This is a genomic window from Bradyrhizobium sp. Kon37 (assembly GCF_055807535.1).
Window position 1 is genome coordinate 1 of record NZ_JBVVOY010000023.1, and the last position, 55,060, is coordinate 55,060.

Annotated in this window: 56 protein-coding genes, 1 tRNA gene and 2 pseudogenes; 30 read left to right on the forward strand and 29 right to left on the reverse strand. The window is 62.4% G+C overall.

From position 1 onward, the window contains the following. Window positions 1–531: 531 nt before the first annotated feature. Window positions 532–690 (forward strand): hypothetical protein, encoded by a 159-nt coding sequence (locus tag AC0L3J_RS30060; protein ID WP_473349433.1) that lies wholly within the window; start codon window positions 532–534, stop codon window positions 688–690. 31 nt (window positions 691–721) lie between these two features. Beyond that, the gene (locus AC0L3J_RS30065; protein WP_473349434.1) at window positions 722–1,156 is read left to right on the forward strand and encodes a nuclear transport factor 2 family protein; all 435 of its coding nucleotides are present in this window, start codon (window positions 722–724) and stop codon (window positions 1,154–1,156) included. Window positions 1,157–1,348: 192 nt separating this feature from the next. Here the strand turns inward: AC0L3J_RS30065 and AC0L3J_RS30070 are convergent, their stop codons facing one another. Continuing rightward, a complete protein-coding gene (locus AC0L3J_RS30070) occupies window positions 1,349–1,771 on the reverse strand; it encodes a hypothetical protein (protein WP_473349435.1) in 423 nt (140 codons plus the stop codon). Window positions 1,772–2,796: 1,025 nt separating this feature from the next. Here AC0L3J_RS30070 and AC0L3J_RS30075 point away from each other — a divergent pair. The 3 genes from AC0L3J_RS30075 to AC0L3J_RS30085 are packed head-to-tail and all read left to right on the forward strand — an operon-like array spanning window position 2,797 to window position 4,636. Next, window positions 2,797–2,934, forward strand: coding sequence for a hypothetical protein (locus AC0L3J_RS30075; RefSeq protein ID WP_473349436.1), 138 nt, complete (start codon window positions 2,797–2,799; stop codon window positions 2,932–2,934). Window positions 2,935–2,943: 9 nt separating this feature from the next. After that, a complete protein-coding gene (locus tag AC0L3J_RS30080) occupies window positions 2,944–3,591 on the forward strand; it encodes a hypothetical protein (RefSeq protein ID WP_473349437.1) in 648 nt (215 codons plus the stop codon). Then, on the forward strand, window positions 3,578–4,636 hold the full coding sequence (locus AC0L3J_RS30085) for an ImmA/IrrE family metallo-endopeptidase (protein WP_473349438.1): 1,059 nt from the start codon (window positions 3,578–3,580) through the stop codon (window positions 4,634–4,636). Before AC0L3J_RS30080 ends, AC0L3J_RS30085 begins: the two co-directional genes overlap by 14 nt. A gap of 152 nt (window positions 4,637–4,788) precedes the next feature. Here the strand turns inward: AC0L3J_RS30085 and AC0L3J_RS30090 are convergent, their stop codons facing one another. The 3 genes from AC0L3J_RS30090 to AC0L3J_RS30100 all read right to left on the reverse strand — a co-directional run bounded on the left by AC0L3J_RS30090 (window position 4,789) and on the right by AC0L3J_RS30100 (window position 6,125). Further along, entirely contained in the window at window positions 4,789–5,061 is a 273-nt protein-coding gene (locus tag AC0L3J_RS30090; RefSeq protein ID WP_473349439.1) for a hypothetical protein, read from the reverse strand. Between the two features lie 312 nt (window positions 5,062–5,373). Next, entirely contained in the window at window positions 5,374–5,559 is a 186-nt protein-coding gene (locus AC0L3J_RS30095) for a hypothetical protein (protein ID WP_247402246.1), read from the reverse strand. Between the two features lie 362 nt (window positions 5,560–5,921). Further along, entirely contained in the window at window positions 5,922–6,125 is a 204-nt protein-coding gene (locus AC0L3J_RS30100) for a cold-shock protein (protein WP_247293967.1), read from the reverse strand. Window positions 6,126–6,440: 315 nt separating this feature from the next. Between AC0L3J_RS30100 and AC0L3J_RS30105 the strand changes: the two genes are divergently transcribed. Next, window positions 6,441–6,722 (forward strand): hypothetical protein, encoded by a 282-nt coding sequence (locus AC0L3J_RS30105; RefSeq protein ID WP_247402243.1) that lies wholly within the window; start codon window positions 6,441–6,443, stop codon window positions 6,720–6,722. Between the two features lie 413 nt (window positions 6,723–7,135). Here the strand turns inward: AC0L3J_RS30105 and AC0L3J_RS30110 are convergent, their stop codons facing one another. The 5 genes and pseudogenes from AC0L3J_RS30110 to AC0L3J_RS30130 all read right to left on the reverse strand — a co-directional run bounded on the left by AC0L3J_RS30110 (window position 7,136) and on the right by AC0L3J_RS30130 (window position 10,040). Then, window positions 7,136–7,621, reverse strand: a complete 486-nt coding sequence (locus AC0L3J_RS30110; protein ID WP_473349440.1) for a hypothetical protein — start codon at window positions 7,619–7,621, stop codon at window positions 7,136–7,138. 118 nt (window positions 7,622–7,739) lie between these two features. Continuing rightward, a complete protein-coding gene (locus AC0L3J_RS30115) occupies window positions 7,740–8,036 on the reverse strand; it encodes a hypothetical protein (protein WP_473349441.1) in 297 nt (98 codons plus the stop codon). Between the two features lie 58 nt (window positions 8,037–8,094). Then, a pseudogene (locus tag AC0L3J_RS30120) lies at window positions 8,095–8,271 on the reverse strand (DUF3606 domain-containing protein). A 185-nt stretch (window positions 8,272–8,456) separates the two neighbouring features. Beyond that, complete coding sequence (locus tag AC0L3J_RS30125; protein WP_473349442.1) at window positions 8,457–8,918, reverse strand: ATP dependent DNA ligase; 462 nt, start codon at window positions 8,916–8,918, stop codon at window positions 8,457–8,459. Between the two features lie 522 nt (window positions 8,919–9,440). Next, window positions 9,441–10,040, reverse strand: a complete 600-nt coding sequence (locus AC0L3J_RS30130; RefSeq protein ID WP_473349443.1) for a hypothetical protein — start codon at window positions 10,038–10,040, stop codon at window positions 9,441–9,443. 171 nt (window positions 10,041–10,211) lie between these two features. Between AC0L3J_RS30130 and AC0L3J_RS30135 the strand changes: the two genes are divergently transcribed. Beyond that, window positions 10,212–10,922 (forward strand): hypothetical protein, encoded by a 711-nt coding sequence (locus AC0L3J_RS30135; protein WP_473349444.1) that lies wholly within the window; start codon window positions 10,212–10,214, stop codon window positions 10,920–10,922. A gap of 47 nt (window positions 10,923–10,969) precedes the next feature. Here AC0L3J_RS30135 and AC0L3J_RS30140 read toward each other — a convergent pair whose 3' ends face one another. After that, window positions 10,970–12,007, reverse strand: a complete 1,038-nt coding sequence (locus tag AC0L3J_RS30140) for a hypothetical protein (RefSeq protein ID WP_473349445.1) — start codon at window positions 12,005–12,007, stop codon at window positions 10,970–10,972. Between the two features lie 290 nt (window positions 12,008–12,297). Further along, a tRNA-Met gene (locus AC0L3J_RS30145) sits at window positions 12,298–12,374 on the reverse strand. Window positions 12,375–12,688: 314 nt separating this feature from the next. Here AC0L3J_RS30145 and AC0L3J_RS30150 point away from each other — a divergent pair. Then, the gene (locus AC0L3J_RS30150; RefSeq protein WP_473349446.1) at window positions 12,689–14,146 is read left to right on the forward strand and encodes a coniferyl aldehyde dehydrogenase; all 1,458 of its coding nucleotides are present in this window, start codon (window positions 12,689–12,691) and stop codon (window positions 14,144–14,146) included. Between the two features lie 118 nt (window positions 14,147–14,264). Beyond that, window positions 14,265–15,857 carry a GMC family oxidoreductase gene (locus AC0L3J_RS30155; RefSeq protein ID WP_473349447.1) on the forward strand — a complete coding sequence of 531 codons (1,593 nt, stop codon included), beginning with the start codon at window positions 14,265–14,267 and terminating at the stop codon, window positions 15,855–15,857. 158 nt (window positions 15,858–16,015) lie between these two features. Here AC0L3J_RS30155 and AC0L3J_RS30160 read toward each other — a convergent pair whose 3' ends face one another. Then, window positions 16,016–16,777: an SDR family oxidoreductase gene (locus tag AC0L3J_RS30160; protein WP_473349448.1), complete on the reverse strand. Its 762-nt coding sequence runs from the start codon at window positions 16,775–16,777 to the stop codon at window positions 16,016–16,018. Window positions 16,778–16,892: 115 nt separating this feature from the next. Between AC0L3J_RS30160 and AC0L3J_RS30165 the strand changes: the two genes are divergently transcribed. The 3 genes from AC0L3J_RS30165 (at window position 16,893) to AC0L3J_RS30175 (ending at window position 19,303) form a co-directional block, all read left to right on the forward strand. Next, window positions 16,893–17,405 (forward strand): CvpA family protein, encoded by a 513-nt coding sequence (locus AC0L3J_RS30165; RefSeq protein ID WP_473349449.1) that lies wholly within the window; start codon window positions 16,893–16,895, stop codon window positions 17,403–17,405. A 129-nt stretch (window positions 17,406–17,534) separates the two neighbouring features. Beyond that, window positions 17,535–18,317 carry an SDR family oxidoreductase gene (locus AC0L3J_RS30170; RefSeq protein ID WP_027570121.1) on the forward strand — a complete coding sequence of 261 codons (783 nt, stop codon included), beginning with the start codon at window positions 17,535–17,537 and terminating at the stop codon, window positions 18,315–18,317. After that, window positions 18,314–19,303 (forward strand): NADPH:quinone reductase, encoded by a 990-nt coding sequence (locus AC0L3J_RS30175; RefSeq protein WP_473349450.1) that lies wholly within the window; start codon window positions 18,314–18,316, stop codon window positions 19,301–19,303. The genes AC0L3J_RS30170 and AC0L3J_RS30175 overlap by 4 nt, the downstream gene beginning before the upstream one ends. Window positions 19,304–19,315: 12 nt before the next feature. Here the strand turns inward: AC0L3J_RS30175 and AC0L3J_RS30180 are convergent, their stop codons facing one another. Further along, entirely contained in the window at window positions 19,316–19,795 is a 480-nt protein-coding gene (locus AC0L3J_RS30180; protein WP_027515358.1) for a DUF3775 domain-containing protein, read from the reverse strand. Between the two features lie 123 nt (window positions 19,796–19,918). Here AC0L3J_RS30180 and AC0L3J_RS30185 point away from each other — a divergent pair, with 123 nt between their 5' ends. The 8 genes from AC0L3J_RS30185 (at window position 19,919) to AC0L3J_RS30220 (ending at window position 28,603) form a co-directional block, all read left to right on the forward strand. Next, window positions 19,919–20,767, forward strand: a complete 849-nt coding sequence (locus AC0L3J_RS30185; RefSeq protein ID WP_473349451.1) for an MBL fold metallo-hydrolase — start codon at window positions 19,919–19,921, stop codon at window positions 20,765–20,767. Between the two features lie 128 nt (window positions 20,768–20,895). Further along, window positions 20,896–21,738: a fumarylacetoacetate hydrolase family protein gene (locus tag AC0L3J_RS30190; protein ID WP_456766399.1), complete on the forward strand. Its 843-nt coding sequence runs from the start codon at window positions 20,896–20,898 to the stop codon at window positions 21,736–21,738. A gap of 143 nt (window positions 21,739–21,881) precedes the next feature. Beyond that, window positions 21,882–22,493 carry a glutathione S-transferase family protein gene (locus tag AC0L3J_RS30195; RefSeq protein ID WP_007599593.1) on the forward strand — a complete coding sequence of 204 codons (612 nt, stop codon included), beginning with the start codon at window positions 21,882–21,884 and terminating at the stop codon, window positions 22,491–22,493. A 22-nt stretch (window positions 22,494–22,515) separates the two neighbouring features. Continuing rightward, the gene (locus AC0L3J_RS30200) at window positions 22,516–23,712 is read left to right on the forward strand and encodes a serine hydrolase domain-containing protein (RefSeq protein ID WP_473349452.1); all 1,197 of its coding nucleotides are present in this window, start codon (window positions 22,516–22,518) and stop codon (window positions 23,710–23,712) included. A gap of 16 nt (window positions 23,713–23,728) precedes the next feature. After that, entirely contained in the window at window positions 23,729–24,598 is an 870-nt protein-coding gene (locus tag AC0L3J_RS30205; RefSeq protein WP_473349453.1) for an MBL fold metallo-hydrolase, read from the forward strand. Between the two features lie 116 nt (window positions 24,599–24,714). Then, a complete protein-coding gene (locus AC0L3J_RS30210) occupies window positions 24,715–25,866 on the forward strand; it encodes an alpha/beta hydrolase (RefSeq protein ID WP_473349454.1) in 1,152 nt (383 codons plus the stop codon). Window positions 25,867–25,928: 62 nt separating this feature from the next. Further along, window positions 25,929–26,900: an iron exporter MbfA gene (gene mbfA / locus AC0L3J_RS30215; protein WP_456766403.1), complete on the forward strand. Its 972-nt coding sequence runs from the start codon at window positions 25,929–25,931 to the stop codon at window positions 26,898–26,900. 230 nt (window positions 26,901–27,130) lie between these two features. After that, window positions 27,131–28,603: an amidase gene (locus AC0L3J_RS30220; RefSeq protein WP_473349455.1), complete on the forward strand. Its 1,473-nt coding sequence runs from the start codon at window positions 27,131–27,133 to the stop codon at window positions 28,601–28,603. Window positions 28,604–28,630: 27 nt separating this feature from the next. Here AC0L3J_RS30220 and AC0L3J_RS30225 read toward each other — a convergent pair whose 3' ends face one another. Next, a complete protein-coding gene (locus tag AC0L3J_RS30225) occupies window positions 28,631–29,113 on the reverse strand; it encodes a CinA family protein (protein ID WP_456766405.1) in 483 nt (160 codons plus the stop codon). A 165-nt stretch (window positions 29,114–29,278) separates the two neighbouring features. On the opposite strand from AC0L3J_RS30225, the gene AC0L3J_RS30230 reads away from it, so the two are divergent. The 3 genes from AC0L3J_RS30230 to AC0L3J_RS30240 are packed head-to-tail and all read left to right on the forward strand — an operon-like array spanning window position 29,279 to window position 31,883. Further along, the gene (locus AC0L3J_RS30230) at window positions 29,279–30,337 is read left to right on the forward strand and encodes an amidohydrolase family protein (RefSeq protein ID WP_456766406.1); all 1,059 of its coding nucleotides are present in this window, start codon (window positions 29,279–29,281) and stop codon (window positions 30,335–30,337) included. 23 nt (window positions 30,338–30,360) lie between these two features. Next, a complete protein-coding gene (locus AC0L3J_RS30235) occupies window positions 30,361–31,470 on the forward strand; it encodes an amidohydrolase family protein (protein ID WP_473349456.1) in 1,110 nt (369 codons plus the stop codon). Further along, entirely contained in the window at window positions 31,470–31,883 is a 414-nt protein-coding gene (locus AC0L3J_RS30240; RefSeq protein WP_473349457.1) for a Rieske (2Fe-2S) protein, read from the forward strand. The genes AC0L3J_RS30235 and AC0L3J_RS30240 overlap by 1 nt, the downstream gene beginning before the upstream one ends. 35 nt (window positions 31,884–31,918) lie before the next feature. Here the strand turns inward: AC0L3J_RS30240 and AC0L3J_RS30245 are convergent, their stop codons facing one another. Then, window positions 31,919–32,818, reverse strand: coding sequence for a transcriptional regulator GcvA (locus AC0L3J_RS30245; protein WP_456766409.1), 900 nt, complete (start codon window positions 32,816–32,818; stop codon window positions 31,919–31,921). A gap of 110 nt (window positions 32,819–32,928) precedes the next feature. Between AC0L3J_RS30245 and AC0L3J_RS30250 the strand changes: the two genes are divergently transcribed. Both AC0L3J_RS30250 and AC0L3J_RS30255 read left to right on the forward strand, forming a co-directional pair. Then, entirely contained in the window at window positions 32,929–33,132 is a 204-nt protein-coding gene (locus AC0L3J_RS30250) for a DUF1127 domain-containing protein (RefSeq protein ID WP_473349458.1), read from the forward strand. Window positions 33,133–33,212: 80 nt separating this feature from the next. Further along, window positions 33,213–33,836: a GNAT family N-acetyltransferase gene (locus AC0L3J_RS30255; RefSeq protein WP_473349459.1), complete on the forward strand. Its 624-nt coding sequence runs from the start codon at window positions 33,213–33,215 to the stop codon at window positions 33,834–33,836. Window positions 33,837–33,888: 52 nt separating this feature from the next. Here the strand turns inward: AC0L3J_RS30255 and AC0L3J_RS30260 are convergent, their stop codons facing one another. Further along, entirely contained in the window at window positions 33,889–34,719 is an 831-nt protein-coding gene (locus tag AC0L3J_RS30260; protein WP_473349460.1) for an enoyl-CoA hydratase, read from the reverse strand. A 124-nt stretch (window positions 34,720–34,843) separates the two neighbouring features. Continuing rightward, a complete protein-coding gene (locus AC0L3J_RS30265; RefSeq protein WP_473349461.1) occupies window positions 34,844–35,545 on the reverse strand; it encodes an SDR family NAD(P)-dependent oxidoreductase in 702 nt (233 codons plus the stop codon). Window positions 35,546–35,788: 243 nt separating this feature from the next. Here AC0L3J_RS30265 and AC0L3J_RS30270 point away from each other — a divergent pair, with 243 nt between their 5' ends. The 5 genes and pseudogenes from AC0L3J_RS30270 to AC0L3J_RS30290 all read left to right on the forward strand — a co-directional run bounded on the left by AC0L3J_RS30270 (window position 35,789) and on the right by AC0L3J_RS30290 (window position 41,716). Continuing rightward, window positions 35,789–37,573: an acyl-CoA dehydrogenase family protein gene (locus AC0L3J_RS30270; protein WP_473349462.1), complete on the forward strand. Its 1,785-nt coding sequence runs from the start codon at window positions 35,789–35,791 to the stop codon at window positions 37,571–37,573. Window positions 37,574–37,617: 44 nt separating this feature from the next. Further along, entirely contained in the window at window positions 37,618–38,706 is a 1,089-nt protein-coding gene (locus tag AC0L3J_RS30275; protein WP_027570101.1) for a Zn-dependent alcohol dehydrogenase, read from the forward strand. A gap of 184 nt (window positions 38,707–38,890) precedes the next feature. After that, a pseudogene (locus AC0L3J_RS30280) lies at window positions 38,891–38,974 on the forward strand (IS5/IS1182 family transposase); the annotation flags it as partial. A gap of 372 nt (window positions 38,975–39,346) precedes the next feature. After that, the gene (locus tag AC0L3J_RS30285) at window positions 39,347–40,480 is read left to right on the forward strand and encodes an acyltransferase family protein (RefSeq protein ID WP_473349463.1); all 1,134 of its coding nucleotides are present in this window, start codon (window positions 39,347–39,349) and stop codon (window positions 40,478–40,480) included. A gap of 120 nt (window positions 40,481–40,600) precedes the next feature. Next, the gene (locus AC0L3J_RS30290) at window positions 40,601–41,716 is read left to right on the forward strand and encodes an acyltransferase family protein (protein WP_473349464.1); all 1,116 of its coding nucleotides are present in this window, start codon (window positions 40,601–40,603) and stop codon (window positions 41,714–41,716) included. Between the two features lie 103 nt (window positions 41,717–41,819). Here the strand turns inward: AC0L3J_RS30290 and AC0L3J_RS30295 are convergent, their stop codons facing one another. The 12 genes from AC0L3J_RS30295 to AC0L3J_RS30350 all read right to left on the reverse strand — a co-directional run bounded on the left by AC0L3J_RS30295 (window position 41,820) and on the right by AC0L3J_RS30350 (window position 54,886). Next, window positions 41,820–42,095: a DUF1488 family protein gene (locus AC0L3J_RS30295; protein WP_026233404.1), complete on the reverse strand. Its 276-nt coding sequence runs from the start codon at window positions 42,093–42,095 to the stop codon at window positions 41,820–41,822. A 77-nt stretch (window positions 42,096–42,172) separates the two neighbouring features. Beyond that, a complete protein-coding gene (locus tag AC0L3J_RS30300) occupies window positions 42,173–43,651 on the reverse strand; it encodes an AMP nucleosidase (protein ID WP_473349465.1) in 1,479 nt (492 codons plus the stop codon). 178 nt (window positions 43,652–43,829) lie between these two features. Continuing rightward, window positions 43,830–45,164: an HlyD family type I secretion periplasmic adaptor subunit gene (locus AC0L3J_RS30305; protein WP_456766418.1), complete on the reverse strand. Its 1,335-nt coding sequence runs from the start codon at window positions 45,162–45,164 to the stop codon at window positions 43,830–43,832. Next, window positions 45,161–46,906, reverse strand: coding sequence for a type I secretion system permease/ATPase (locus AC0L3J_RS30310; RefSeq protein WP_473349466.1), 1,746 nt, complete (start codon window positions 46,904–46,906; stop codon window positions 45,161–45,163). Before AC0L3J_RS30310 ends, AC0L3J_RS30305 begins: the two co-directional genes overlap by 4 nt. 260 nt (window positions 46,907–47,166) lie before the next feature. Then, the gene (locus tag AC0L3J_RS30315; protein ID WP_007605178.1) at window positions 47,167–47,436 is read right to left on the reverse strand and encodes a GlsB/YeaQ/YmgE family stress response membrane protein; all 270 of its coding nucleotides are present in this window, start codon (window positions 47,434–47,436) and stop codon (window positions 47,167–47,169) included. Between the two features lie 96 nt (window positions 47,437–47,532). Further along, the gene (locus AC0L3J_RS30320) at window positions 47,533–48,510 is read right to left on the reverse strand and encodes an ABC transporter ATP-binding protein (protein ID WP_473349467.1); all 978 of its coding nucleotides are present in this window, start codon (window positions 48,508–48,510) and stop codon (window positions 47,533–47,535) included. Beyond that, a complete protein-coding gene (locus AC0L3J_RS30325; protein WP_473349468.1) occupies window positions 48,507–49,922 on the reverse strand; it encodes an amidase in 1,416 nt (471 codons plus the stop codon). Before AC0L3J_RS30325 ends, AC0L3J_RS30320 begins: the two co-directional genes overlap by 4 nt. Continuing rightward, window positions 49,919–50,116, reverse strand: coding sequence for a hypothetical protein (locus AC0L3J_RS30330; protein WP_473349469.1), 198 nt, complete (start codon window positions 50,114–50,116; stop codon window positions 49,919–49,921). Before AC0L3J_RS30330 ends, AC0L3J_RS30325 begins: the two co-directional genes overlap by 4 nt. Beyond that, window positions 50,113–51,174, reverse strand: coding sequence for an ABC transporter ATP-binding protein (locus tag AC0L3J_RS30335; RefSeq protein ID WP_473349470.1), 1,062 nt, complete (start codon window positions 51,172–51,174; stop codon window positions 50,113–50,115). The genes AC0L3J_RS30330 and AC0L3J_RS30335 overlap by 4 nt, the downstream gene beginning before the upstream one ends. A 2-nt stretch (window positions 51,175–51,176) precedes the next feature. Continuing rightward, the gene (locus AC0L3J_RS30340; RefSeq protein WP_027570091.1) at window positions 51,177–52,079 is read right to left on the reverse strand and encodes an ABC transporter permease; all 903 of its coding nucleotides are present in this window, start codon (window positions 52,077–52,079) and stop codon (window positions 51,177–51,179) included. Between the two features lie 3 nt (window positions 52,080–52,082). Further along, window positions 52,083–53,036: an ABC transporter permease gene (locus tag AC0L3J_RS30345; RefSeq protein ID WP_007599552.1), complete on the reverse strand. Its 954-nt coding sequence runs from the start codon at window positions 53,034–53,036 to the stop codon at window positions 52,083–52,085. Between the two features lie 191 nt (window positions 53,037–53,227). Further along, entirely contained in the window at window positions 53,228–54,886 is a 1,659-nt protein-coding gene (locus AC0L3J_RS30350; protein ID WP_473349471.1) for an ABC transporter substrate-binding protein, read from the reverse strand. Between the last annotated feature and the right edge of the window lie 174 nt (window positions 54,887–55,060).

Sequence of the window (55,060 nt, forward strand, 5' to 3'; positions counted from 1 at the left end):
ATCCGCACAAGAAATGTTCTTCGCCGAAGCGACCAAGATCGGCGAGCTTTACAGGACCTTTGCGCAGGAAGCCTTCAAGCCGATCACTTCAAGCTTCCTGCCCAAGTGACCGCATAGAGCGTCTCTACCAGCCTCGCCGATCTGTCTTGAACGTGGCTATTTCCAAAAAGCACAATGCCGCCTAGCCGAATATCTTTGGGGGCGGCATTGTGTCAAAGCCGGCCCTCAGGCCTTGCTTGGCTCTGTGTCCTGGTTGGAACAGCAGCCTCGATGCGCGAAGGCCGTCAGCTCGAAACCATATGACAGGTCCCACGAAGCGATCCTGAAACAGACCGGCCCTACGCTTGATCAGGTCGATAGGGGACCTCACGTCATGTGGACGATCATCAACGCACTCTATGAACAGTACTGCCAGGCTCGCCTGGACGAGATGCTGCGGATGGATGCTGTAGAATAGGCGCTGAACTCCGGCGCCGTGATGGGCTGAAGCGCGAGTTTGGCTCATTCGCCATAGAACAATTGGAGGGTAACATGGCGGCATTGGCTACCCGTATTTTTTCCAAGACGTCGGTCGGAGCGATTGCTGACCTCGAGACGTTCTTTTCGGTATCGCTATTCTGTTTTGCCGGCTTGCTCATGTCGGTGAGCATTATTGTTGCCGACAAGTACATGCCGGGCGAGTGGTTCTGACCCCCGCATCGTCCTGATGAAGGCGAACCCGATGATGCGTACGGTCGTAGTTGCCGCATTCTTATTCATGTCGGCTTGCTATGTTGCTGCCGCTCAGCAGGCTAGCGACGATCAATATGCCGACCTGCAGAAGAATTTTTCCGAGGCATACAATCGCAAAGACGTCGATGCCATGGCTGCAGCGTTCACTGACGACGCCATTAGGGTGACGCCGAGCGGTATGTTCGTAGGCCGAGAAGCAATTCGCCGTAATCTGCAGGATGTCGTCAACTTGGACCTGCACGACTACTCGGTAGAGCGCAACGTGTCGCGGTCTTTCGGCAACTTCGTGTTCAATGCTGGCGAGTGGCAGGCCAAGCTCGGCAACCAACCGCTACACGGCTACTATACCGCAATCGTGATCCGAGATGGTAGCGTGGCGAAGATCATGGAAGAGACGGTGACCGTGGCTGCTCCTGGCCAGTGATGAAGCTTTATTGAGAGGCGACGTTGGGCATCCTGCGTTGGTTGCCATTGTTCTTGTTGCTGAGCTTGATTTACAAAGGCGGGCGATTTCTGTCATTCCGGACGTCAGCTAGCAACGTCCTCGCGCGGATGCGGGCAGCGCCCTCTGAGACCAGTCGCCGTCGCGCCGCACGCGGCATGCCGTTTGTGACTTTTAAGCAGCCTGGCTTCGACCGCCGTCGATGATCGTGAACAGCGCGCGCCGATCAATTGGTGAGCTACTCGGCTGATCACGCTTTTCAGCGGACCCTACAGGTGGCGCACACTTTTCCAGCAAGATATCCGACGTTGCCGCTTCTGCTTCGACATTAGCGACGGGAGCTCTCACGTTCTGTTCCATCAGTTCGAGTGCGGCTGCGCCCTTTGCCGTCAACCGCCAGGCGAACGAATATCTTTGCACAAAGCCTAACGAGAAGACGTCTAATGTCGGGAGCGTAGCACCCAGCCGCTTGCTGTAGCTTGCCCAATCAGCGCCGCTCGTTGCCAAAAATGCGAGGTCGCGTTTGATATCCGTGAGCGTAGCCAGCCCATTGGGGTAGCTAGCAAGTACCTTCAAAAGGGATACCTGGAAATTCACGACCACCGCCGACCCGCTTTATGCCGACCATTTTGTCAGGGGTGCTTGGCAAAATGCAATAAATTTGAATGCGCACGTCCTACAAGACAGCTCACTGAGCTCCGTTGGGCTCGCCACCAGCGATGCTGGATGGGTAACCTCGGCATGATTGTGCGGTGCATCCTGGAATGGGAAGACGATTAGCGCCCGGTATCGGCCGCCCCTCTTAGCGAACGATCGTTGTTTGTGGATGAGCAATAGCAAGTCCGGCGAGTCCGACTATGGTTCTCACCAGGGGCGGGTAGTGTCTGAGTTTGAATTTCCGCAGCCCAATTTGTCCAAGGCCGCCGCGAGGCGCGCCGAGCGCAGCGCTCGTTCGCTGTCAGCCAAGGTCCGGTAGCTCTGTCGCATCGTTCAAAGATGGTGCCGCGTGAAGGCGTCATCAACCTTTTGCTGCGCCTTCCGGTACCGCTCTTGCCTGTTTAGTCATTCTGGGGGCATAGCTAAAAGGGACCGAATCGGGACTAGTTGAAACTATGTCCTAGTGACATTCGTTAGGGTATCGACTATATAAAAAGCTGTTTCAGCCGGACGGAAACCTTCCGATCTCGGATTTCTAGAAGCCTCAGGGGTTGCAGCTCCTGAGGCTTCACTAGTTTTTGGGAAGCGTCAGCCATCTGATCGGCAGATGCTGTTACGCCCGTCACCTTACTTCTTCAGCATGCCGACCATCTCGATCGAGATGTGGAGCACCATCAGACAGATAATGACTGTTTCAGCCAGAGTCAGGGTAAACCCTCCTTTCTACCTACTGGGGTTGGATTTCGTTTCCGGTTGCAGCCATCCACGACCCCGTTGGTCGGCCTCAATACTGGCACGCCGTCGCGCTTCGTATTGACTCCCTCTAGACATAACCAACGTGCAGGCACGCGACCGTCTCACATATTGTGGAGTCGGTGCAACCAAAGTAGGCACCTGCTAAGCCCAAGAGGACCAAAGGGCCAAAAGGGCCAAAAGGGCCCGCCGATGCTATCTGCAGCGCCATCATGATCGCCAAGATCGCCACTGGCGAGATTGAGGATATCCCACCGAGGACGGCAAGAACGCCGCCGCCGTGGCGCATGGGCGGCAAGGCGCGGGCAAATGAGCGCTTGATGTTTGTCCCATTTTTCTGCATCATTTGATGAGGAAATATGGGACAGGCGCAGATGGAGATAGTTCCGTTTCTCAACGAATGGGAACTGAATTTTGACGGCCTGATTGAAGCTGCCCGCTACGGGGACCGCGAACGGGCGCTTTGCACCGCAAATGATCCCAGGGGCTTCGAACTCATACTTATGAATGCGAAGGTGGCGCGCGGCTTGCGTGAAATCTTTTGCGGGCCCCGATGGAAGCCGGACGACACCGACAACCAGCCGGGTATCAGCAATCCCTTTCTCAAAGCTCGCGTAATTCCCTGTAATTTCGACGAGTACGCGGGTAACCCGTTAGTCAACCCGACGAACCGCGCTGAAAAAGGGTCTGCATCAAACAAGAAAGTTCGTTGCAACGGCACGCCCTGGATTCCCGGTCTTATCGACCCGACAGAAACCGATGACGGCCAAGGCGGGTACACCACATTTGTGCTCGGCACCTATTTTGATTTGCATATTGGACTTCGTGCGGAACTAGCTCGCCCGAAGGTTTTTTCCTCGGGCCAATACAAGCGCTTTGAAACGCGCGTGATGCTTCTGGATGGCTCGGAAGATGCTTCGTTTCCCGTTGGAGCGAAAATCGATCGCGGCGGACCAACCGAAATCATCGACATCGCTATCAAGCGGAATAGGAATGTTCAATCCTGAGCGTGTTGAGTTGGTCCGCCTTCGGCTTGGACTGACGAAAATAGGATTCGCGGAACAGCTTGGCGTTGATCGGAAAGCTCTGCAACGCTTTGAAAGCGGAGAATCCGATCTTCCTGAGGCCTGCCGTGAGCGCTTGCTAGAGATTTCTGGCTATCCGGAAACTTTCTTTGAGAAGGGCTCGCCGGAATACCCGAGCCCGGCTGGCGTGAGTTTTAGGTCTTTGCGCTCCCTGACAGCCGGGGCTCGCAACGCGGCGATGGCGGCCGGAGCTTTGGCTTTTGAATTCGATGACTGGGTTGCAAGCCAGTACGAATTGCCGACTCATGCGCTCGTACCGGCGCGGCACGAACAGCCTGCGCAAGCCGCCATGTATTTGCGTACGCAATGGGGGATCGGAACGCGCCCAATCGGAAATATGCTCAATCTCTTGGAATCGCGTGGTTTGCGAGTCTTTTCGCTGGTTGAGGAAACGCGTCATCTTGACGCCTACTCTCTCTGGAGAAACGACAAGCCCTACATATTCCTGAACACGCTTAAGACTGCGGAGCGCAGCCGCTTCGACGCGGCTCATGAGTTAGGCCATCTAATTCTGCACAGGCACACAGGTTCTTCGCATCCAAGGGCTGAGATCGAAGCCGATGAATTTGCGTCGGCATTTCTGATGCCGGCTGAAGATGTGATCGCAGAAATTCGTGTCGTTCGATCTTTGGAGGACGTTCTCAGCAAAAAGCAGCGTTGGGGCGTCTCAGCAGCGGCCCTCGCATATACCCTTCATAAAATGGGAAAAATTTCTGACTGGCACTATCGCGGATATTGCATCGGGCTAGGCAAATTGGGGCGCGATGTTGAACCGCGTCCGATGCCAAAGGAGACGTCGCAGGTTTGGAGCAAGATTCTAACGGACTTGTGGCGCCAAGGCATTTCGCTATCCCGTTTGGCCGATACGCTCTGCATTCCTGAGCGAGAGCTAAACAGCCTTCTTTTCGGGATTGCGAGTGCTACTGCCGAACCCGGCGCTCGTAGGCCCCTAAAACTAATAAGCTGAAGTTTATGCTTGACGCGGGCCTTGTCGTCCCTGGAAAACCAATGACTGCGTCCCATCTCCGTGATCACGGCCACCAGGCGCGCCGTCACGTCCGAACTAAGCGTATGGTCAAGCATAGACATAAGCCGATCCCTTCAAAGAGATCGTGAAACTCACCTATCCCATCGGCCGCGCAGCAGCGAACGTTGATGATCGATATATTCCCGCACGACCTGCCGAACCTCCGCCATTCCGACCGACCGGTCCTCGCGCTGGGCCCTTGTCTCGACTCGCGCGCCAGCGCTCTCCAGTATTGACCGGCGCAGCTCGTAGACGGCCATTGCGGCTTCGTCTGAAAGCGCCCGCGCCTGCTCTCGCGCGGCACGGGCCTCGTCGACAAGCCGTCGACGATTAGCATCAGCGTCTTCCGTTTTCTGCTGTGTCATTTTGAGCCCGAATCAATCGACGCCCCATCATGCAGCCGACGTCGATAGCGCGTCGCTAACTTAAATTATTGCGCGCGCTCGAACACAGGTCAAAAGCTGCCTTGGCAGCTCGCATTGCGCGCTTCAGCTTGCCTCCCCAAACCAGACGTCGCGGCACGCTGAGCTAAGGTCAGCTAGGGGCAAGCGGAAGCGGCCGCGCTCATTCGATCACCTCGTCGGCACGAGAAATCAGCGTTGGTGGCAGTCTGAGGTCGAGCGCCTTGGCGGTTTTCAGGTTGATGACCAGCGCGATTTTCGTCGGTTGCTTTGGGGTCATTTGGATTTATCCGCAGCATCATATGCGGCTTCCCAGTCCTTTGATTTGGTCGAAATCCAGTGCTTGGCCTCTTCTTCGGTCGCGAAATCGCCAACATGGGAATCCGGGCCGCGCCCCGTGAAAATCCGCACGGTCCAGCGGCCGCCTTTGGTTTTGGGATAGAATTTAGATTTATCAGGCATCCTCAGAGTATGCGCCGCACCGGCCTGAAGTTCCAGCCCGGACCCACTACCCATCCGGGCACGCTTTGTGCTGACACAGTGCTATCGAGTTTTACATTTCCCGCCGGGGCTGGCTATCCGCCGCTTGCGCTTCATTCAAGCCGGCGGCGTTTTTTGCTTCTGGCGGCTGAAAGCGGCCGACGTTCGTTTGCGATTCTACGGCTCGGCGCGGGACGGCACGTCAGCGATCTGGACTTCGCTGGCGCGCCAGAAGCGATTATCCGGCGGCTCTCGAAAGCGCCGGTAACGACGCCGCGCTCATCGGGGCCCACTTGCCTTGAAGCCAATAGGCCCGCCAGCGTGAACCGGCGGGCATGTTATCGCTAGCCAACCCTCAAGTTTTCGGCCGACGTTTTGCCGCGGTTGCTCATTTCCTCGTAGCTCACCTTCGCACCCTCGTTGAGAGTGCTCAGTCCCGCTTTTTCGACAGCGGAAATGTGCACGAAAACATCCTTGCCGCCGTTGTCTGGCTGAATAAACCCAAAGCCTTTGGTCGAGTTGAACCACTTCACAGTACCTGTCGCCACGTCCGTCTCCTCGCTTGAGCAATAGCACCAGCCTAGACCGAGCACCCACGCTGGGCAACCATCGGTGGGAGTGTACTGAACCGCCTCCACAAGCGGACCTCAGCGACCTCGGCCATCACGTCACTTAGTCATTGGCCGTTCGAACTGGTTGCAAGGACTTAGATGCAAAGCTAGCCACGACCGGTCGTTGCTTGCGGGTCGATGCCGGTTACACTACCTACACACCTCGCGAAATGCGGCCGTGAGCAAATGTGAAGCCAAGCAAAACGCTCGTGGCGCGGCCGCTTGTCCGATACTGATGAAAAGTGAGTGCCTATGACTGTTTTCTCGGGGTCGGTGTTCGCGATGGACGTTGACGGCAAAGCTACATTCGCGTTCGAGGCGAAGAATTTCCGGGAAGCCTTCGAGTTGTGCAAAGAGGACTGGGTTCGTGATGACTTGACCACAATTACATCGAACGGCCTCCCTCTTTGCTCCTCGACCGCCAAGTTGACAGTTCGCAGAGCTGACGAAGCCGAGATTGTCATCTATCGAAACGCAGCTGACAAAACTCAGACAGAAGACTTGGTGCTAGCATATCTCGTCGATTTAGATTGAGCGTGGCGACCTTCCCCCGCGGGCCATACATCGCCAGGCCCGCCCGGCTGATCCGGTTTGGGCCAGCAGGGAAATGACGCAGTTTTCTGGTGCCCATGATCGGGGCGGAGCGGCGCTTGTCGTTGCACCGACCACGCCTCGCTGATCAGAGCACCCGCCGCGTCCTAGGCGAGCAAAGCTGAGTAGATGGTTCCATTTCGGGAACGCCAAAATGAGATTGCCTAATGGAAATATTGGAGCGAGGATAATGAGACCGGGGCTGGCAATCCCTTTTCATTTCGTAATTTTTGAAGAGACCCGGGGGGCCGCTGATGAAAGTCAGTGGCCCCGGTCCTTTTTAGGAACGCCAGATCGCGACTTAGGTTTTCTGTTCAGTCACCGCGTCCAGACAGCGCGAGGACCCTCCCGAGGCCTCAGCCCTTCCCCTGGGGCTGGGGCTTTTGTTGACTGCTAACCGAATAGATTAAGGTCCAACGCGAAAGCGCCAGCCCAAGCCGCGTCGCTTCATCCTCCCCGAGGTCCTTCCCCCAGCGCGCTTTCGCGCCCGCTTGCATATCGGGTTTTTTGGCGTTGCCTTTGCCGATGGCGTGCAGCTTCAGTTTGCGGAAATGGACCGCCGACCAACGGAGCCCCGCCAGCTCGCAGGCGAGTACGGCAGCTCCGAGCATTGGGAAGAGCGCTTCGACACTGGAGAACTGTTCAGAGAATGGCTCTTCGATGGAGACGCCGAGGCAGTCCGGTCCAGCGAAGCGCTGGACGGCCCCGTGAACGCCAACCGTGCGACTTCCGATGTTGCCTTCAAACCGAAGTGCCTGGGCATCGAGACCTCCATCAAGAGACACCCTGCTAACGCCGAGTGTCGTTCCCAAGTCCAAGCCGAGCACGTAATTGCGGCTCAATCAAAGCGCTTTGGTTGATTTACCCACAACGTACAGAGGACGCTTGCGCGAGGCCTTGCGGACCATCGCTTTAACTTCACCCAGGAGTTTCGCTGGCACACGAACAGGAACGGTATGCTCACCCTACATCAGCGGGCGGCCAACCCGGCGCCGCTTCGTGGCATGAATTGTCTGCATGGAGGAATCCTGGGCCGAATTCGGCGGCCCGTCGATGACGCTTCTTTCCGATCGGATCGGAAATAATCTGGCTTGCGTCAGGCTCTTCGATTCCCGCGTCAATATCCGGCGAGCTGTTGCAGGCGCACGGATCACCGGCACCACACTGACAGCCAAGCTCTTCGCTCCAGGCCCGGTCCGGATGGTTCTCGCAGACAAAGCCGATGCCGAAGCAGATGGGACAGTTGGGATTGGTCATGGCATGAAAAAGCGCGCGGGCCTTGCTCCAAAGATCGCAAGCATACCGCGCGCCTCGGCTACGCCGCCAATTCTTTGCGAACGGCGGCGGCCGAATTGCCTACCTTGTCGACAGCCTTCTGCAGCTCGTCTCAGGAGACACCAAGCGCCTTCGTCCAGTATTTGACCTCGAAGTCCTCATGCATGTTGATTTTACTACGGTCGCGCTGATCCCGTTTGGCGAGATTGTCGCTCATCTTGCTCCTCCACCGCCTGTACAAGCCGTTCATCGTCGAGAACGGCCAGCAGGTCATTGATCGTGCTCTGGCAGTCCCGCGGGCCGGGCTCGACATAGCGAGCCAGGATGGTTTGGGCTTCTTTTACCGCTTGGGTTACGCGATCCGGCATCCCGGTACTCCACTCACTCGTGGAGAAAACGCCATCAGGAACGCCGCGTTCCTTTGCTGAGTCTCTTGAAAGAGCTGGCCCGCAGCAGGCCTTCAGAGGTGATGTCCCGGTATTCGATGTCGGCGTAGAACTTTGGCTCGACCCATGTCGCCTTCGGCTTCTTGATCGGCTTGGTGAGCTTCTGCTTCGGGCTGACGACGGTATCGAGAGCTTTGCGGATTTCCGCCGATTTCGTACGGCTCCAGCCCGTCCCGACCTTGCCCATATAGCGCAGCTCTTGGCCCTCCTGCTTGCCGAGGTAGAGCGCGGCAAGGCCGGACGGGTCTTTGACGAAACCAACAACGGGGAATTTTTCGCGCTGCACCGTCTTGATCTTCTGCCAGGCCTCAACCCGCTCCGACCGGTACGGCGCATCAACCCGCTTGGAGACGATGCCCTCGTAGCTCAGCTTGCTCGCCGCCTCGAATAGCGCCTGGCCGAATTCGGTTAGAGGCAAACCGAATTCGGTCCCTGCAAGGCGAATTCGCCTACGCTCGATGCCTGCTGTGAACGACGCGTTGGATGCGGGGGCCTGATGGAGCACCGGGCGCGGCGATTCGGGTGCGATCACACCTAGGATACTCACCGCGTGCTGACCATCATGCGCGCCGACGAGGATCAGCCGGCAAAAAAACGGCCTCACGAGCAGGCTCTCAACTTATCAATAGCTCGCACGTTAACCCGCGGACTTTGCTTTCGTGTCGCAATAGCGAAGGGTCCCAAACATCCCGTTCGCGGCTGCGCCTGCTCCGCTCCAAGTTGGCTTGATTATCACTGTGCCCCCCTTAGCGGCGCAGGATTCAGCGTAGCGTTCGCCCTCGGCAATTTTAGAGTTCCGGAAGCTCCAGAAGCCCCATCCGGCAAGCCCGATGGCTACAAGCGTAACGAGTTCTTTCATGACTTGCTCCTTGATGTGCTAGCTGGCGGTCACTTCAGGCCGCCAGCTCTAAGTTGGGACGGAAGTGAATGCGAGAATTCCTTAGGAAGGGTCCAAGCGAGCCGACTGAAGAAAGCAAAAGCCGCTTTCGCCGGGAAGAAACGCGTAAAAACGTCGCGACCCGCCAGGAATGATTGCCGCGTAGCCAGTTCCCTCGCGGCGACCACTCCGATAGACCGTCACTTCCACCGCGTTATAGTAGCGAAGATTTTGATTGTGAGCCTCCCAAAGGACTTGACCGTCGCCCAGGGTCGTGTGGGTCAACTGCACAAAGTTGGACCCATCGTCGCCTTGCACTGACGAGTCCCAATCTGATTCTTCATCGATGAATTCAAGATCACCCAACGCGCGAATGTCCCGATATTCTGCACGTTCCAAGTGAAAGTAGCGCGTCGCAATCTGCCGACCTGCAGCATACGACTCGATCTTCACCATCTTGCGGCCGCCGCATTCGTTGAGAAGGCCAATGACGCCCACGCGGCCATCATTGGTGAACTTGCAGCATCCGTTAGCGACTTTCGAGAAGAGTCCTTGCCTCGGCATCTCTGCGTCGGCAGGGAAGTGGCGAAAGTTCGCCTGATCGTTCGCGAGTTGGATGTAAGGACGTTGTAACAAGGCGACGTCAGCGCTCATTTTTGTCATCGTAACCTCCACGATCCGACATCGAGGACGTGTCGGGTCAGGAGAAAGCTATAGAAGATCGTCTGCTTTCCTAGAGGCGCGATAACCTGCGGTTGCAGCGCTTTTCAGGTTATTGCAGTATGTTTGGATACCTAACATTCGAAGGGCTTTTTGCCCTACGCGAGGTGTCCGATGGATTTTCCCTCTAAGTTTCCTAAGTGGATCGACCTTGGAAAAATGAAGGCTGATCAAGTGTTTGAATTGATTGCAGTCGCCAACACCCATTTTGGACAACCGAAGATTCTTGAGCAGTTGACCCAGAAGGCTACCAATACACTGATGTTTCTCAAAGAGAACCATTCTACAGTGACTCCGACAGGCGTCCTTGAGACAGGTGATAAGCGGGGGCCTTGGTGGAAACGCGACGTTGATCCGAGGAGGCGTGATTTTGCTGCCCTTGATTTGCGAGCTGTTAGTATGAGGCAACTAGCTCTGACCTGGGGGCTAGCGCACTACCTCGGGCAACTAAACGCGACAAAATGCATTCCGCGCATGAATGATTCAGACTACAACTACGTCGATGACGTGACCGATTTGGCCTGCGTCCGCATCCATGAAAGGTTGATGGGGTACAGGTTGGAAGGTGGCGGGCATCCGTATCCGCACCAGGACAGGCTGAAGCAAGCCTTTCTGCTGAAAGTTACCTGCAAACCCAAGGCTCTCTATCCTCGGTACGTTACAATGGCCTTGTTAGGATTGTGGACCATCACCCGCACGGGCTCTAAAGGACCAATTCATCTTGAAATTGGACCTACCGCAGAGACTTTCCATATGGGTGCCTATGTACCAGCGGTCGAGTTTCTAAAAGACGATCCCGTATTAAAACCACCCGCGACGGCTTAGCAAATTGCTCACGGCTGCCCGCAGTGCGGCGTGTTGCTAGCGGACAATTACTCGCCCGGCAAAAATTCCGCAGCCTGCTTGAGCCACTTCCGGACTGTGTCCACGTCTAAAGAAATGCCGTGTTTGGTTAAATCGTCAGCTATTTCCTGTGGAACGCTGCTACGTCCTAATTTCGGATCGTAATTGTATGTATCTCGCGCCATGCCAATGACCATCTTGAGCAAGGTTTCGCGTTCTTTAGTGCTTAGTGACTTACCGGCATCGGCTGGCGCTCCAACAGAAGCGTCAGGTATGCCGGCCGACGCCACACGTTCTTGAAGGGCCGCGATCATGCGATTTTTTTCTTCCACCATCTCGATCGCTTGAGCTCGCGTAGCTTCCAGAGTCTCATTGGCTAGATCGCATAACCGTCTCCAATCTGAAATCTGGAGGTCGTGCGCCTTGCTTGCGCGCTCCAAGCTGGCCATCGCTTGTTCGTACAAGCCTCTCCAGTCCGCGACCTGCACGCCGCGTCTTTTCACGGCTTCGACCAGCCGCGCAGGCAAATCGATATCGGATCGTTTTGCCCACGCAAGGAAGATTCCTGGCAGGACCGGGTCAAAAAGCTGCTGCCAGGTTTTGGCCCTGGACGCGAGGTCGCGCCGACGCGCGTACTGGATCACAAATGGCGATCCTACAGCGGTCAGGGTACGGAGATTTTCCCACCTGACCAACTCGGGGGCCTTTCCGAACGAAAGCGCAATTGCCTCGTCTAGCGTCCAGTGCGCAGCCTTGGACCAGTGGTCGAAATCGGCGTTTGCGTGGGGCTGGTTGAAGAACCGCCCGCGCTCTTCCTGTTCCGCTTTCACCCGCAATTCCTCCAACTGCTGGCCCTTCTCCTCGTTCCATCGCGCAAGAAGGGCGTTAGGCGTAAGGGAGACTAGCTCTTGGGTGAACGTCTCGACTGCGGTTCGTAACTCGCGTGTGGCGGGCGGGAGCCCACTGCCCCGGCTGATAGACGGCGGAATCTTGAGGCTAAACGAGAGCGGAAAACGCCGCCCTACTAGATAATCGATGCACTCTTTCGCAGTGGGTTCTTTCGCCATGGCTGATCGAACGTAAGCTCATAAACCGAGTCGAAACGGCGCACCTTCGTCTTATTCTCAGATAAATTCGCGGCGCTGAAGTGGGGAACACGGTGGGGAGAACATTTCCGATCAGACATTAAACCTAGCATTATCAGTAAGTTACGTCTCAGACATGGCGGAGAGAGTGGGATTCGAACGGGCGGTACGGCATGAGGGCGCCGTGGCGACTCGGTGGCGATTCTAGGCAAACAAAAAGCCGCTCGAAAGAGCGGCTTTCTGGTTTTCTGCTGCTGTTACAGCATCATATTTGGTTGCGGGGATAGGATTTGAACCTATGACCTTCAGGTTATGAGCCTGACGAGCTACCGGGCTGCTCCACCCCGCGTTAACCGTTGCTTTGCCTTCGTGAAAGTGCCGGGGACGGTGAATGAAGGGCCGGCGCTGTTCGCGTGGCTTGCTTCGTCCGTCCCGAAGGCTTCCTTGGAAGGCAACCCCGGGCAAAGCCCGTTGGGTGCGGGCGGTATGTACCAACCCGGGGTGGCTTTGGAAAGGGCTGCGGGGACGTTTTTTTCGACTTTATGACAGCGCGGTGGACGAATTTGCGGCCTGTTTGGCCCGCCCTTGCCAGAAGTTCCACAAGGGGCCAGCTTGCGGCAACAAAACCAGGCGGAAACGCCACTTAAAAGGGGGGAGAACGCCATGGACCACGCCTTGGACGGCCCCTCCGATCGCCCCCCGACGAGCGCCCCGCTTCGGGCTCTCGAAGACGCCTGCCATGCCATGGTCGCGCGGTCGCGGGCCGAGCCGGCGCCTGGCCTTGCCGAGCGGCTCGACCGGCTGGCGCGGCTGCGCGCCGTCGTCGCCGACAACGAGGTGCGCTTCCGGCAGGCGATCTCGGCGGATTTCGGCCACCGCTGCGTGGTCGAGACCAATATCGCCGAGACCATGATGGTGTTCTCCGAGATCCGTCATGCCACGAAACACCTCAAGAGCTGGATGGCGCCGCAGCGCGTTTCGACGGCGCTGCAATTCCTGCCCGCGCGCAACCGGCTGCTGCCGCAGCCGCTCGGCGTCGTCGGCATCATCGCGCCGTGGAATTATCCGCTGCAGCTGACGCTCGCGCCCGCCATCGGCGCACTCGCCGCCGGCAACCGCGTCATCATCAAGCCGAGCGAGCACGTCGCCCATTTCGCAAGCCTGCTGAAGGAGACGGTCGCCGCGCGGTTCGACGCTGCGGAAGTGCTCGTCACTGGCATTGAGGACGAGGTCGCAAAAGCCTTCTCATCGCTGCCGTTCGATCATCTGGTGTTCACCGGCTCGACCCGGGTGGGGCGGCTGGTGGCGGAGGCCGCGGGGCGCAATCTGACGCCGGTCACGCTCGAGCTCGGCGGCAAGTCGCCTGTTATCATCGACGCCTCGGCCGACCTCGAAGAGGCCGCCGAGCGCATCGCCTACGGCAAGCTGCTCAATGCCGGGCAGACCTGCATCGCGCCGGATTATGTGCTGGTGCCCGAGCGCGCGCTGCAGGCCTTTGCCGAAAAAGTCCGCGCGCAGATGCGGCGCATGTTCGGCACCGACCCCGCCAACAAGGACTACACCTCCGTGATCTCCGACCGGCATTATGCCCGGCTGGAAAATCTCGTCGCGGATGCGGCACGTCGCGGCGCAAAGATCCTGCAGCCGGCGAAGGCGGACGATCCGAACTGGAAGGCGCACCGCAAATTCCCGCCGACGCTGATCATGGGCGCGACCGAGGCGATGACGGTGATGCAGGAGGAGATTTTCGGACCGGTGCTGCCGGTGCTCGGCTATCGCGAACCGGCCGACGCCATCGCCTTCGTCAACGCCCGCGACCGGCCGCTGGCGCTGTACTGGTTCGGCAAGGACCGCGTTGCGCGCGACGAGGTGCTGGCGCGCACCATCTCCGGCGGCGTCACCATCAACGACTGCCTGTTCCACTTCGCGCAAATCAACCAGCCGATGGGCGGCGTCGGCGCGTCCGGCACCGGCGCCTATCACGGCGAATGGGGCTTTCGCACGTTCAGCAAGCTGAAGCCGGTGTTCTATCGCTCGAAGTTCAACCGCCTCGCCGACCTCTACCCGCCCTATGGCGGCAAGATCGCGCGGCTGGAGAAGATGATGCGGTTCATGTCGTAGGTTTCAACACCCGTCATTGCGAGCGCAGCGAAGCAATCCAGAATCCCTCCGCGGTGACAGTCTGGATTGCTTCGCTGCGCTCGCAATGACGAGAAGAAGAATGCAGGGGGAAACATCAGTGACTGACACATTCGATTTCGTCGTCGTGGGCGCGGGCTCCGGCGGCTGCGCGGTGGCGGGGCGGCTGTCGGAGGATGCGGGGACATCCGTGGCGCTGCTCGATGCCGGCGGTCGGAACGACAATTGGCGCATCACCACGCCGTTCGGGCTCGCCTTGCCATACAAGGCCGCGAACTGGGGCTTCGATACCGTGCCGCAGAAGGGATTGAACGGCCGTATCGGCTATCAACCGCGCGGTAAGGGGCTCGGCGGGTCCTCGGCGATCAATGCCATGGTCTACATCCGCGGCAACAAATGGGACTACGACCACTGGGCCTCGCTCGGCAATGCCGGCTGGTCGTACGCGGACGTGCTGCCCTATTTCAAGCGCTCGGAGAACAACGCCGATTTCGACGGCGCGTATCATGGCAAGGGCGGCCCGCTGCATGTCAACAGGCTGCGCTCGGACAATCCAATCCATGAAATCTTCCATCAGGCCGCGCGCGAGGCGCAGTTCCGCATCCGCGAGGACTTCAACGAAGACGACCACGAAGGGCTCGGCAGCTACCAGGTGACGCAGCACAATGGCGAGCGCTGGAGCGCGGCGCGCGCCTATCTGCATCCCCACATGGACAAGCGCGACAATCTGCGTGTCGAGACGCAGGCGCATGCCACGCGCATCCTGTTCGAAGGCGGGCGCGCGGTCGGCATCGAATATCTCCAGGGCAGGCAGACAAAGCAGCTGCGCGCGCGGCGCGAGGTGATCCTCGCCTCCGGCGCCTTCCAGTCACCGCAGCTATTGATGCTTTCGGGCATCGGCGACGGCGAGGCGCTTGCCGCGCACGGTATCGGCGTCGTGCGTCATTTGCCGGGCGTCGGACGCAATCTGCAGGATCATCCGGATTTCGTGTTCGTCTACGCCTCCGACTATCCGCACTTCGTCCACTCGTCGCTCGGTCGGCTGCCAGCCCTGCTCCGCGCCATCCAGCGATATCGCCGGGACCGGCGCGGACTGATGACCACCAATTTCGCCGAGTGTGGCGGCTTCCTGAAGACCCGAGCCGATCTCGATGTGCCCGACATCCAGCTGCACTTCATCATCGCGATGCTCGACGATCACGGCCGCAAGAAGCACAAGGAGGCGGGCTTCTCGTGCCACGTCTGCCTGTTGCGGCCGAAGAGCCGTGGCAGCGTCTGGCTGAAAAGCGCCGATCCGCTGGCAGCGCCGATGATCGATCCGAATTTCTTGGGCGAGGCTGAGGATCTCGAGACGATGGTCGCGGGCTTCAAGACCACGCGGCGGCTGATGGAGACGCCCGCGATGCGCGCGTTGCAGAAGAAGGACATGTTCACGTCCGATGTGAGAACGGATGACGATATCCGCGCCATCCTGCGCGCGCGTGTCGACACCGTCTATCACCCCGTCGGCACCTGCAAGATGGGCGCCGACGCGATGGCCGTGGTCGATCCGGCGCTGAAGGTGCACGGCGTCGAAGGTCTGCGCGTCGTCGACGCTTCGATCATGCCGACACTGATCGGCGGCAACACCAACGCGCCGACCATCATGATCGGGGAGAAGGCGGCGGATATGATCAGGGGCGAGATGCGGTGACTCTACCTCGTCGTCCCGGCGAAGGCCGGGACCCATAACCACCGAGTTTGGTTTGGCGAAGATAGGTGGTGACCAGCTCGCGCTAATAACTCACACTCGGCGTATGGGTCCCGGCCCCCGTGCGCAATTGCGCACTAGGCCGGGACGACAGCAGCTTCTCAATTCAGCAAGAACCCGCCGTCCACCGTCACCACACTGCCCGTCATGTACCGCGAGGCGTTCGAGGCCAGCAGCAGGATCGCGCCGTCGAGATCGGACTCGGCGCCGATGCGGCGCTGGGGAATGCGCTTGGTCAGGCGCTCGCCCGGCGGCGTCGACCAGAACGCGTGGTTCATCTCGGTGTCGATGTAGCCGGGCGCCAGCGCGTTGACGCGGATGTTCTGCCCCGCAAGCTCCAGCGCCATCGCCTTGGTCGCCTGGATGATGCCGGCCTTGGAGATCGCGTAGGGCGACAACGCCTTCAGCACGCCGGTGCCGAGCACGGAGGCGATGTTGACGATGTTGCCTTCCTGCTTGCGCGCGATCATGCGGCGCGCGATCTCGGTCGCGAGGAAATAGGCGCCCTTGAGATTGGCGCCGATCACCGCGTCCCAATCGGCCTCGGTCTGCTCGGTCGCGAGCTTTTCGATCGCGATGCCGGCATTGTTGATCAGCACCGTGACCGGGCCGAGCGCGGCTTCCGTGGCATCGACGGCCCTGGCGATCGATGCGGTGTCGGTGACGTCGAGCGCGACGGCGGCGGCACGGCCGCCTTTGCCGCGGATCTCGTCTTCCAGGCTCTTCAGCTTGTCGGTCTGCCGCGCCGCGAGCGCGACGGCCGCGCCATGTGCCGCCAGCACCCGGGCAAATTGCCGCCCCAGCCCCTGGCTCGCGCCTGTGACGAGGATGGTTTCCTGACTGACATCGAATAGGCCTGACATGACGCTTTCCTTGACGCTTTATTGGGCTTTGGGGCCATCAATACAGACGATTTTAACGATCTGAAACCGGAATGATCGGTTCTGCGTTCACTCGTTCCATGGCAGGCTCCCGCGCATGAACAGTTTCGATCTCGCCGTCTATGCGGCGTTCGCCATCGCGATCGGCTTCGGTTTCAGGACCGGCCTGCTCGGCAGCGCCATGACGATCCTGGCCTATCTCCTCGCCGCCCCCATCGCCGTCGCGCTGATGCCGCTGATCGTCCCGCAAATCGCGGGCAATCCGAATGCGCCGCTGCTGCAGAACTGGATCTGGTTCTTCGGCATCTTCGTGGTGGTCGGCATGCTGTTTGGACATCTCGGCCGGCTGGCGCTGAGCGACACGATACGGCAGGCCGGCATCGGCGACCGGCTCGGGGGCGCAGCGCTCGGCGCCATCAGGGTCGGCCTCGTCGCCACCACCTTGGTGCTGGTGTTCGACCAGATCGTGCCGGCCAACCGCCAGCCGCCGTTTCTCGCCGGCTCGCATCTGCGGCCGCTGTTCTCGACGGTCGGCCAGATGGGCTTCAAGTCGCTGCCGCCGGAGGCGGCCTCCGCGATCGACCGCCTCAAGCAGGAGCGGCGCATCTGATGAGGCGCATTTGCATCGCCGGGCAAGCGCGCATGCATTTTGATGCGAGCCAATCCCTTATCAGCGGCGCCAAGGTTGGCTAGAATAGCAGCTTCTTAAAAACCTACCTGACATTACGGGAGTGAAACAGTGGATCTTGGGATCAAAGGTCGCCGCGCCATCGTCTGCGCATCCAGCAAAGGCCTTGGACGCGCCTGCGCCATCTCGCTGGCCGAGGCCGGCGTACACGTCACGCTGACCGCGCGCGGCGCCGAAGCCCTGAAGAAGACGGCCGACGACATCCGCAAGGCCTATCCTGATGTGACCGTTACCGAGATCGTCGGCGACATCACGACGCCGGCGGGCCGCGAGGCGGTGTTGAAGGCCTGCCCCGAGCCGGATATCCTGATCAACAATGCCGGCGGACCGCCGCCCGGCGATTTCCGCAACTGGACCCGCGACGACTGGATCAAGGCGATCGACGCCAACATGCTGACCCCGATCGAGCTGATCAAGTCGACCGTGGACGGCATGATGGCGCGCAAGTTCGGCCGCATCGTCAACATCACCTCGGCCGCGGTGAAGGCGCCGATCGACATCCTCGGTCTCTCCAACGGCGCGCGCGCCGGCCTCACCGGCTTCATCGCCGGCCTGTCGCGCAAGACCGTGATCAACAACGTCACCATCAACGGCCTGCTGCCGGGCCCGTTCGAGACCGACCGCCTGCGCAGCACCGCGAAGGGCGAATCCGAGAAGCGCGGCATCACGCCGGACCAGGTTCTGGCCGAGCGCGCCAAGCTCAATCCCGCAGGCCGCTTCGGCGATCCCGACGAGTTCGGCTACGCCTGCGCCTTCCTGTGCGGCAGCAGGGCCGGCTTCATCACCGGGCAGAACCTTCTGCTCGACGGTGGTGCCTTCCCGGGAACGCTGTGAGGGCGGTCTGGTACGAGGAGACAGGACCGGCGGCGGACGTCCTCACCTATGGTGAGCTGGCGACGCCGGTCGCAGGTCCAGGCGAAGTTCGCATTCGCCTGGAAGCCTCCGGCGTCAATCCGGCCGATGTCGGCCGGCGCGGGGGCAACTATCGCGAGAAGGAATTTTCGCGCGTCATTCCGAACAGCGATGGCGCGGGGTTTATCGACCAGACCGGCGATGGCGCGACGCGGTTCAAGATCGGCGACAGGGTTTGGCTATTCAACGGCCAGCGCAACGGCCGCGCCTTCGGCACCGCGGCCGAACATATCGCGCTTGCCGAGCATCTGGTGACGCCGCTGCCGGACAACCTCTCTTTTGCGGAAGGCGCGACGCTGGGCATTCCCGCTATGACCGCGTGGTGCTCGCTATTTGCGGACGGGCCGATCGTCGGCAAGTCGGTGCTGGTCACCGGCGGCGCGGGTGCAGTCGGGCATTACGCCGTGCAACTCGCGAAATGGGGCGGCGCGCAGGTAATCGCGACCGTCAGCTCGGCGATGAAAGGCGAGCAGGCGCGACAGGCCGGTGCCGATCTCGTGGTCAATTACAGGGACGAAGATGTCGTTGCCAAGGCGATGGCCTTCACCGACGGACGCGGGGTCGACCACTTGGTCGATGTCGATTTCGGCGGCAACATTGCGACGACGCTGAAGTTGATGGCCATGAATTCGACAATCGCGGTCTACGCCACCAACGGCAACCGCACGCCGACCGTGCCGATGCGCGAGCTGATGGAGAAGTGCATCACGCTCCGCTCGCTCGTCTTGTTCGCGCTACCGCCGGCGCTGCTTGCGGCGGCGCAGGCCGACATCTCGAAATGGCTGGCAGCGGGGCGGCGAATCCACAATGTCGCGGCGCAGTTTGCGCTGTCGGAGACGGCGCAAGCCCATGTCGCCGTCGAGAAAGGCGACAAGCTCGGCACCGTGGTCGTTGACTGCGTGCGCTGATATCGGCCGGGATCACCGCTGTTGCTTGGTGGGCTCGTCTTCGTCTCGCTGGCTCGGACTGGATGAATCGGCGACTGGGTTTCCGTCGGTCCAGTCGACGCCGAATTCGTCGAGCCCGTCGGCGAGCAGATCGCCCAGCATCGGCTCACCGAGCAGATAATGCGCCGTTTCGCGCCGGGGACTGCGATACTCGGCGCGCGCCTCCACCGCGCGTGCGCGCAAATCGTCCCAATCGTCGATCGTGCCATCGCCGCGGCCGAGCCAGGTCAGCGCGACGAGATCGATCTGCTCGTCCTCGTTCATGGCCACGATGAAACTTCCGAGTTCGTTGACCACCGGATCGGAGCCGTCATCCTCGAGGACGTCGACCGCATCGTCATCCGTCGCATTCGAGCCGGAATCCGGATCGGAATCCGCCTGCTTGACGTCGAATTCACGCGCCTTTTCGATGATGAAGGCGACCTTCTCCGCGGAAATCGCAAGCTCTGGCATGGCTGGCCCTTTGTCTTTCCCTGGGTTCCCGCGATAACGCCGCACCGCGTCAGATGATCCATTGCGCCTGACGGCGAAACTGCGCATGTTCCCCACCAAAGCAAGAACATGAGGATGCGCCGGATGCAGTGGAAGGTCGGCAGGGTCAAAATCAGCAAGATCGTGGAATTGGAGACGGTCGGCTCGACCCGCTTCATTCTGCCCTTGGCGAGCAATGCAGAAATCCAGAAGCTGCCTTGGCTGATCCCGCATTTCGCCACGGAAGAAGGCCGGCTGAAAATGTCGATCCATTCGCTGGTGGTGGAGACGCCTTCGCGCCGCATCGTGGTCGATACCGGCCTTGGCAACGACAAGCAGGGCCGCAACGTCCCGACCTGGAACAATCGCACCACGCCGTTCCTGGAGACGATGATTGCGGCGGGCTTTCCGCCCGAGAGTATCGACACCGTGCTGTGCACGCATCTTCATGTCGATCATGTCGGCTGGAACACGAAATGGGTCGACGGCAAATGGGTGCCGACCTTCCCCAACGCGCGCTATGTCTTCGGCAAGACGGAGTATGAGCATTGGCGCGACCATTCCACCGAGCCGGACAAGCGGGCCGTGTTTGGTGATTCCGTGAAGCCGATCGTCGATGCCGAGCGGGCCGAGTTGATCCCGAGCGACCACCGGCTCAGCGACGAGATCAGCATGATTCCGACCCCCGGCCACAGCCCCGGGCATACGAGCGTTCTGATCCAGTCGGACGGCGAGCAGGGACTGCTGACGGGCGACGTCGCCCATCATCCCTGCCAGATGGCGCATCTCGGCTGGTCCTCGACCGCGGATTCCGATCAGAGCCAATCTGCCGCGACGCGGCGCGAATTGTTCGGCCGGTTTGCCGATACCCCGACGCTGGTGATCGGCGGGCATTTTTCGGCCGGGCACATCAAGCGGGACGGGGACGCATTCAGGTTCGAGGCGCTGGCCTAGTCTGGTGCCCCCGACGAACCTCCCGAATTGAGAGGGCTGCAATGCGCCCTCTTTGAGCGGTTGAATTTCCCGCCGCCCTGTTCCATGAAGCTGTTCAACCGATCGGTCCAGTCCAGGGAGAAACGAGAATGAAGCTTGTTCGTTATGGCGAGAAGGGTGCGGAAAAGCCCGGCCTGATCGACAGATCCGGCCAGTTGCGGGACCTGTCGGCGCATGTGAAGGACCTGACCGGCGAGGCCTATTCGCCCGAAAGCCTGAAGAAGCTAGCGGCGCTCGATCCGGCCTCGCTACCCGCCGTCTCCGGCAAGCCGCGGTTCGGCGCCCCCGTCACCGGCATGTCGAAATTCGTGGCGATCGGCCTCAACTACAGCGACCACGCCAAAGAGACCGGCGCGGAGATCCCGAGCGAGCCGATCATTTTCATGAAGGCCAACACCTCGCTGTCCGGGCCGAACGATGCCGTCGAAAAGCCGCGCGGCTCGACCAAGCTCGACTGGGAGGTCGAGATCGCCGCGATCATCGGCACGCGCGCAAAATACGTCTCGGAAGCCGACGCGCTCAACCACGTCGCCGGTTACTGCGTCTGCAACGACGTCTCCGAGCGCGCTTTCCAGATCGAGCGCCTGGGTCAGTGGACCAAGGGCAAGTCGCACGACACGTTCGGCCCGCTCGGCCCCTGGCTCGCCACCAAGGACGAGATCAAGGACGTGCAGAACCTGCCGATGTGGCTCGACGTCAACGGTCAGCGCCGTCAGACCGGCTCGACCAAGACCATGATCTTCTCGATGGCCAAGTGCATCTCCTATGTCTCGCAGTTCATGACGCTGCTGCCGGGCGACATCATCACGACCGGCACGCCGCCCGGCGTCGGCCTCGGCATGAAGCCGCCGACCTTCCTCAATGTCGGCGACGTCATCACGCTTGGCATCGAGGGCCTTGGCGAGCAGCGCCAGGAGATCGTCGCGGCGTAAGCCGCGGCCCTCACTACTGCCACATCGTCATTGCGAGCGAAGCGAAGCAATCCAGAGATCTTCCGGCGGAGACAGCCTGGATTGCTTCGTCGCTTCGCTCCTCGCAATGACGAAGCAAAACTTTCATTTTTTGGATACTCGCCATGAAGCTCACCTTCTCCCCCGCCTCGCCCTTCGCCCGCAAGGTGCGCATCGCCGCGATCGAGCTCGGGCTGATCGACAAGATCGAGTTCACCCCGGCAGCCGTCGCGCCGGGCACGGCCAACGAGGACTATTCGAAGATCACGCCGCTGAAAAAGCTGCCGGTGCTGATCACCAATGATGGCGATGTTATTTTGGACTCCTACGTCATCGTCGAATATCTCAACGAGATGGCCGGCGGCAGTCTGATCCCGGACTACGGTCCGCGGCGCTGGAAGGCCAAGACCAATCATGCCCTGATCAACGGCATGCTCGATTCCATGCTGCTTTGCCGCTACGAGAAGATGGTGCGGCCGCAGGGCCTGCAATGGCAGGCGTGGTCGGACGACCATTGGAATCGGGCCTGGACCGGCATGGCGCGCTTCGAGAATATGCCCGAAGTGCTGAACGGCCCGTTCGACATCTCGCAGATCGGCCTCGTCTGCGTGCTCGGCTATGCCGACTTCCGCTTCGCCGATTGCGGCTGGCGCAAGGCCTATCCGAAGCTCGACGCCTTCCACCAGAAGATGCTGGAACGGCCCTCGGTGAAAATCTCGGTGCCGCCAGCGGCGTAGTATCGCGACGGCGGGGAGAAGGATGATGCGCGATCGCTTCCCCCGCCTCTGCATTCTCGGCGCGAGCCTCATGCTCGCGTTGACCGTCTCAACCACTTCCGTGCAAGCCGACGGCATGGTGCCTGGACAGCGAACCCTCGCCTGCGAACCGCCATCGTCAGCCGACGACGGCTGGACGACTGCGTCGCCCGACAGCGTCGGCATGGACGGCGCGCAACTCTGCGGCATCGCTGCACGACTCGGGCAACGCGCGACTTCGGTCCATTCGGTTGTCGTCGCGCGCCACGGCAAGCTCGTCTTCGAGCAATACTTCGCCGGCTACGACCAACCCTGGGGACAACCGGAAGGGCAGCGCGAATTCACCGCGACGACGAGGCACGACATGCGCTCGGCATCGAAGAGCGTCGTTTCGCTGCTCGTCGGCATCGCGATCGATCGCCAGCTGATCGAAGGCGTCGACGAGCCTGTGCTGAAATTCTTTCCCGACCATCGGGCGGTGAAGCAGACGGGCTGGGAGGTCATCACGCTGCGCCATCTGCTGACGATGTCCTCGGGAATGAAATGGGACGAGGCGCGGGGCTGGACCGATCCGAACAACGACGAGCCGCATCTCGGCTTTGAGGTCGATCCGATCGGCTATGTGCTCGCAAGGCCGGTCGCAGCGCCGCCGGATGTGCTCTGGACCTATAATGGCGGCGGGACTGAACTGCTCGGCAACATCCTCGAACGCGTCTCGGGCAAGCCGCTGGAGGCGTTTGCGCGCGAGGTGCTGTTCCAGCCGATCGGAATCACCGATTTCGAGTGGAAGGCCTACCCGAAGAACGGCAAGATCGCTGCGGCCGCCGGCCTGCGTTTGCGTCCGCGAGATGCCGCCAAGCTCGGCCAGCTCGTGCTCGATCGCGGCCGGTGGAACGGCCAACAAATCGTCTCCGCCGAATGGATTGCAGAATCGATCGCACCGCGCTTCCAGGCGATCGGCTATTTCGGCGGCACGCTGTTCTATGGCTATCAATGGTGGATGGGTCGCTCGCTGGCCAGCGGCAGAGAAATCAAATGGGTTGGCGCCTTCGGCTGGGGCGGACAACGCATTTTCATCGTGCCCGAGCTTGATCTCGTCATGATGACCACCGCTGCCCAATACGGCCAGCCGAAGGAAGGGCTGGCCGCAATCGACGTCCTCTCCAACATCGTCATTCCGTCCGTGCGTGACGCACGCTGAGTGCAAGGAAGCGAGCATGAGCCTGAAATACGCTGTCGGCGATCTCACCATCCATCGCATCGTCGAGCAGGAAACCTCGTTCGTCCCGGCACTGGAGATGTTGCCGGGGCTGACGCCGGAGCTGCTGGCCGAGAACCGGGCGTGGATGAGGGAGGCGAAAGCCCTGGATGACAGCGACACATTGATGCTGTGCTTCCAGTCCTATGTGATCAAGACGCCGCACCACACCATTCTGGTCGACAGCTGCATCGGCAACGACAAGCCGCGGCCGCAGCGGCCGAAATGGAACATGAAGACTGATGATGCCTATATGCGCGGTCTCGCCGCCGCAGGTTTCTCGGTCGGCGACATCGACTTCGTGATGTGCACGCATCTGCATGTCGATCACGTCGGCTGGAACACGCGGCTGGAGAATGGCCGCTGGGTGCCGACCTTCCCGAAGGCGCGCTACGTCTTCGCCAAGCAGGAGTTCGATCACTGGAGCGAGCAGAACGCGAAGGCGGAGGTGCCGCCCTTCGCCGACAGCGTGCTGCCGGTGGTCGAGGCCAAACGCCACGAGCTCGTCGGCAACGATCACCAGATCGGCGATCACGTCCGCATCCTGCCGACGCCGGGCCACACGCCGGGCCATATCGCCATCACGATGGGCCACGGCAAGGACGACGCCGTGTTCTCCGGCGACCTCATGCACTCGCCGTTGCAGTCGCTCTATCCGGAGCTGTCGGTCAAGTTCGACCTCGATCAAGCCAGGGCGGCAACGACGCGCCGCAGCTTCCTGGAACGCTATTGCGACACCGACACGCTGTGCTGCACCGCGCATTTCCCGTCGCCCTCGGTGGGGAAGATCCGGCGCAAGGGCAGCGGCTTCGTCTGCGCGGCGGTTTAACGCGGCCTTCCTTTCCGTCATGCCCGGGCTTGTCCCGGGCATCCACGTTCTTACAATCAACCGTAACGAAGAACGTGGATGGCCGGGACAAGCCCGGCCATGACGAGGAAACACCAATGACAACGCTTCCCAACATCCCGCTCCCCGCCGGCATCCGCTCACGCTATGTCGACGATATCAACGGCCTGCGCATGCATGTGCTGGAGGCCGGCTTCGAGACCAAGGGGCGACCCTGCATCCTGCTGCTGCACGGCTTTCCCGAGCTCGCCTTCTCCTGGCGCAAGGTGATGCCGGCGCTGAGCGCGGCCGGCTATCACGTGATCGCGCCGGACCAGCGCGGCTATGGCCGGACGACGGGATGGAGCGCGGAGTACGACGGCGACCTCGCGCCGTTTTCGCTCTTCAACCTGGTGCGGGATGCGCTCGGGCTGGTGTCGGCGTTCGGCTACAGGCAGGTCGATGTGGTCGGACATGATTTCGGCAGCCCTGTCGCGGCCTGGTGCGCGCTGATGCGACCCGACGTGTTTCGTTCGGTGGCGATGATGAGCGCGCCGTTCGGCGGGGCGCCGCCGCTGCCGTTCAACACGGTCGACGCGCCGGCAAAGCCACCGGCCGAAGACCCCGTGCATCGCGAGCTCGCCGCCTTGCCGCGTCCGCGCAAGCATTATCAATGGTACTATGCGACACGCCCGGCCAACGCCGACATCCACCGTGCGCCGCAGGGCGTGCATGATTTCCTGCGCGCCTACTATCATCACAAGAGCGCGGACTGGACCGACAACAAGCCGTATCCGCTGAAGTCCTGGTCGGCGAACGAGCTTGCGAAGCTGCCGACCTATTATGTGATGGACCTGAACGAGACCATGGCCGAGACGGTCGCAAAGGAGATGCCCTCGCCGGCCGCGATCGCCGCCAATCAATGGCTGCCCGACCGCGAGCTCGCCTACTACAGCGCCGAATATGGCCGAACCGGATTCCAGGGCGGCCTGCAATGGTATCGCTGCGGCACATCGGGTGCCTTCAACAGCCAGCTCCAATTGCTGGCCGGCCGCACCATCGACGTGCCCTCCTGCTTCATCTCAGGCAAGCAGGATTGGGGCACCTACCAGCGTCCCGGCGTGCTCGAGGCCATGCAGGCGCGGACCTGCACGCAGCTGCTCGGCTGCCACCTCGTCGACGGCGCCGGTCACTGGGTGCAGCAGGAACAGCCGGCCGAGGTGAGCCGCCTGTTGCTCGATTTCCTGGCGAAGAGCCGCGGCGTGGTTTGACCCGGGAACCCAAGCGCCCTATATAGTTTAGAATTATTCTAAACTAACGAAACAGGGCCGCCGTGAAGAATTTTGCCGATCTGACCGAACGCGAGGTGCTTGCGGTCGCGATCTCCTCCGAGGAGGAGGACAGCCGCATCTACATGAGCTTCGCCGAAGACCTGAAGGAGCGCTATCCGGACTCCGCCAAGATCTTCGAGCAGATGGCCGAGGAAGAGCGCGGCCATCGCCACATGCTGCTGGAAATGTACGAGCAGCGCTTCGGGCCGCATTTGCCCCCGATCCGCCGCGAGGACGTCAAAGGCTTCCTGCGCCGCCGTCCGGTCTGGCTCACCAAAAACCTGCCGCTCGACATCGTCCGCAGGGAAGTCGAGACAATGGAATTGCAGGCCGAGCGCTTTTACGTGAAGGCCGCCGAACAGGCGCAGGATGTCGGCGTGCGCCGCCTGCTCGGCGATCTCGCCGAAGCCGAGAAAGGCCACGAAGAGGTGGCGGCCAAGCTGACGGACCAGATCCTGAGTTCAGACGTGCGCGCCGAGGAAGACCGCACCAACCGGCGCATGTTCGTGCTGCAATATGTGCAGCCAGGTCTCGCCGGCCTGATGGACGGCTCGGTTTCGACGCTGGCGCCGCTGTTTGCGGCTGCGTTCGCCACGCATCAGAACTGGCAAACGTTTCTGGTCGGCCTCGCCGCCTCGATCGGCGCCGGCATCAGCATGGGTTTTGCGGAAGCGCTGTCCGACGACGGCTCGCTGACCGGGCGTGGTTCGCCCTGGCTGCGCGGTCTCACCTGCGGCTTGATGACGACGCTCGGCGGGCTTGGGCACACCCTGCCCTATCTCGTGCCCGATAGCTGGGCCAACGCATTCTGGATCGCCACGGGAATCGCCGGAATCGTCGTGTTCTTCGAGTTGTGGGCGATTGCCTTCATCCGCGCGCGCTACATGGACACACCGTTCCTCCAGGCCGTGTTCCAGATCGTGCTCGGCGGCGCGATCGTGCTGGCGGTGGGGATATTGATCGGAGCGGCGTAGAACGCTGTCATGCCCCGCGAAGGCGGGGCATCCAGTACGCCGCGACCTCTCGGTGTCCGATCGGCGCCGGTGGAATACTGGATCGCCCGGTCAAGCCGGGCGATGACTGCGAGTGGTTGCTTGGCTCATCGCGTTCCGTCTTGCCCACATGTCAATCGCGATCAAACGGCGGTTGCGGTGCTGGGCCAAACTGCGCATCATCGTTCGACAATAAGAACAGGAGATGCGCCATGGCCAAATCCGAATGGAGCTTCAAGAGCGCGGTCGCGCTGTCGGCCGCGTTGACCGCGAAGAAGGTCTCGTCGGTCGAGCTCACCCGGGATGCGATCGACCGCATCGAACGGCACGACGGCAAGGTCAACGCGATCTGCGTGCGGGATTTCGACCGTGCGCTGGACGCCGCACGCGAGGCGGACGCCGCATTGGCGCGCGGCGAGCGCAAGCCGCTGCTCGGCCTGCCGATGACGATCAAGGAATCCTTCAACATCGCCGGCCTGCCGACGACCTGGGGCTGGACGCCGGAGAAAGATTTCAAGCCGGCGGAGGACGCGCTGTCGATCGCCCGGGTGAAGGAGGCCGGCGGCGTCATCCTCGGCAAGACCAACGTGCCCGTGGGGTTGGCGGATTGGCAGAGCTACAACGAGATCTACGGCACGACCAACAATCCATTCGATCTCGGCCGCACGCCGGGTGGCTCGTCGGGCGGCTCGTCTGCGGCGCTCGCGACGGGCTATGGACCACTCTCGCTCGGGTCCGACATCGGCGGCTCGCTGCGCGTGCCCGCTTTCCATTGCGGGGTCTATGCGCACAAGCCGACCTACAATCTCTGTCCAACACGTGGCCACACGCCGCCGCCATTTCCAGCCATTCCGATGGAGCGCGATATGGCGGTGATCGGTCCGATGGCGCGGAGCGCGGTCGACCTGCCCCTGCTCCTGGATGTGATGGCAGGCCCCGATCCTCTGGACCTCGGCATCGGATACAAGCTCGCGCTGCCGGAGGCGCGACACGGCGCGCTGAAGGACTTCCGCGTGCTGGTGATCGACAACCATCCGCTGCTGCCTGCCAATGCAGATATTCGCGGCGCGATCGAGAAGCTGGCGGACCAATTGACGGGCACGGGCGCGCGCGTCGCGCGCGAAAGTCCGCTGTTTCCGGACTTCACGGAAGCCTCTCGCCTCTACATGCGCATGCTGATGGGTTTTCTCGGCGCCTTCTCTCCGCCGGACATTCTCGCCGGAGCGCGTGCCGGAGCGGCGCAGCTCTCGCCTGAGGACAAGAGCCTTGCTGCCGAGCGGCTGCGCGGCATGACCAGCACACATCAGGCCTGGGTGTTCGACGAAGGCGCTCGCGCCGGCCTGCGCGCGCAGTGGCGGCAATTGTTCAGGACATTCGATGCGGTGATCTGCCCGATCATGCCGACCCCGGCCTATCCGCATGATCATTCGCCGGAGCAGGAAGCGCGCCGGATCAACATCGACGGCAAGGACTTTGCCTATCCGGACCAGCTTGCCTGGCCCGGCATTGCCACGCTGACGGGCCTGCCGGCAACGGCCGTTCCGCTCGGTCTGTCGAAGGATGGCCTGCCGGTCGGCGTGCAAATCATCGGGCCCTTCCTCGAGGACCGCACGCCGCTGAAGCTCGCCGAGCTGATCGAACGCGAGTTCGGCGGGTTCGTGCCGCCGAAGATGTTCGACGATTGATTCGTTGGCAATGACGGCGCCGCGAGGTCAGCGCTCCAGATTCTTCAATAGCAATTTCAGCGCTGTCGCCGCAAAGGTCTGCATATTGGCGAAGCGGTCGTTGCTGCCCGTCTCCAGCGTCATCACCCCGACTGCGGGACCGGCGACCGCCATACAGCTGTGGCCCGCCGCATCGCCGTACCGATTGCCGGTGGGACCGGCTGCGCCGGTCTCGGACAGGCCCCAATCGCAGTTGAAGCGGCTGCGCATCCGCTCGGCCAGCAACTGCGCGTAGGGCTCCGACGAGGAACGAAATCCCTTCATTCCTTCGTCCGAAATATCCATCAGCACGCGCCTGGCATCGCGGGTGTAGACCACGGCGCCGCCGAGGAAATAGGCGGACGCGCCGGGGACCGCGAGCAGGCTGGCCGAGATCAGGCCGCCGGTCGAGGATTCCGCCACGGCAATGGTCTGTTTGCGCGCGATCAGTTTCGCCGCGACCTGTTCCGCAATGCCGACGAGCTCTTTCATTCCTTGACCCCTTATGCCTTCGCAACCGAGCCCGGCCTTTCTAGCATATGACAGCGCCGTTGGCCGAGTTGCAGCCAACGGGCAGGCCTGCTTGAATGGCGGCCAAAAGGCGGAGTGCCAAGCGCTGCCCGAGAAGGCGCGACGAGGAAACGTGAAGGACACGTCATGGCGTCCCTGATCGCCGGCGGAGTGGATTGCGATGTGCATCCGGCCGTGCCGCATCTGACCAGTCTGCTGCCCTACCTGAACGACTATTGGCGCGATCAGGTGACGACGCGCGGCATGGTCGATCTCATCTCGCAATCCTACCCGCAAAACTCGCCGATCACGGCGCGGCCCGACTGGCGCCCCGAAAGCGGCAAGCCGGGTGAAAGCCTGGCGGACATGCAGCGCCACGTGCTCGATCCCTTCCAGCTCTCGCATGCCATCTGCAATCCGCTCTATGGCGTGCAGATGGTGTTTTCAGAGGATCTGCAGGCCGCCTTCTGCCGCGCACTGAACGACTGGCTCGCGAAAGAATGGCTGGATCGCGATACGCGGTTGCGCGGCTCCATCGTGATTCCCACCCAAAGCGTCGAGAAGGCCGTCGCCGAGATCGAGCGCTGTGCGACGGATCGCCGCTTCGTGCAGGTGCTGATGCTAGTGATGGGCGATACGCCGCTCGGCAAGCGCGCGCTCTGGCCGATCTACGAGGCGGCAGAACGGCTGGACCTGCCGATCGGCATTCATGCCGGTTCCGCCTATCACAATCCGCCGACCGCCGTGGGCTGGGGTTCCTACCACATCGAGGATTATGCCGGTCAGGCCCAGGCGTTCCAGACCCAGCTCACCAGCCTGATCGTCGAGGGCGTGTTCGCCAAATATCCGCGACTGAAGATGGTGATGCTGGAATCCGGGGTGTCCTGGATCTCGCCATTTCTCTGGCGCCTGCACAAGTTCTGGCGTGGGGTGCGGATGGAGACGCCATGGGTCGATCGCGCGCCGCTGGACATTGTGCGCAGCAACATCCGCTTCTCGTTGCAGCCATTCGATGCGCCGCCGGATGAGGCGACATTAATTCGCCTGTTTGATCATATGCAGTCGGACGAATTAGTCCTATTCTCCACCGACTATCCGCACTGGCAGTTCGACGGCCAGGAGGCGCTGCCCGCAGGTCTCACCCCCGATCTCGTGCGCAAGATCATGATCGATAATCCGCATGCGACCTATCCCCGCCTGACTTAGCCGCTGCCAAAGGAGGCAAGGCGATGAATATTCAGTTCCGCGAAAGCTCCGAAGCCGCTTCCCCACTGACCGTCAAAACCGCGATCGCGGACTGCGACATCCATCCGGCACGCGCGACCCGCGCCGAGCTCTATCCTTATCTGGCCAAACGCTGGCAGCATCATCTCGAAGTCTACGGCGTCCATGCCTATCAAGGCATGATGGAAGGTCCGCCCTATCCCAAGGCCCAGCCCAACGCCTCGCGCCGCGACGCCTATCCGCCGGAAGGCGGGCCGCAGGGCTCCTCGCTGTCCTTTATGCAGAAGCAGCTGCTCGACCCCAACAACGTGCAGCTCGGCGTGCTCAATCCGCTCAACACCGGCCAGGGCATCCGCAACCACGAGCTCTCGGCCGCTTTGTGCTCGGCGATCAACGATTGGCAGATCGACAAATGGACCAGCAAGGACAAGCGGCTGAAGGCGTCCATCGTCGTCGGCAATGAGGACGGGCTGTCGGCCGCCGCCGAAATCCGCGAGCGCGCCGGCGACAAGAATTTCGTGCAGGTGCTGCTGCTCAGCCGCAATGTCGAGCCGCTCGGCCAGCGCCGCTACTGGCCGATCTACCAGGCCGCCGAAGAGGCCGGCCTTCCCGTCGGCGTCCACGCGTTCGGCTTCGGCGGCAACCCGATCACGCCGTCGGGCTGGCCTTCCTATTACATCGAGGAAATGGTCGGCCATTCGCAGTGCCAGCAATCGGCGCTCGCGAGCCTGGTGCTGGAGGGCGTGTTCGAGCGCTTCCCGAAATTGAAGATGGTGATGATCGAGGCCGGCTTCGGCTGGGCGCCGTCGCTGGCGTGGCGGCTCGACAAGGTCTGGCAGCGGCTGCGGAGCGAGGTGCCGCATGTCAAACGGCCGCCGTCGGAATATATCCGCGAGCAGGTGTGGTGGACGACGCAGCCGATGGAGGATCCGGAGCGGCGCGAGGATCTGTTCGACGTCATCAAGTGGATCGGCTGGGACCGACTGCTGTTCGCCACCGACTATCCGCACTGGGATTACGACGAGCCCTCGCGCGTGCTGCCCGCGGGCGTCAGCGACGATGACCGCGAGGCCTTCTATCTCGGCAATGCGAAGAAGCTGTACGGGATCGCTTGATGGCGCGGCATGTGATTGCCGCGGTCGATGAGCTGCCGCCCGGCACGCGAAAATTTCTGGAGATCGACGGACGGCCGATCGCGGTCTTCAACATCAAGGGTGAATATTTCGGCCTGATGAACCGCTGCCCGCATCAGGGCGCGGCACTGTGCGAGGGGCCGCTGATCGGGCTGGCGCAATCCAGCGACCCCGGTGAGATCGAATACACCAAGCTCGGCGAGATCATCCGCTGCCCCTGGCACGGCTGGGAGTTCGACATCCGCACCGGCCAGTCCTATTGCGACCCCCGCCGCTTCCGGGTGAAGGCCTATCCCGCGCGTGTCGAGCCGGGTGCGAGCGTGGTGAAGGGGCCGTATGTCGCTGAGACGATACCGGTGAAAGTCGAGAGCGATTACGTCGTGGTGGACCTGTAGCGAAGCAGATGGCGCGGACATGCGCCGGTACGATCTCAGGCTTTATTCTGCGTTGCAGCGATCATCCAGTCGCGGAATGCGGCGAGCTTCGGCGCCTCGCGGCGGCCCTCCGGCGCGACCAGGTAGAAGCCGGCATCGGCGGGCAGCGCGATCTTGAACGGGACCACTAGTCGCCCCTTGGCAATGTCGTCCTGGACGTAGGAGGTCCGCCCCATCGCGACGCCGATGCCGTCGATCGCGGCCTGGATGGTCATGAAGATCATGTCGAAGGTGATGCCGGGCTGCCTGGCGATGTCGGCCGGCTGACCCGCCGCCGTCAACCACAGCCGCCAGTCGTCGCTGTTGGCATTGGAGGTGTGCAGCAGCATGTGGCTCTTGAGGTCCTCGGGACAGCGCAACGGCTTGTCACCGCGCAGCAGAGACGGGCTGCAGACCGGAAACAGCTCGTCCGCCATCAGCCAGTCGGCGCGCAAGCCCGGCCACTGGCCGCGCCCGTAGCGGATCGCGGCATCGACATTGTCGCGCTGGAAGTCCACGAGGCTGGTCGAGGTGGTGATGCGGACGTCGATGCCGGGATGGTGCTCCTGGAAATCGGTCAGCCGCGGCAGCAGCCATTTTGCGGCAAGCGAGGCCAGTGTCGAGACCGTCAGCACCTTGTCATCGTCCTTGCGCAGCAGCCGGTCGGTGGCGAGGCGGAGGTCGTTGAAGGCGGCGCGGACGCCCGGCAGATAGTCCCGCGCCTCCGGCGTCAGCGTCAGCGCGCGGTTCTGCCGGACGAACAGGCGGATGCCGAGCTCCTCCTCGAGCCTGCGGATCTGATGGCTGATCGCGGTCTGGGTCACGTTCAGCTCGGACGCCGCCAAGGTGAAGCTGAGATGGCGCGCGGCGGCCTCAAAGGCCCGCAATCCGTTCAGGGAGGGCAATCTGGCAGTCATCTGGCAGCAGGATACATGAGTTTATTTCATGCGAAAGAGTACAAATTGTCGTTTGTCGCAGTGCACCAGCAAGCTGATATTAGCGGTCAACTTAGCTCCAGGAGCTGACAATGTCTACTTTGACCCAGAATTCGATGACAAATCATCATGCGCCCAGCCTGATCCACCAGATCGGCGAGACCCTCCATGTCTGGCACGAGCGCTACCGGACCCGGCGAGAGCTCACCAACTGGTCGGCGCGCGACCTTCAGGATGTCGGGCTGTCCTGGAGCGATGTGGCCTACGAGGCCGACAAACCCTTCTGGCGGGCCTGATTGGCCGCCAGGCCGGCGCCGCCTGACTGTGGGGGCGCCGGCGGTCCCTTTCGCCTTTGGTCCCGTTGGGGGCGCGTGTCATGAGCATCCTTCGCCCGGAAGATCTGAAGCAGTATTCGGACACGCTGCGCACGCGAGACGGCGAGGCGCTGCGCGTTCGCTTCGTCGAGCCGCGCGACACCGAGGAGGTCCAGCACTATTTTCGCTCGCTCTCGACGCGGTCCCGTTACAACCGCTTCTTCGGCGCGATCAGCGAACTGCCGCAGGGCCTGCTGCACGAATTCCTCCAGATCGGCGAGCGTGAGCGTTTTACCGTGGTCGCAACCATGATGGTCGACGGCTTCGAGACCATCGTCGCCGAAGCGCGCTACGCGCTGCATGCCGAAACCGCGACGCTTGAATTCGGCCTGTCAGTTGCCGACCGCTGGCAGGGCCATGGCATCGCTACCGTGCTGATGAAGAATCTTGAATGCCGCGCCGCCGCGCTTGGCGCCGACCACATGTTCGGCGACACGTTGCGCTCCAACGCCGCCATGATCTCGCTCGCGCGCAAATCGGACTTCGCCTTCGTCAATCATCCTGACGACTGGAAGCTGGTGCGCTTCGACAAGGAGATCTCCGTCGCACCGAAAGACATTCCTTGCGCGAGCTGGCGTCTCGTCGCTCTTTCCCGTCAGGCCGATAGCCCCTCAGCCTCGGCTTGACACCACTCGAGCCCGGCCTGGCGAAAACCAGAGCCGGGCATTTTTTTCGCCCCTACTTCCCCGCGAACACCGCCTTGCGTTTCTCGATGAAGGCCTGCACCGCCTCCTTGTGGTCAGCGGTCGTGGTCAGGCGGACCAGCCGTTCGGCCTCGTGGTCGCGCGCGGTTTCGAAGTCGAACAGCACGGCCTCGTCGAGATTGTCCTTCATGTAGCGCAGCGCGAGGCGCGGACCTCCGGCGAGGGATTTTGCCAATGCAAAGGCCTCCGCCTGCAATTTGTCGTCGGGCACCACGCGGTTGACGAGACCGATGGCCTCGCACCTGACGGCATCGACCCGATCGCCGGTGAACAGCAGCTCGCGCGCCCGCGCGGTGCCGACGAGGCGCGTCAACAGCCACGCGATGCCATAGTCGCCGCTGAGCGCAATGCGCGCATAGCCGGTGGCCACGAAGGCCGATTGCGCGGCGATGCGGATGTCACAGGCCATGGCGATGGCGAGCCCCGCGCCAACCGCCGGTCCCGGCAGCGCCGCGATCGTCGGCTTGCGCACCGACACCAGCGCGCCGGTGAGCAGTCGCTGCCGCTCCTGGAGATCGGCGACCTTGTCGTCAAAGGACATCTCCAGCTTCTTCGGGTCGCGATGCGCGCCCATGCCCTTGACGTTGCCGCCCGCGCAGAACGCTTCGCCCGCGCCGGTGATCAGCAGCGCGCCGACATCGGGGTTCTCGCCGCAGGAGCGGATCATCGTGCGCAGCGCCGGGGTCAGCGCGTCCGACAGCGAGTTTCGCGCCTCGGGCCGGTTCAGCGTGATCAATGCGACGCGATCGCGGATCACGCAGAGGAGTTCACTGGTGCCGGTGTCGATGGTGGTTTCCGTGGTCATGCCGCTCCCTCTCTTTCGTCATTGCGAGGAGCGAAGCGACGAAGCAATCCAGCCTTTTTTCAGTGGAGACATTTCTGGATTGCTTCGCTTCGCTCGCAATGACGGTCGCTGTGAATCTATCGTCTCAAAACTTCTCCACCCAGGGCCGCAGCTCCAGCTCCCAGCTCCAGGCGCTGCGCGGCTGCTGCAACACGTTCCAGTAGCTCTCCGCGATGGCATCGGGATCGAGCATCGAATCCGGCTTGTCCGGCGCTTCGATGCGCGCTGCGCTCCTGATGCCGCCATCGATCACGAAATGCGCGACATGGATGCCTTGCGGCGACAATTCGCGCGCCATGCTCTGCGCGAGCCCGCGCAGTGCGAACTTGCCCATCGCGAACGGTGCGGACTGCGCATAGCCCTTGACGCTCGCCGAGGCGCCGGTGAACAGGATCGCACCGTGCTGGTTCGGCAGCATGCGCCTGGCCGCCTGCTGCGCCACCAGGAAGCCGCCATAGGCACTGACCGCAATGGCGTTCGCCACGTCGGCCGGAACGAGATCGACGAACGGCCCGCGCGCCCGGCCGCTGGCGTTGTAGACAACCAAATCGGGCGTGCCGATCTCGCGTTCGACGAGGCCGAACAGGCGTTCGACCTCATCAGGCTCGGTGGCGTTGCAGGCATAGGCCTTGGCGCCGGTTGCGCTGCAGAGCGCGCCGAGCTTCTCGATTTTTCGCGCGGCCAGTGCGACGCGGATGCCCTGGGCGGACAACAGTCGCGCCAGCGAGGCGCTCAGGCCTTCGCCGGCGCCGACGATGAGGGCGATCTTGTATTTCGGGTGTTCCATGACGTGATCTCTCGAAGACAGGAAGCCGCTGATCTATGTACGGTCCGCGCGGACAACCAGCCAGAGCTTTGGGCAAGCCGATCACAATTCCGCAGGGCGAATTGCTCCCACACGGCGATCATGCCTCCCTGACAATTTGCGGCTTTATCCGCTTTCGCGACTGGAGCATGATCGACATCATCCCAAGCGGCAAGCGCCAAATCAGCGCAAAATGGCCGCCAGGCGGAAACGAAGAGGACGATCATGCACAAGCCGGCCCCCGCGCAGGCAAAACAGGTCGCGGCCGCACCATCCGGACTGCTGGCTCCCGACACCACCGGCATGAATTTCTACCGCGCCGATCAGGCACTCACCGATCTCCTGCGCATTCATCTGCCGGACACGCTATTCCGTCACATCGAGCCGCAACTCGATCGCCTTGGTGAACTCGCCGGCGGATATCTCGACGACTGCGCGCGGCTCGCCGACCGGCACGGGCCGGTGTTGCACCAGCGCGACAAGTTCGGCCGCGACGTGCAGTGGATCGAATACCACCCCGCCTATCGCGAGTTGGAGAAGGCAGCCTTCGGCGAGTTCGGCATCCACGCGCTCTCGATTCGCAAGGGCATCATGGGCTGGCCGGACAAATATCCCGTCGTGGCCAAGCACGCCTTCACCTTCCTGTTCAACCAGACCGAATTCGGCATGGGCTGCCCGATCAACGTCACCGACGGCTGCGCCAAGCTGCTGGCGAATTTCGGCAGCGACGCGCTGAAGGCGAAATATCTCGACGGCCTGACCCAGACCGACATGAGCAAGCTGACCCAGGGCGGCCAGTTCATGACCGAAAAGGAAGGCGGCTCCGACGTCGGCACGCTGACCACGACGGCGGTGCAGGAAGGCGACCATTGGCGCCTCACCGGCGAAAAATGGTTCTGCTCGAACGCCGACGCAAAGATCGTGATGCTGCTGGCGCGCCCCGAAGGCGCCGGCCCCGGCACGCGCGGTGTCGGCCTGTTCCTGATGCCGCGGTTCCTCGACGATGGTTCGCAGAACCACTACCGGATCGTGCGTCTGAAGGACAAGCTCGGCACGCGCTCGATGGCCTCGGGTGAGATCAAGCTCGAAGGCGCGATCGCCTACGCGGTCGGCAAGCTCGACCGCGGCTTCGTGCAGATGGCCGAAATGGTAAACTCGTCGCGGCTTTCAAATGGCGTCAAATCCACCGCGCTGATGCGCCGCGCCTACCATGACGCGATGACGGTGGCGAAAAACCGCGTCGTGTTCGGCAACCGCATCATCGACCTGCCGCTGGGCCGGCGCCAGATGCTGAAGATCATGCTGCCGGTCGAGCAGGCGTTGTCGATGAGCTTTCTCACTGCGGACGCGCTCGACCGCGCCGAGGCCGGCAGCCAGGATGCGGCCGCACTGCTGCGCATCCTGACGCCGACCTTGAAATTCCGCGCCACCCGCGATGCGCGAAAGGTCTGTGGCGACGCGCTCGAGATGCGCGGCGGCATCGGCTATATCGAGGAATTCGCAACCGCCCGCCTGCTCCGCGACGCGCATCTCGGCTCGGTCTGGGAAGGCACCGGCAACATCGTCGCGATTGATGCACTGAGGCGTGCGGTCGGCCGCCACGGCGCCGAATCCGCGCTCGCCGCCGATTTGCACGCCCGCCTCGATGACAGCCCCTCGGTGCCGCAGGCCTGGCGCGACCGGCTCCGCACCCTCACCGATCGCGCGGTCGGTTTTGCGCGCGAGGTCGCGGCGAAATCCGAAAACGAAGCCGATGCGCGCCGCGCCACCAGCCTGCTCTATCATGTCGCCAGTGCCGTGGCGCTCGCCTGGGAGGCCCATCGCATTCACGACATGCGCGGCGATGCGCGAAGGCTGTTGTTGTCGCGGCTGGTGATCGATCACCGGGTGTCGCCGAGCGATCCGTTCCGGCTGACGGAAAATGCCGTGCAGCAGAAGATCGCCACGCTGCTGCTCGGCGAGCGCGCAGCTGATATGAGCGAGGTTGGCGAACTGGTCCTGGCGGCGTAGGCTGCACCCACGTTCAAAGCAAAAAAAGCGATAGGGAGTGCTCGATGAAGGCCGCCGTCCTCCATGAAGTCAACAAGCCTCTGGTCATCGAGGATGTCAGCCTGCCGAAGCCCGGCCCGCGCGAGGTCCTGATCCGGACCTCGGTCGCAGGTCTCTGCCACTCCGATTTGCACTTCATGGAAGGCCTTTATCCGCATCCGCTGCCCGCGGTGCTCGGGCACGAATCGGCCGGCGTCGTCGAACAGGTCGGCTCCGACGTCACCTATGTGAAACCGGGCGACCATGTCGTCACTTGCCTGTCCGTGTTCTGCGGCACCTGCGACAATTGCACCACGGGCCGCACGGTGCTCTGCACCGACACCACCGTAAAACTGCTGCCGGGCGCCTCTAATCGGATGCAGTGGGCCCGCTCGGAGAAGCTGCATCAGTTTCTCAACCTATCGTCCTTCGCCGAGCAGATGCTGGTGCACGAGAACGCGATCGTCAAAATCCGCAAGGAAATGCCGCTCGATCTTGCGGCACTGATCGGCTGCGGCGTCATTACGGGCTACGGCGCGGTCGTGAACACGGCGAAGGTGACGGCCGGCGAGACCGTGGCCGTGATCGGCTGCGGCGGTGTCGGCATGGCTGCGATCAACGGCGCGCAGATCGCGGGCGCCGGCCGCATCATCGCCATCGACACCAATCCGGCCAAGCTCCAGCTTGCGACCAAGCTTGGCGCCACCGACATCATCAACCCGGCAGACGGCGACGTCGTGAAGCAGGTGCGCGATCTCACCAATGGCGGCGTGCATCATTCCTTCGAGGTGCTCGGCCGCAAGGAGACCGCCGAGCAGGCCTTCGGCATGCTCGCCTCGGGCGGCACGGCCACCATCGTCGGCATGATTCCGTTCGGCCAGAAGATCGAGCTGCATGGCTTCGACTTCCTGCGCGAGCGCAGGATCCAGGGCTCATCGATGGGCTCGAACCATTTTCGCGTCGACATGCCGCGGCTGGTGGATTTCTACCTGCGCGGCCGGCTGCACCTGGAGGACTGGATCTCGGCCAAGCTGAAGCTCTCCGAGATCAACGAAGGCTTTGCCAACATGAAGGCCGGCAAGACGCTGCGCAGCGTGATCATGTTTGACAGCTGATGGCTGGATGAGGCGGGACGCTCAGGATTGAGGCAACTGGTCCGGACCGGCCAAGTCGCAACGCGACTGCTTCAGGAGCTGCCGCGCCGCAGCTCAGACGAGGCCCGTGGCGAACAGGTATACGCGGGATACGCTCCAGCCGGGTCCGAGCCAAAGATTGAGCACGAGGTTTGCCATTAAACCGATGTTGCCGAATAAGTCGCGCGGCGTGCCACGGGTGAATGACCGTCGTGTCCTCAATGGCATTTTCTGGATCTTGCGATCCGGAGCTTCTCTTTCCGGCTTAACCGGCCGCCCGTCGGTTCCATATTTGGAAGGCCGCCGTCAACATTAGGAACAAATTCTTCACCAACACACAAACGATAGTACTCATTGTAAACACAACCGGACGACGCGCGTGCTAGAACCCCAAGAAGCAGCGCGAAGTTGCACACCTGCCGTCGCAATTGGGAATCTGGAATGTTTAGCGGACTGACCTACTCCGCATGGGGGCGCTCCCCCGCATTGGAGTGTCGAAAGGCGTGCGGACCGCGGGTTCAAGTGCGCTGGGAGCACGCCAGGCATCGGCGGATCGAGACGTGCTGCTGGTTGATCGCCGCTTCGGCGTGCGGTTTTGTGGCGTTTCGCTAAGAGCACAAGCATGTTCAGTCTGGCTGATCAGCTGGCTCTTTCGCGCAATCGGCCTGCAGGTTTCGATTACATGCGAATTGCGCTGGCGGCCGCGATCATCTGCCTGCACAGCGCGAACGTCACACTTGGGCTTGATCGGGCAATGGAGGTAGCAGGCCATTTTCGCATGGTGAACGCAACGGTTCTTGCGCTGTTCTTCGCCTTGAGCGGCTTCTTGGTGACGGGCAGCCTGTTGAGGTGCAAGAGCCTGATTTCGTTTGTCGGCCTGCGCGTGCTTCGCATCGCGCCCGCCCTCGTGGTTGAGACGACGCTTTCAGCCATCATCATCGGCCCGATCTTCACCGCGATGCCTTTGACGGAGTACTTCGCGGACCCGAGATTCCATGTCTATTTTCTCAACATGCTCGGCGACGTCCACTTCGAACTCCCGGGTGTATTTCTTTACAATCCGGTGCCTGATCTGGTGAATGCTCAGCTCTGGACGGTGCCGTATGAGCTGTGGTGTTACGCTATCCTGGCGCTTCTTGCCGCGACCACGATTTGCTTCAACAGGGCACTATATCTTGGGTTCCTGGTGTTCGCCCAGATCGGCCTCGTCTGGTACGATATCTACCATTCAGACGAACTGTTCATTCACCTTCGCCCGCACATTCTGGTGTTCTGCTTCCTCTTGGGCGTCGGCTTCTACCTCTGGCGCGACAAGGTACCGTTCAACCGGGCGACGGGCCTGTTCGCGCTTGTACTTTGCATGATCGGCATGGCCGGCGGACGCAGCGATGCGATTTTTGCCATGCCGGCCGCCTATATCGCGTGTTATCTGGGCCTCACGAACCCGCGGCGAATCTGGATCGTGTCGTCCGGCGACTATTCCTACGGGATGTACCTCTATGGATTCGTCATCCAGCAGTGCGTTGCAGCGCTGGGCCCGTCGCTTCAGTACTGGTATCTGAACGTCCTGATCAGCCTGCCGATTGCCTTTGGCGTCGCTGTCGCCTCCTGGCACCTCCTCGAGAAACACGCTCTTCGGCTGAAAGGCCAGCTCGAACGCTTTGAGACGGCAGTTCTTTCGGCGTTTCGATCGTGGATTGCCCATAGGAGGAGGCGCCGCGTGCAATCGCATAGCCGACCGATTGCTGAAAACTGAACAACTCCTCTCCGTGAGCAACCGAGTTTTAACCAGTCGTTGCTTTGCTCATTCTATCTCTATCAAAGGCGCGATCTGGCCCTCGCACGGTCTAAGTCTTTCGAGACTTGAGGGATACAATTGAAGTCATCAGCCGGTTTGCACTTCATCGGGCTTGACCACGTTCGGGCAGTCGCGGTGCTCATGGTTTTCGCTTGGCACTTCACGCATGCCGTTGGTGCTTATCCCGAGACCTTCGAGGGCGCCCCGGCTGTGTTTCCGCTGGCTCTGTTTGACGAAGGTCACACCGGCGTGGCGCTTTTCATGGTGCTCAGCGGATATCTGTTCGCGAAGCTGCTTGATGGCAAAACGATAAACTACCTTGCATTTTTCTGGAACCGTTTGATCCGGCTCGCCCCGCTCCTGGTCCTCGTCCTCATCCTGGTCGGGATCATCAAGCATGCGGAGGGCGAGGGGCTCGGTGGATACGTCGCAAATCTAGCGAAGGGATTCGTGGTCCCAGCTTGGCCGAATGGCGCGTGGTCCATCACCATCGAAATGCATTTCTATATCGCGCTGCCCTTTCTGATCTACGCGAGCCGGCGCCATAAGTGGACACCACTCATCTTTGTGGGAGCAGCAATTGCCCTACGCTCCATCATCTTCGCAATGGTCGGCGAAGTAGAATATTACGCGTACTACACGATCATTGGCCGCATAGATCAGTTCGCTTTGGGCATCATCGCGTTCAGCTATCGACACATTTTGACCGGAAGACACCTTTCGGCCATCGGATTACTCACAGCGTTCAGTGTGGGGTTCTGGATGTTCGACATTGCCGGCGGCTACTACGGAACAGAGCGCAATCCGCTATGGATAATCCTCCCGACCGCCGAAGCCGTCGCTTACTCGTCGCTTGTCGCCTACTATGACACCAGTTTCAGGCTGAGAAACGCGGGCATTTCATGGGCGTTCTCGAAGATTGGCGAATATAGCTATTCAATCTACCTGCTGCATACGTTCTTCGTGGTCGAGCTAGCGGAGTTCGTTCAACGCCACGTCATGGACATTTCGAACTTCTATGTCGCATTGGCGTGGTCATTCGCCTGCTTCACCCTGATGATTCCGATCGGGATCATCAGTTTCGTTTACGTGGAAGCGCCTTTTCTCCGGCTTCGTCGCGTCTATACAAAGCCAATTGCACGAGTCTCCCAGTACGGCAGCAGCGTCGCCGCACAGGGATTAGGCCCCGTTTGATTCGCCCGGCTATGACTTTGGCGTCGATCGCTCAAAGCGCCCACCCGATGACCCTAGATCATGACCAACTGCCCCGGAGCATGATGCGGAGGCCGGAGCGGAACTACCGCTGCAAATGTCGCGTAAAGATCCGCACCACGTGACCCCGGACCCGCGGAGCCTCGTCGTAGAGGTCTGAGGCGAGCCGCTCGATGGTCTCGCGCAGCGACAGGAACTGGGCCTGCCGCGCGCTGCTTTCGGTACCCTGCATGCCCGCAAGCTCGTCCATCGCGGCGTCGCTGATCTGGCACTGCACGACCTCGCCGTCGTTCAGCATGGTGAAGCGAAAGGCGAGGCGTTCGAGATCATGGCCAATGATCCTGTCGCGCATGAGTGGCATCAATTCGTCCCGGTCGACCCCCGCGCCGAAAATGCCGAAAATCCCGCTGCTTGTCAGCAGCAAAGGCAATCCATCGCCTACTGGAACGCGACTTCGGCGAAACTGCGGAGCTTTCGCGAATGCAGCCGCTCGGATTCCTGCTGCTTGAGCCGTTCCAGCGCCTTCAGGCCGATCTCGAGATGCTGGCCGACGCGGCGGCGGTAGAATTCGCTGGCCATGCCTGCGAGCTTGATCTCGCCGTGCAGAGGCTTGTCGGAGACGCACAGCAGCGTGCCGTAGGGGACGCGAAAGCGGTAGCCGTTGGCGGCAATCGCGGCCGATTCCATGTCGAGCGCAACCGCGCGCGATTGCGACAAGCGGCGAATGACATCGGGCCCGCTGATCTCCCAATTGCGGTTGTCGACGCTGGCGACGGTGCCGGTACGCATCAGGCGCTTGAGCTCGAAACCTTCGAGCCCGGTGACGTCCTCGACGGCCTCCTCGAGCGCCACCTGCATCTCCGCGAGCGCCGGGATCGGCACCCACAGCGGCAACTCACGATCGAGCACATGGTCCTCGCGCACATAGCCATGGGCGAGCACGTAGTCGCCGAGCCGCTGCGTGTTGCGCAGGCCCGCGCAATGGCCGAGCATCAGCCAGGCATGGGGCCGCAGCACGGCAACATGGTCGGTGACGTTGCGCGCGTTGGACGGACCGGTACCGATATTGATCAGTGTGATGCCGCGATAGCCGGGCGCGACCAGATGGAAGGCCGGCATCTGCGGCGCACGCGGGGGCGCAACGCCCGTCGTCGCGCCGCCGCTGCGCGTGATCACATTGCCTGGAGCGACGAAGGCATCGAGGCCGGCCTCGCCAGCCTGAAGCCGCTGCTGGCAGAGCTGCGCGAAGGCGTCGACATAGAACTGGTAGTTGGTGAAGATCACGAAGTTCTGGAAGTGCTCTGGATCTGTCCCCGTGTAGTGGTAGAGCCGGCGCAGCGAGTAGTCGACGCGGGCCGCCCGAAACAGGGACAGCGGCTCGGGCGCGCCGGGCTGGAGCTCGAACGTGCCGTCGGCGATGGCATCGTCCATGGTGGCCAGATCGGGCACGTCGAACGCATCGCGCAGCGACCGCGTCACGGGCGAGTTCTCGCTGGTGGTGATGGCGGCTTCGATGTTGATGTCGCGGCGGTAGGCGAAGTGAACGGGGATCGGTTCGCTGGACTCGCCGATCTCGACCGGGACGCCGTGGTTCTGGATCAACAGTCCGATCTGCTCGGTGAGATAGGTCCGGAACAGATCCGGCCGCGTGACGCTGGTCTCGTGCACACCGGGCCGGGCGACGAAGCCGTAGGCAAGACGCGAATCCAGCCGCGCATGCGTCGCGGTCGTGACACGGACGAAGGGATAGAAGGCCCGCACCCGCGTCGTGATTGCCTCGCCGTTGACGTAAGCTTCGAACCGGTCGCGCAGGAACTTCGTGTTGCGCTCATAGATCTCTTCGAGGCGAGCGACGGCGAGGCCAGCATCGGAGAAGGATTCGGTGGCGACGGGGGGTGGAGATTGGATGGATTGCATTGTTCGACGCCGGGTTGCTGGGGCTGAATCGAACTATAGCAAGAAAACCAAAGCAAGAAAGAAGCCGCCCGTCATTGCGAGCGTAGCGAAGCAATCCAGAAATCTCGCCGCGGAGGCAACCTGGATTGCTTCGCTACGCTCGCAATGACGAAAGGAGGCGATGACGCGCTTTCGCGCGTCACTTCTCCCGGAACGCCCGCATGAACTGGTCGTGCAGCGGCTTCATCAGATAGGACAGCATGGTGCGGTCGCCGGTCTGGACGAAGGCTTCCGCCGGCATGCCGGGGATCAGCCTGGAGTCACCGAGCTTGGCGACCTCTTCCGCGGACAACGAAACGCGGATGGTGTAGTAGCTCTGACCGGTGCGCTGATCGGTGGTGACGTCGGGCGAGACGCGGCTGACGACGCCGTTGAGCTCGGGCGTGGTGCGCTGGTTGAAGGCAGACAGGCGCAGCAGCGTCTTCTGGCCGATCTGGAGCTTGTCGATGTCGACCGGATTGACCTTGGCTTCGACCTGGAGATCGTCGGCCTGCGGCACGATCAGCATGAGGGCGTCGCCGGCGGTGATGACGCCACCAACCGTATGCACCGTCGATTGCAGCACCATGCCGTCCTGCGGCGCGCGGATGTCGACGCGGCGAAGCTGGTCCTCGGCGGCGACCTTGCGCTCGATCATCTCGCCGATCTTGTCGTTGGTCTCGCGCAGATCCTTGGAGACCTCGCTGACCATGTCCTTGTCGACCTGGATGATCTGGAGCTCGGTCTCGGTGATCTTGCCCTTGGCCTGCGCGCGCGAGGCGATGTATTGCGCGCGTTCGCCGTTGAGGCGGGCGCTGTCGCGTTCGAGCGTGGTCAGGCGGGAGATCTGCACCAGATGCTTGTCATAGAGATCGCGGACACCCACGAGCTCCTGCTGCACCAGCGAGATTTCCTTGTCCTTGGCCCGCTCCTGCGCGGAAAGGCCCTCGATCTCCTCGTTAAGCTGCTGGATGCGCTCGCGCAGCTGCGCCTTCTGGCCGGCGCGTCCGTTGACGCGAACGTCGAACAGCTTGGTTTCGGCGGAGAGCAGCGCCTTGACGTCGGGATCGTTGCCGCGATCGAGCAGCGCTTGCGGGTAGTCGATCCTGTCGATCCCGCGCTGCTCGGCCTGGAGCCGCGCCGCACGCGCCTGCGCCGCGTCGAGATTCTTGGTGACGATGGCGAGGTTGGCCTTGGTGACGGTGTCGTCGAGCCGCACCACGATGTCGCCAGCCTTGACCACGTCGCCATCGTGAGCGCGCAGCTCGCCGACGACGCCGCCGGTCGGATGCTGTACCTTCTTGACGTTGGATTCGACCACGATCTGACCCGGCGCGATCAGCGCGCCCGAGATCTGCACGGTCGATCCCCAGCCGCCGAGGCCGACCAGGAGGACCAGCACGATCCCAAGCCCGAGCATCAGGTGAAACCGGATCGACTGCCGTACGGTCCGCTTCGCGGCGGGCTTCGCCCCGCCGAGCGCCATCGTGCTCATGCCTTGGCTCCGCCTTCGCTGACGATCTTGATCGGCGCCGGCGGCGTCACGCGCGGCTGGAGCACCTGGGCAAGCACCTGCTCCTTCGGCCCGAAGGCCTGCATGCGGCCGTCGCGCAGCACCAGGATCTGGTCGACCGCTTCCACGCCGATCGGACGGTGCGCCACCACGATGACGATGGCGCCGCGCTCGCGCGCCGCGCGGATGGCGCGGGTCAGCGCTTCGTCGCCTTCGGTATCGAGATTGGAATTGGGTTCGTCGAGCACGATCAGGAACGGATTGCCATAGAGCGCGCGCGCCAGCGCCACGCGCTGCGCCTGGCCCGCGGAGAGCGCCGTGCCCTGCTCGCCGACCTGGGTATTGTAGCCCTCGCGCATCTTGATGATCATCTCGTGCACGCCGGCTTCCTTGGCGGCGGCGATGATGCCGTCAGACGTGGCCTCGGGATCGAAGCGGCTGATGTTCTGCGCGATGGTGCCGCCGAACAATTCGACGTCCTGCGGCAGATAGCCGATATGGCGGCCAAGCATGTCCGACGACCATTGGTCGAGCGCCGCGCCGTCGAGCCGCACCTTGCCGCGGACAGGTTGCCAGACGCCGACCAGCGCGCGGATCAGCGACGACTTGCCCGAGCCGCTCGGTCCGATCACGCCGAGGCCATTGCCGGCTTCGAGCGCGAAGGTGATGTCCTGCACGATGAGGCGCTGGTCGCCCGGCGGCACCATGGCGATGCCTTCGACCGAGAGGCGGCTGGTCGGCGCCTGCAGCTGGGTCGGCATCGTCTGCGCCGGCATCTGCTCCAGAAGGCGGGTCAGGCGATGCCAGCTCTGGCGTGCCGCGACAAAGGATTTCCAGTGCGCGATCGCGAGGTCGACCGGCGCGAGCGCACGGGCCGAGAGGATCGAGCCGGCGATGATGATGCCGGCGGTCGCCTCCTGATGGATGACGAGATAGGCGCCGACCGCGAGCACGGCCGATTGCAGCATCATGCGTAGCACTTTTGCGACCGCGCCGAGACCGCCGGCGACGTCGCTCGCACGCTGGTTGCCGTCGAGATATTTTTCGTTGGCCTCGCTCCAGCGCGCGTTCATCCGGCCGGCCATGCCCATCGACACCATGACTTCGGCATTGCGGCGGCTGGCCTGGGCGAGATCGTTGCGCTGGGCGGCAAGCCCCATCGCCTCCTTCGCCGGCTGGCGCGACATGAACTCGGTGACCAGCGTCAGCCCGACCAGGATGACGGCGCCGACCAGCGCGGTGAGGCCGATCATGACGTGGAAGGCGAAGCAGATGGCGAGATAGAGCGGCAGCCAGGGCAGGTCGAAGAACGCGCTCGGGCCCATGCCGCCAAGAAAGGAGCGGACATTGTCGAGATCGCGCAGCGGCTGAAGCCCCTCGTTGCGGCTGCCGACCAGCAGCGGCAGACGCACGATGGTGTCGAACACCCGCTTGTTCAGGGCTTCGTCCAGCGCGGTGCCGACCCGGCCCAGGATCCGGTTACGGATCATGTCCAGCACGCCCTGCGCCATGTAGAGGAAACTGGCGAGGACGATCAGGCCGACCAGGGTCGGAATGCTGCGGCTCGGCAGCACCCGGTCGTAGACCTCCAGCATGAAGATCGACCCAGTCAGATAGAGCAGGTTGATCATGCAGCTCATCAAGCCGACGCCGACAAACGCCGTGCGACAGGCGCGCAGCGCATCACCGAGCTCTGAGCGGCGGACGCCGGGAACGGCTGCCATCAGTCTGATCTCTTTCGGGTAGGGGCCAAAGTCCCTGATTTCAAAGGCAAATTCAGGAGTAATTGACCCGGATTAACATCGCGTTTGCGCTCATCGCCCAACGCAGTCGAACACCCGGGACCCCTATGGCCCACATCACCCTCGACCGACCTTGCACGCAAGTCCGGAATCTCACGATCTTGCGGCTTTTTCTTGCAGACATGTCACCTCTCCCCGGGCGGGGAGAGGTCAAAAGTTCGATCAATTGAACTCGGGGGCCGTTAGAACCGGCCGCCGCCGCGGACCAGCCGCACCACCAGCAGCAGGATGACTGCGCCGATCGCGGAATAGATGATCTCCGATATCAGCCCGGTGCCGATGTGGATGCCGAGCTTCGGAAACAGGAAGCTTGCCACCAGCGCGCCGGCGATGCCGACCACGATATCGCCGATGATGCCGAATCCGGTTCCGCGCACCACCTTGCCGGCCAACCAGCCGGCCACCAGGCCGACGAACAGGATGACAAGCAGGCCTTCATTGGAAATGTACATAAGTGAGGTCCCTCTCCGTGAACGGTTCCATGGAAGCGGAACCGGGATGAACGAGGTCTGAATGCTGTTCCCCGTCCCCCGCTGGCGGTCCAAATATCAGGACAGTGCGGTGACTGGCTCCGCCAGCACGCACCGTGCCGCCCGGCCCGGGCTGACCTCCACATTCCCGGGCAGCTGTTCCAGGCAGCGCGGCTGGGCTACGGCGCAGCGGGGCGCAAAGGAGCAGTTGTGCGGCCTCTCGCCGAGCGACGGCGGGGTGCCGGGGATGGTCTCGAGCCGCTGTCCCCGCTTGGCCCCGTGGACGGTCGAGGCGAGCAGGCCCTTGGCATAGGGATGCACCGGCGAGCGGACGATGTCGCGAAGCGTGCCCTGCTCCACGATCTGGCCGGCATACATCACCGCGACCCGGTCGCAGATCTCGATGGCGACCCCGATGTCGTGCGTGACGAAGATAACGGACATGCCGAACTCGCGCTGCAGCTCGCGCAACAGCAGCAGGATCTGTATCTGCACGGTGGCATCGAGCGCGGTGGTCGGCTCGTCGGCGAGCAATATCTTCGGACGACACGCGAGCGCCAGCGCGATCATCGCGCGCTGACGCATGCCGCCGGACATCTCATGCGGATAGGCATCGAGCCGCCGTTTTGCGGAAGGAATGCGCACGACCTCGAGCATTTCGAGCGCCCTCGCCCTGCCTTCCGCATAAGACTTGCCTTCGTGACGCACCACGCTTTCGGCGATCTGCGCGCCGATGGTGTAGACCGGATCGAGCGCGAGCGCCGGCTCCTGAAAGATCATCGACACCGTCTGGCCGCGGAACGACGACAGTTGCTCGTCGTTCATCGCAAGAACGTCGCGGCCCATGACGTTGACCTTGCCCGTGATCTGCGTGCGCTTCTTCGGCAGCAGCCGCATCAGTGCACGCAAGGTCACGCTCTTGCCCGAACCGGACTCGCCGAGCAGGCCCAGCACCTCGCCGTCGCCGAGCGAGAGGCTGAGATCGTTCACGGCATAGACCGTACGCTCGCCGGTGAAGCGGATGTTTAGGCCTGCGATCTCTACGAGCTTTGTCATGACGGAAGTTTCGGCAGCCTGTCGTGGTAGTCGGTGGCGCGCTGGAATGCGGCGCCGATGGTGAGCAGCGTCGCTTCATCGAACGAGCGGCCGATCAACTGCATGCCGATCGGAAGACCGCTTTTGGTGAAGCCCGAGGGCACCGTGAGCGACGGCAGGCCGAGATAATTCACCGGACGGGTGAACAGCGTCAGCCGCTGCAACAGCGCCGGCGCGTTCGGCCCGCCGCCGACGTCGCTCTCCTCGATCGTCGGGGCCGGCACCGGGGACGCCGGCGCGATCATCGCGTCGACACCAGCCGTTGCTGCATTGTGCGCAGCAAGTGCCGGCCCTCGCCAACGCATCGCCTCGAGATAGGTGATGGCGGGGACCGCGAGGCCATTCTGGAGCCGCATCAACACCTGCGGACCATAATCCTGCGGTCGCTCGATCATCCAGCGCTTGTGGAAGGCGGCGGCTTCGGCTGCAAGCACGAGCTGGCTTGCCGAGGACAATTGCCGCTGATCGGGCAGCTCGACCGTGACGATGTCGGCGCCCTCGCGCTTGAGCACCGCAATGGTCTCGTCCAGCACGCGCGCGACCTCGCCGTCGAGGTCGTCGACATAGAAGGACGAGGGGACGCCGACCTTCAGGCCCTTCAGCGAGCCTTTGGTCGCGCCGACATAGTCAGACAGCGGCTCACGGCTCGCGGTCGAATCCTCAGGATCAGGGCCAGCCATCAGCGCCAGCAGCAGCGCGCAATCCTGGGCGGTGCGGGCGAGCGGGCCGACCGTGTCGAGCGACTGCGACAGCGGCATCGCGCCGGCGCGGCTGACCCGGCCGACCGTGGTCTTCAATCCCGTCACGCCGCAGAAATGCGCGGGCATGCGGATCGAGCCGCCAGTGTCGGAGCCGAGCGCGGCATAGGTCAATCGCGCCGCGACCGCCGAGCCCGAGCCCGACGACGAGCCGCCGGTGATGTGCGCGACGTTCCAGGGATTGCGAACCGGACCATAATGGGCGTTATGACCGGTCGGGCCATAGGCGAATTCGGCGAGATGCAGCGTGCCGAGCCGAACCTGGCCGGCGTCCTTCAGCCGCTGCAAGGCAGTCGAGGTGACGGTCGGAACGAAATCGCGGCGGATCAACGAGCCGCAGGTCGCGACGTGGCCGGCGTCGTAGTACATGTCCTTGTGCGCGAGCGGCACGCCATGCAACGGCCCGCGGACTTCGCCCTTGGCGAGTTCGGCGTCGGCGGCATCGGCGGCCTTCAGCGCCGCCTCCGATTCGATCGACATGAAGGCGTTGAGATGCGGCTGCCACTGCGCGATGCGATGCAGCAACGCCCGCGCCACCTCATGCGAGGACACCTGCTTCATCGCAATCGCGCGCGCGACCTCGGTAAGCGTCATCAATGCGGGTTCGGTGCTCATTTCCAGACCTTGGCAGTCTGCGCAATCGGATAGAGCGCGGGCTCGAGATCGAACGGCAATGTGCCGGCAATGGCCGCAAAGCCATCGAAGGCCGGTCCGATGGAATTGGAGATGCGCGTCGCAATCTCGTCGTCAACGGGAACACCGGCGACCTGTGCCGTCGCCTTGATCTCTTTTGTCGTCGGTCTCGTCATACGGTTTCCTCCTTCGGCGCGCGGCTATGGCCTGAACCCGGAATCGCCATGTAGCACGCGGCCTCGTGGCCCATTCTATCGAGCGCGCTGAGTTTTGGTGTCGCATTTGCGCAGAGCGGCTCCGCAAACGGGCAACGGGTGTGGAAGCGGCAGCCCGAAGGTGGATCGATCGGATTGGGCGGATCGCCCGTGATCGGCGGCGTCTCGGTGCGGCGGTCCGGATCCGAGGACGGCATCGCGGCAAGAAGTGCGCGCGTATAGGGATGTGCCGGCTGGTCCCAGACCTGGTCGACCGGTCCGAGCTCGACGACCTCGCCGAGATACATCACCAGCACGCGATCGCTGATGTAGCGCACGACGTTGAGATCGTGACTGATGAAGAGATAGGTCAGGCCGAACTCGCTCTTGAGATCGGCAAGCAGATTGAGCACCTGCGCCTCGACCGATTTGTCGAGCGCGGAGACCGCTTCATCGAGGATCACCAGCCGCGGCGAGAGTGCCAGCGCACGTGCGATGTTGACGCGCTGGCGCTGGCCGCCGGAGATCTCATGCGGATAGCGGTTGGCGAAATTTGCAGGAACCAGCCCCACTTTGCCGAGCAGCTCGCGCGCCAGCGCGCGTGCGGCGCCGTCCGCCATACCGTGCACCTTCGGGCCGAAGGCGATCGATTCCTCAATGGTCAGGCGCGGGTTGAGCGAGGCGTAGGAATCCTGGAACACCATCTGCATGCCGCGGCGCAACTCGCGCAAGGAGAGCGACTGTCCGACGCTCATGCCGTCATAGATGATGTCGCCGGTGTCGCGCGGCATCAGATGCATCAGCAGCCGCGCGGTGGTCGACTTGCCGCAACCGGACTCGCCGACGATGCCGACGGTCTCGCCCTTGGCGACAGAGAAGGAGACATTGTCGACGGCACGCACGGTGCGCTTTGCGGCGAACAAGCCGCCACGCACCGGAAAATGCTTGGTCAGGCCGTTGACCTGAAGCAGCGGCTGGGCGACGCCGCCGAGGTCTTCGATCGGCTCCAGCATCGTGACGGAGGCCTTGGTTTCGCTCATGGCTAGTTCCTGATGTCCATGGCGCTGCGCAGGCCGTCCGAGAGCAGGTTGAAGCAGATCGAGACCGCGAAGATCATCGCACCGGGGAGCGCGGCGACCCAGGGATTGACATAGATCGCGGTCCGCAAGGTATTCAACATCAGGCCCCATTCCGGCTCCGGCGGTTTGGTGCCGAGGCCAAGGAAGGACAGGCCCGCCGCAAGGATCATCGAGACCGAGATCAGGCTGGTCGCGTAGACGAAGATCGATCCGAGCACATTGCCGAGAATGTGCACGCGCATGATGGTGAACGGTCCCGCGCCCGAGGCGCGCGCGGCATCGACGAAGTCCATGTTGCGCACGCCCGTCGTGACGCTTTCGGCGACACGGGTGATCTGCGGCACGAACACGACGGTCAACGACACGATGGAATTGAGGATGCCCGCGCCCAGAGCGCCCGAGATCGCGATCGCCAGCAACACGGACGGAAAGGCATAGAACACATCGATCGTGCGCATGATCGCGGTGTTGAGCTTGCCGCCGACATAGCCGGCAACGAGGCCGAGCGACGTACCGATGCAGAAGGCGAGGATCACCGGCAAAATGCCGATGAGAAGCGACAACCGGCCGCCATAGATCAGCCGCGCCAGCATGTCGCGGCCGAGCTCGTCGGTGCCGAGCGGGTAGCCTGATGTGCCGATGTGGCGCAGGCGCCGGATCATCGAGCCCTTGTAGGGATCTTCCAGACCGAGCCACGGCGCAACGATCGCGGACAGGAAGATCAGCAGCAGCACCAGCGCGCAGACCATGCTGACCTTGTCGCGCCGGATACGACGGCCGACGGTCGCCCAATAGCCGCGCGCCTTGGTCGCGGGCGCGGACTGAAGTGCGGCGTCGCTTGTGACAGACAACGGAAGCTCGCTCATCGGCTAGCCCCGCTTGATGCGCGGGTCGATCGCGGCTTGCGCGATGTCGACCAGCAGATTGAGGAAGACGAAGAACAGCGCCAGGATCAGGATCGTGCCCTGCAGCAGCGGCAGGTCGCGCTGGAAGATCGCCGAGTTGAGCAGGAAGCCCGAGCCCGGCCAGGAGAACACGGTCTCGATCAGGATCGAGCCGCCGAGCATGTAACCGAGCTGAAGTCCCATCACCGCGAGCGCGGTGGGTGCGGCGTTCTTGATGACGTGGCGGAACACGCCGCGCTCATGCAGGCCTTTTGCACGCAGCGCCTCGACGAAGTCCTGGCTGAGAATGTCGCCGGTCAGCGCCCGCACCGTGCGGGTGACGATGCCCATCGGGATCACCGAGGTCGTGATCGCCGGCAGCACGAGATATTGCAAATGCGCCCAGTCCCAGGCCCAGGCGGCCGAGCCGCCGGGTCCGGCGCCGACGGCGGGCAGCCAGTTCAGCTGGACCGAGAAGATGATGACGAGCACCATGCCAAGCCAGTAATGCGGCACCGAGACGCCGGCGATGGCAAACGACGTCGCCAGCTTGTCGATCCAGGTCTCTCGGAAATAGCCGGCGATCAGGCCGAGCAGGATGCCCATGGTGAAGCCGATGATGGCGGCAGCAATCGCCAGCGTGACTGTGTTGCTGACCGCACGCATGACTTCGGCCAGCACCGGGCGGCCGGTCGCGATGGAATTGCCGAGATCGCCATGAAGCGCGCGGAGCAGCCAAAGCCCGAACTGCACCGGCAGCGGGCGGTCGAAACCGTAGGCGGTACGAAGCTGCGCGGCGAGCTCCTGCGAGGCGTCGGCCGGCAACACGGCCACCAGCGGATCGCCCGGCGTGATGTGCACGAGCAGAAAACACACCAGCGCGACGCTGATGACGATCGGGACGACATAGACGATGCGTCTGGCGATATAGGCGAGCACTGCAGTTCTTTCTTCCTTCTCTCCTTGCGAGAGAAGGTGGCGCGAAGCGCCGGATGAGGGGTTGTTTCCGCGGATGATACTGCGTCGGTTGAGAGGTCCGCATTCGCGGAGAGAGATCCCTCACCCGGCTTCGCTATCCGCGAAGCCACCCTCTCCCGCAAGGGGAGAGGGCACTGAGCAAACCGAGCGAACTACTGCATCGACACGAGCGAGAAGTCGATGAACCAGCTCTTCGGCTGCACGACGCCTGTCACCTTCGGGCTGATGGCACGGGGGCCGACGTCGTGGGCGACATAGAGGAAGGCTGCGTCGTCGACGGAGGCCGCGTGCAGTTCGGCGAGCGCGGCGTCACGCGCGGCGGGATCGAAGGTCTGCCGTGCCTTCTTCACGAGCTCGTCGAATTTGGGATTGTTGATGAAACCCCAATTGTTCGAGACCGGCGGGGCCATGCCCGATTGCAGGAAACGCACCAGCGCGAAGAACGGATCCATCGCCGCGTAGGTGACGTTGGTCGCGTTCGAGCCGTTGGCGCTGGGATCCTTGGCGCCGCGGCGCCAATTGGTGAACAGCGTATTCCACTCGATGACATCGAGCTGCACGTCGAAATAGCATTCGGCCAGCGCCTGCTGGAGATATTCATTCATCGGCAGCGGCTGCATCTGGCCCGAGCCGGACGCCGAGGTCTGGGTCTTCACCGTCAGCTTCTTGTTCGGGCCGAATCCTGCCTCCTGCATCAGCTTCTGCGCAGCAGCCTTGTCGTACTTGATCTCGAAGGTCGGCTTGCCGCGCCAGGGATGGCCGGGCTCGAACGTGCCGGTCGCCGGCACCATCAGCCCCGCGAGCAGGCCGTCCTTGAGGCCCTCGCGATCGACGCAGAGGTTTGCGGCCTTACGCACGCGGATGTCGTTCCATGGCGAGCCCTCGACGCGCGAGAACTGCCACGGCCAAACATGCGGCTGCTCGTTGGCGTAGAGCTTGAAACCGCGCTGCTTTAATTCGGGCAACGCGTCCGGCGCCGGTGCCTCGACCCAATCGACCTGCCCGGAGAGCAGCGCCGCGGTGCGCGCGTTCGCCTCCGGCATCGGCAGGAGCACCATTTTGTCGACCTTGGGCACGCGGTCCTTGTTCCAGTAGCTCGCATTCTTGACCAGCTCGAGCCGCTCGCGCGGGGTGAACGCGGCCATCTTCCACGGGCCGGTGCCCGCGGCGTCCTTGGCGAACGCGGTCCATGCGGCCTGCGACTTGGCCTTGGCGTCAGCGCCTTCCGCCTTTTCGTAGAAATGCTGCCACTTCGCCGGGCTCGCCATGAAGAGATTGGTGAGGTTGATCGGCAAAAAGCTGTCGGGCTCCTTGGTGGTGAGCTCGACCGTCATGTCGTCGATCTTCTTCGCCGACGCCAGCGTCGGCATGCGTGAGGCCGTGACGCCGACCTGGCTGGCGTCGAATTGCGGCGCATCCTGCTTCAGCACCTTCTCGACGTTCCACACCACGGCGTCCGCGTTGAACGGCGAGCCGTCATGGAAGGTGACGCCGGGGCGTAGCTTGAAAGTCCATTTGGTCTTGTCGGCATCGTCGACCTTCCACTCGCTGGCAAGGCCGGGGATCACCACGCTCGCCTTGTCGGCCGAGGACAGATCCCAGCCGGTGAGCGCGTCATACATGGTGAGGCCGGTGAAGCGGTTGCCTTCAAAACCCTGATCGGGCTGGCCCAACGTGCGCGGAATATCGGCAGCGGTCATGGCGATGCGCAGCACGGTTTCGGCACCGGCCGCGCGCGGCCACGCAGCCGCGCTACTGAGCGCCAGCAACGCGATCAGCGCCGCGCGGGTCTTGTTCTTATTGATAAGCATTGACTCAATCCTTTTCCGGCTTCGATGACTAATTTTGATGCAATCGTATGCAATGCCTATGCCAATGGGGAAACTTATTCTGCAAATTGCCCCTGCGACGACAAGTCCTTGTGATGACGCCTCGGTAAAAGCACCTCGCTGCCTATTCTGGCATCAAGATTGCAGGTTTGGCTC

What these genes read in the sequence shown, in the direction of transcription:
- AC0L3J_RS30185 (WP_473349451.1), top strand. Translation starts at nt 19,919, where the DNA reads ATGCAGTGGAAGGTCGGCAGGGTCAAAATCAGCAAGATCGTGGAATTG.
- AC0L3J_RS30165 (WP_473349449.1), top strand. Translation starts at nt 16,893, where the DNA reads ATGAACAGTTTCGATCTCGCCGTCTATGCGGCGTTCGCCATCGCGATC.
- AC0L3J_RS30115 (WP_473349441.1), bottom strand. Translation starts at nt 8,036, where the DNA reads ATGACCAATCCCAACTGTCCCATCTGCTTCGGCATCGGCTTTGTCTGC.
- AC0L3J_RS30220 (WP_473349455.1), top strand. Translation starts at nt 27,131, where the DNA reads ATGGCCAAATCCGAATGGAGCTTCAAGAGCGCGGTCGCGCTGTCGGCC.
- AC0L3J_RS30265 (WP_473349461.1), bottom strand. Translation starts at nt 35,545, where the DNA reads ATGGAACACCCGAAATACAAGATCGCCCTCATCGTCGGCGCCGGCGAA.
- AC0L3J_RS30065 (WP_473349434.1), top strand. Translation starts at nt 722, where the DNA reads ATGATGCGTACGGTCGTAGTTGCCGCATTCTTATTCATGTCGGCTTGC.
- AC0L3J_RS30330 (WP_473349469.1), bottom strand. Translation starts at nt 50,116, where the DNA reads ATGACGAGACCGACGACAAAAGAGATCAAGGCGACGGCACAGGTCGCC.
- AC0L3J_RS30190 (WP_456766399.1), top strand. Translation starts at nt 20,896, where the DNA reads ATGAAGCTTGTTCGTTATGGCGAGAAGGGTGCGGAAAAGCCCGGCCTG.
- AC0L3J_RS30090 (WP_473349439.1), bottom strand. Translation starts at nt 5,061, where the DNA reads ATGACACAGCAGAAAACGGAAGACGCTGATGCTAATCGTCGACGGCTT.
- AC0L3J_RS30085 (WP_473349438.1), top strand. Translation starts at nt 3,578, where the DNA reads ATGTTCAATCCTGAGCGTGTTGAGTTGGTCCGCCTTCGGCTTGGACTG.
- AC0L3J_RS30140 (WP_473349445.1), bottom strand. Translation starts at nt 12,007, where the DNA reads ATGGCGAAAGAACCCACTGCGAAAGAGTGCATCGATTATCTAGTAGGG.
- AC0L3J_RS30320 (WP_473349467.1), bottom strand. Translation starts at nt 48,510, where the DNA reads ATGACAAAGCTCGTAGAGATCGCAGGCCTAAACATCCGCTTCACCGGC.
- AC0L3J_RS30300 (WP_473349465.1), bottom strand. Translation starts at nt 43,651, where the DNA reads ATGCAATCCATCCAATCTCCACCCCCCGTCGCCACCGAATCCTTCTCC.
- AC0L3J_RS30135 (WP_473349444.1), top strand. Translation starts at nt 10,212, where the DNA reads ATGGATTTTCCCTCTAAGTTTCCTAAGTGGATCGACCTTGGAAAAATG.
- AC0L3J_RS30195 (WP_007599593.1), top strand. Translation starts at nt 21,882, where the DNA reads ATGAAGCTCACCTTCTCCCCCGCCTCGCCCTTCGCCCGCAAGGTGCGC.
- AC0L3J_RS30245 (WP_456766409.1), bottom strand. Translation starts at nt 32,818, where the DNA reads ATGACTGCCAGATTGCCCTCCCTGAACGGATTGCGGGCCTTTGAGGCC.
- AC0L3J_RS30310 (WP_473349466.1), bottom strand. Translation starts at nt 46,906, where the DNA reads ATGGCAGCCGTTCCCGGCGTCCGCCGCTCAGAGCTCGGTGATGCGCTG.
- AC0L3J_RS30105 (WP_247402243.1), top strand. Translation starts at nt 6,441, where the DNA reads ATGACTGTTTTCTCGGGGTCGGTGTTCGCGATGGACGTTGACGGCAAA.
- AC0L3J_RS30150 (WP_473349446.1), top strand. Translation starts at nt 12,689, where the DNA reads ATGGACCACGCCTTGGACGGCCCCTCCGATCGCCCCCCGACGAGCGCC.
- AC0L3J_RS30340 (WP_027570091.1), bottom strand. Translation starts at nt 52,079, where the DNA reads ATGAGCGAGCTTCCGTTGTCTGTCACAAGCGACGCCGCACTTCAGTCC.
- AC0L3J_RS30305 (WP_456766418.1), bottom strand. Translation starts at nt 45,164, where the DNA reads ATGAGCACGATGGCGCTCGGCGGGGCGAAGCCCGCCGCGAAGCGGACC.
- AC0L3J_RS30285 (WP_473349463.1), top strand. Translation starts at nt 39,347, where the DNA reads ATGTTCAGTCTGGCTGATCAGCTGGCTCTTTCGCGCAATCGGCCTGCA.
- AC0L3J_RS30160 (WP_473349448.1), bottom strand. Translation starts at nt 16,777, where the DNA reads ATGTCAGGCCTATTCGATGTCAGTCAGGAAACCATCCTCGTCACAGGC.
- AC0L3J_RS30205 (WP_473349453.1), top strand. Translation starts at nt 23,729, where the DNA reads ATGAGCCTGAAATACGCTGTCGGCGATCTCACCATCCATCGCATCGTC.
- AC0L3J_RS30275 (WP_027570101.1), top strand. Translation starts at nt 37,618, where the DNA reads ATGAAGGCCGCCGTCCTCCATGAAGTCAACAAGCCTCTGGTCATCGAG.
- AC0L3J_RS30250 (WP_473349458.1), top strand. Translation starts at nt 32,929, where the DNA reads ATGTCTACTTTGACCCAGAATTCGATGACAAATCATCATGCGCCCAGC.
- AC0L3J_RS30315 (WP_007605178.1), bottom strand. Translation starts at nt 47,436, where the DNA reads ATGTACATTTCCAATGAAGGCCTGCTTGTCATCCTGTTCGTCGGCCTG.
- AC0L3J_RS30295 (WP_026233404.1), bottom strand. Translation starts at nt 42,095, where the DNA reads ATGCCACTCATGCGCGACAGGATCATTGGCCATGATCTCGAACGCCTC.
- AC0L3J_RS30255 (WP_473349459.1), top strand. Translation starts at nt 33,213, where the DNA reads ATGAGCATCCTTCGCCCGGAAGATCTGAAGCAGTATTCGGACACGCTG.
- AC0L3J_RS30270 (WP_473349462.1), top strand. Translation starts at nt 35,789, where the DNA reads ATGCACAAGCCGGCCCCCGCGCAGGCAAAACAGGTCGCGGCCGCACCA.
- AC0L3J_RS30225 (WP_456766405.1), bottom strand. Translation starts at nt 29,113, where the DNA reads ATGAAAGAGCTCGTCGGCATTGCGGAACAGGTCGCGGCGAAACTGATC.
- AC0L3J_RS30350 (WP_473349471.1), bottom strand. Translation starts at nt 54,886, where the DNA reads ATGCTTATCAATAAGAACAAGACCCGCGCGGCGCTGATCGCGTTGCTG.
- AC0L3J_RS30210 (WP_473349454.1), top strand. Translation starts at nt 24,715, where the DNA reads ATGACAACGCTTCCCAACATCCCGCTCCCCGCCGGCATCCGCTCACGC.
- AC0L3J_RS30335 (WP_473349470.1), bottom strand. Translation starts at nt 51,174, where the DNA reads ATGAGCGAAACCAAGGCCTCCGTCACGATGCTGGAGCCGATCGAAGAC.
- AC0L3J_RS30080 (WP_473349437.1), top strand. Translation starts at nt 2,944, where the DNA reads ATGGGACAGGCGCAGATGGAGATAGTTCCGTTTCTCAACGAATGGGAA.
- AC0L3J_RS30060 (WP_473349433.1), top strand. Translation starts at nt 532, where the DNA reads ATGGCGGCATTGGCTACCCGTATTTTTTCCAAGACGTCGGTCGGAGCG.
- AC0L3J_RS30180 (WP_027515358.1), bottom strand. Translation starts at nt 19,795, where the DNA reads ATGCCAGAGCTTGCGATTTCCGCGGAGAAGGTCGCCTTCATCATCGAA.
- AC0L3J_RS30200 (WP_473349452.1), top strand. Translation starts at nt 22,516, where the DNA reads ATGATGCGCGATCGCTTCCCCCGCCTCTGCATTCTCGGCGCGAGCCTC.
- AC0L3J_RS30260 (WP_473349460.1), bottom strand. Translation starts at nt 34,719, where the DNA reads ATGACCACGGAAACCACCATCGACACCGGCACCAGTGAACTCCTCTGC.
- AC0L3J_RS30095 (WP_247402246.1), bottom strand. Translation starts at nt 5,559, where the DNA reads ATGCCTGATAAATCTAAATTCTATCCCAAAACCAAAGGCGGCCGCTGG.
- AC0L3J_RS30075 (WP_473349436.1), top strand. Translation starts at nt 2,797, where the DNA reads ATGATCGCCAAGATCGCCACTGGCGAGATTGAGGATATCCCACCGAGG.
- AC0L3J_RS30130 (WP_473349443.1), bottom strand. Translation starts at nt 10,040, where the DNA reads ATGACAAAAATGAGCGCTGACGTCGCCTTGTTACAACGTCCTTACATC.
- AC0L3J_RS30325 (WP_473349468.1), bottom strand. Translation starts at nt 49,922, where the DNA reads ATGAGCACCGAACCCGCATTGATGACGCTTACCGAGGTCGCGCGCGCG.
- AC0L3J_RS30230 (WP_456766406.1), top strand. Translation starts at nt 29,279, where the DNA reads ATGGCGTCCCTGATCGCCGGCGGAGTGGATTGCGATGTGCATCCGGCC.
- AC0L3J_RS30240 (WP_473349457.1), top strand. Translation starts at nt 31,470, where the DNA reads ATGGCGCGGCATGTGATTGCCGCGGTCGATGAGCTGCCGCCCGGCACG.
- AC0L3J_RS30235 (WP_473349456.1), top strand. Translation starts at nt 30,361, where the DNA reads ATGAATATTCAGTTCCGCGAAAGCTCCGAAGCCGCTTCCCCACTGACC.